Genomic DNA, 57,067 nt, shown 5'->3' with positions numbered 1-57,067 from the left:
GTTCTTCGGCGGTGCCCTGGTCGCCCTGGTGGCGCCTCCGCTGGCGGCGGGCGTGCTCACCGGGCAGGGGCCCGGGGTCCTGGTCGCGGTGGCCCTGGTCGAGCTGCTCCTGGTGGGGGCCGTCGTGGGGTGGTGGCTGCGCAGCCGCCGACTGGGGTGGTCCCACCTCGGGCTGAGCACGCAGCACTGGGTGCGCGACGCCGCGCTCGGCGCCGCGGTCGTCCTGCCGCGGCTGGCGCTGGAGTTCGGCCTTCTCGTCCCTATGGCGGGGGGAGCCGACAACACCGGGGTGCGCGAAGTCCTGGACAACGCCGCCGCCGGCGGGGCCGCTCTGGCCGCCACGCTCCTGCTCGGCGTGGTCGGAGGCGGCATCGCCGAGGAGGTCTACTTCCGCGGGTTCCTGATCGGGGCGCTCCCCGAGGCGTTCCGCCGGCGCCGCCGGGCGGTGGCCGTGGCCGCGGTCGTCTCGGTCCTGCTGTTCGGACTGCTGCACCTTCCCGCCAACGGGCCCGACGCCGTCTCCATCACCGTGGCCGGGCTCGTCTATGCCGGACTCTTCTTGGCCACGGGCCGCCTGACCGCCTCCATGGTCAGCCACGGTCTGTGGAACACCGCGGCCGTGGTGGCGGTGCTGGCGCTCTACGGCTGAAGCCGCCCGCGCCGGCATCCGCCGGCCCCCTCGGCCGGCACGGATTCGGCGTCGCCCGTGTAGAGCCGTGCCACCACCTCCTCGATGTCCGGCTCCTTCACGGTCAGGTCCGCCACGCGGTGCTCCCGGGTCACCTCCGCGATCACCTCCGCCGGGTTCCCGTCCAGCTCCAGCCACTGGCGGGGCCCCTGGCGGCGGACGAAGCGCGCCCCCGGCACCCGGATCGGCGGCCCCGGCTCGGCGAGGTCGACGACGAGGGCGCGCGGCCGCGGGGCGCGGTCCCGCAGGCCCGCCAGGTCCCCGTCGTAGGCGAGCCGGCCGTGGTCGATCACCATCACGCGGCGGCACAGCCGCTCGACGTCGCCCAGGTCGTGGGTGGTCAGCAGGATCGTGGTGCCGTGCTCGGCGTTCAGGCGGGACAGGAAGGAGCGGATCGCGGCCTTGCTCACCACGTCCAGCCCGATGGTGGGCTCGTCCAGCACCAGGAGTTCGGGGGCGTGCAGCAGTGCGGCGGTGAGGTCCCCGCGCATCCGCTGGCCCAGGCTCAGCTGGCGCACGGGGGTGTGCATGAAGGGGCCGAGTTCGAGCAGTTCGCTCAGCTCGTCCAGGCGCCGGGCGTGGTCGCGGGCCGGGACGCGGTAGAGGTGCCGCGTCAGTGCCAGGCTGTCCCGCAGGGGCAGGTCCCACCACAGGGTGGTGCGCTGCCCGAACACGATGCCGATGCGGGCCGCCAGGCGGGTCCGGAAGCGGGCCGGCTCCAGGCCCAGCACGCGCAGGCGGCCGCGGCCCGGGGCCAGCAGGCCGATGAGCATCTTCATCGTGGTGCTCTTCCCGGCGCCGTTGGGCCCCAGGTAGCCCACGACCTCGCCGGGGCGCACCTGGAAGGTCACCCCGTCGACGGCGTCGACCGTGCGGCGCCGCCGGCGCAGCAGCGGCCCCTCGGAGACGGTGAAGGAGCGGCCCAGGCCGTGCGCGTCGATCACGGGGGCGGGCGGTTCGGCGGGCATCGAGGACATGGTCAGCTCCCGGTGGATCGGTAGTGCCGCAGCCCCGTGCGCCAGACCAGGGCGGCCAGGGCGCACATCCCGGCGGCGACGGCCGGAGGGGTGAAGCGCAGCCAGTCCGGCAGGCCGGTGGGGTCGGGGCGGTCGAGGAGGAACAGCGCGGGCTGCCAGCTGACGAAGGCCAGCGGCACGGCGAAGGTGGCGGCGCGGACGACGCCGCGGCCGTAGACGGCCAGCGGGTACTCGGTGAGGGCCTGCCCGCCGTAGGTGATGGAGTTGGCGGCCTCCCGGGCATCGGTGGCGAAGAACTGCAGGCAGGCGCCGATGACCCAGACCGCGCAGCACACGGCCACCGCGCTGGCGAGCAGCACGGGCAGGAACAGGGCCCGGCCGGCGGTCCAGGGCGCGTCGAGCCCGGCGAGCGCGTGGACCAGGACGGCGGCGGCGGGCAGGATCCTGCCCAGCCGCTGGGGCGAGAAGCGGTCCGCGGCGATCTGGACGAGCGGCGGGACCGGGCGCACCAGCATCGTGTCGAGCGAACCGGTGCGGATGTGCTCGCCGAGGCGCTCCACCGACCCCATGAGCAGGTCGGCGGTGCTGAACGCGGCGGTGGCCAGGGCGTAGACGAGCAGCGCCTCGTGCACGGTGAAGCCGGCCAGGACTCCGGCGTGGCCGAACACGACCACGATCGCCGTCAGCTCGGCCAGGGCCGCGAAGGCCTGGGCCAGGGCGAGGAACGCGAGCGAGAGGGGGTACTGGGCGACGGCGCGGCACCAGGTCCACGCCAGGAGGGGGTAGACCGGAACGGGCGCGGGCGGTCTAGCCACCCTGGACCACCACCTTTCGGGAGGCGCGGACGGTGAGCAGCGAAGCGAGCCCGAGCAGGGCGGCGAGCCAGGCGGCCTGGAGGGCCAGGCCCCCGGCGGGCCCGCCTCCGGGAAGGGAGTCCTTGCCGAGGAACACCTCGACGGGGATCTGCACCAGGGCGGCCCACGGGAGCACGCGCAGCGTCTCGGCCACCGCGTCGGGGAAGAGCACCAGCGGGAGCAGCATGCCCGAGCACGCCGGGCCGATGAGGTTGCCGACCGCGGTCACGCCGCGGGTGTCCAGGAGCCAGAACCCGGTCAGGGCGTAGAGGTAGCGCAGGGCGAACCCGACCAGGGAGGCCAGCAGGAGGGCCGCGGCCGCCGACGCCCAGCGCACCGGGTCGTCCGGCAGGGCGAGGGGGAACACCAGCGCCCCGGCGGCGAAGGTGGGGGCGCTGCGGGCCGCGATGCTGAAGGCGACCCGGCCCAGGTCGTGCGAGAGCCACCAGGCGAGCGGCGGCGCGGGGCGCATCAGGTCCACCGCGATGTCGCCGGTGCGGATGCGCTCGGCCAGCTCCAGCGGGGGACCCATGATGGAGACCGGGCCGATCAGCGCCTGGGCGACGAAGACGTGGGTGACGGCGTCCCGGGCGTCGTAGCCGTTGATCTCGGGGCGCACCTCGAAGAGCGCCAGGAGCACGGCGGCATTGATGATGCCGAAGACGGTGTTGGTGAGGATTCCGGCGGCCGTCGCCGCGCGATAGGTCGAATAGCGGCGCAGCCCGAGGGCGAACACCGCACAGTAGACGCGCACCGCGTGCACTCCCTGGCAGTTCGAGACCGTGCGAATGATGAACGATCGAGCCGGGGACCGGAAGCGCTCCGAGCCGGGCCCGTTGTCCGGCACGGCCCTGCAGGGGCAGGTCCGGGGCGCCGCGAATGAGCGAGACTAGCACGGTTCCGCCGGGGCGCAGGAATGGCGGCCGGGTGTGGGGGAGTGCCGCCCGGTCCGTGCGGGTAGAACGGCCCGCCGTGCCCGGTCGGGGCGCCGGTTGTGCACCGCACAAAAATTGAAAAGATTCCTATCATTTTCGGGGGCGACTTCTTAGGTTCACCAGAGTCGGTCGGCGCCCGCCCCTCGGGGCGGTGCCCTCCGGCGGGGCCGCCCGCCGCCCCGATCCCCGCTACCGGCGATCCTCCCGGCAGGCCGGACCGCCCACACGGTCCGAGGGGGACGCGACCCGCACGAAAGGGCACGCGATGAAACCGCGAAGGAAGCTCGTCCAGGCGGCCACCGTCCTCGCCGCCGCCCCTCTCGCCCTCGCCCTCCTGCCCACCAGCAGCGCCTACGCACACGGATACGTCTCCTCGCCCGACAGCCGCCAGGCGCAGTGCGCCGACGGCAGCGTGGAATGCGGGCCGATCAAGTGGGAGCCGCAGAGCGTCGAGGGCCCCAAGGGGCTGTCCAGCTGCAGCGGGGGCAACGAGGCCTTCGCCGAACTCGACGACGACTCCAAGGGCTGGCGCGTCACGCCGGTCGGCACCAGCCTCGACTTCACCTGGACCTTCACCGCCCGGCACGCCACCGCCGACTGGGAGTACTTCATCGACGGGGAGCGGGTCGGGGTCTTCGACGGCGGGGGAGAGCAGCCCCCCTCGACCGTGAGCCACAACGTGGACCTGAGCGGCTACAGCGGCCAGCAGAAGGTTCTGGCGGTGTGGAACGTCGCCGACACCCCCAACGCCTTCTACGCCTGCGTCGACATCAACGTCGGCGCGGCCTGACCCCTCACCCCCTCCCCGTCCGAGGAAGGGACCCCCGGGGGCGCGCTCCGTCCGGCGCGCCCCCTTTCCCGTGTCCGGCCCCGTGCGGGGGCACGATGCCGCAGGCGCCTCCGGGGCCACTGCGGCCCGTCCTGGAGCACGCGTCTCGAACTCGTGATTTCCGTGAGAACGCGCGGGAGTGCGCGCCACAATGAAGTGTGCGGCAGTCCGCCCCTCCCGGCTGCCGCACGTCTCATGCGCCGCGGAAGCCTGTGCAGTCGAAGCGTGCGGCGCCCCCGCGTCCCCGTCGCCGCCGACAGGCCGACCTGATTTCGGATCCAGTACACAGTCGACGGACGGACCGGCCGCAAACGGGAGGGCATTCGGACCGGGACGCGTGAGGGCCCCGAATGGTTGACGTGTTTCCCCAGGTCGGCCGAAGGTGGCCTCGGGCGCCCGCAGCGGCCTGACGAGCAGGGGCGAGCCGATACGGTTACACCAGTTCCGGCCCTCGCGGTCGGGACCGCGGGCGGTCGTCGAGCGGGGACGGCCGCCCGCTTTTCTCATGCCGGGCCCCCGTCCGGCCCCGGGTCGCGTCCGCGGCGCTCACGGCGGCGGAAAACCTTTTGACCCCCCGACTCGGGCACCCGGTATCGTCGGTGCCATGTCTACACCCCGAATCTCTTAGCGAAGGCCCCGCTTCCCCGCCTGAAGTGTGTCCTTCTGTGAATTCGGAGCGTAGATCCCATGATCACCCTCAGCGGTGTCGAGCTGCGCGCGGGCGCCCGCGCGCTTCTGACCGACATCTCCCTCACCGTCTCGCCCGGCGACCGCGTCGGCCTGGTCGGCCGCAACGGTGCGGGCAAGACGACCCTGATGACCGCCATGGCCGGGGCGTCCGCCCCCGCAGCCGGCGAGATCGTCCGTCACGGCCCGGTCGGCTTCCTCCCGCAGGACCCCCGCGCCGCCGACCAGGCGGCCACCGTGACCGGGCGGATCCTGTCGGCCCGCGGCCTGGACACCGCCTCGGCGGCGCTGCGGGACGCCGAGGCGGCGATGGCCGCGGCCGCGGATCCGGCGGCCCTGGAGCGGGCGATGCGCGCCTACGCCCGCGCGGAGGCCGCGTTCCAGGCCGCCGGCGGCCATACGGCCGAGGCGGAGGCGGCGCGCGTCGCCGCTGGCCTGGGACTGGAGGACCGGCTCATGCACCGGCCGGTCGGCGAGCTCTCAGGCGGCCAGAGGCGGCGCGTCGAGCTGGCGCGCATCCTCTTCGGCGGAGCCGGCGGCACACTGCTGCTGGACGAGCCCACCAACCACCTGGACACCGGCGCGGTCTCCTGGCTGCGGGCCTTCCTGCGCGCGCACCAGGGCGGCCTCGTGCTCATCACCCACGACACCGGGCTGCTGGCCGACGTCGCCAACCGCGTCTTCCACCTGGACGCGCGACGCTCCGCGATCGACGTGTACAACGTGGGCTGGCAGGGATACCAGGACCAGCGCGCGGCCGAGGAGCGGCGCCGCGCCCGCGAGCGCGCGGGGGCCGAGCGCAAGGCCGCCTCCCTGCACGCCCAGGCCGACAGGATGAAGGCCCGCTCGGCGACGGCGGTCGCGGCCCGGAACATGGCGCGCCGGGCCGACCGGATGCTGGCCGAGACCGAGCCGGTGCGCAGCGCGGAGAAGACGGCCCGCATCCGCCTGCCCGAGCCCGAGCCGTGCGGCCGGGTGCCGCTGGGGGCGGTCGGTCTTGCCAAGGCCTACGACGGGCACCAGGTCCTCAAAGGGGTCGACCTCGCCGTCGACCGGGGAACGCGGATGGTCGTCCTCGGCTATAACGGCGCGGGAAAGACGACGCTGCTGCGCCTTATGGCCGGGCGCGACGCCCCGGACGAGGGACGCGTCGTGCACGGCCACGGACTGCGCATCGGGTACTTCGCCCAGGAGCACGACACCCTGGACCCTGAGCACACCGTGCTGGCCGCGCTGACGGCGGCCGCGCCCCACCTGGCGGAGGGGGAGGCACGGCGCGTCCTCGGCGGCTTCCTCTTCACCGGCGACGATGCGGACAAACCGGTGCCGGTGCTCTCGGGAGGGGAGAAGACCCGCCTGGCGCTGGCCGGGCTGGTGCATTCGGGTGCCAACGTGCTGCTGCTGGACGAGCCGACCAACAACCTGGACCCGGCATCGCGCGGCGAGGTGCTGTCCGCGGTCGGCCGGTATCCGGGGGCGATCGTGATGGTCACGCACGATGAGGGCGCGATCGACGCCCTCCGGCCCGAGCGCGTCCTGCTGCTTCCGGACGCCGACGAAGACCTGTGGAACGACGACCACCGGGAGCTCGTCTCCCTGGTCTGACCACCGCCCGGCCCGGGGTCGGCCGGGCGGTTTGCCGGACGGTGTGCGTTCTTTGCCGGGCGCTGGACGTCGCGGGACGCCCGCCGGGCATCACGCCCCCGTAGGAAGGTCAGAGATCCCCCAGACCGCCCCGCCGAGGCGGGCGGGGAGTCCCGTACCGAGGAGGCCGAGCATGGAAGCGTCGCGCACGAACGGATGGATGGTCTTCGGGGCCGTGCTGCTGCTGGTGATCGGAGCGGTCAACCTGGTCCAGGGCATCGTGGCCATGACCCGCCCCGCGTACTACGCGGTGGAGTCGGGCGAGATGCTCGTCCTCGACTTCTCCGGCTGGGGGCTGCTGTTGACCGTCTGGGGCGCCGTCCTGGTGGCCGCCGGGCTGGCACTGTTCTCCGGGCACATGTGGGCGCGGAGCCTGGCAGTGGTCCTGGCGGCGGTCAACGCGGTGGCGCAGCTGGGATTCCTGCTCGCCTTCCCGCTCTGGTCGCTGGTGGCGATCGCCGTCGACGTCCTGGTCATCTACGGACTGACGGCGGGCTGGCCCAGCAGGGCCGAAGGCCGGGGCGGCGGCGACGCACGGGTGGACCCCGGCTACCGCGCCGGGCAGTCCGACGCGCAGGCGGCCCCGGCCGCCGGGGCCATGGAGGGGCAGCAGAGCGCGCCCCGGCCGCCCCAGGGCAAGCACGCCCAGCCGACCGAGTGACCACGGCCCCGCCGGTTCGTCAGGCGCCCTCGGCGTCGGCCGCCATGCGCCTGCTGCGGGCGGCCGCCGCCGCGACGGCGTCGGCGACCGCCGCGGGCATCCCGGCCGTGTCGAGGCGGTCCAGGGCGTGCCGGGTCGTGCCGCCGGGCGTGGCCACCTCCGAGGCGAGCTCGGACGGGTCGCGGTCGGCCTCCCGCAGCATCGACGCCGCCCCGAACAGGGTCTGCACCACGGTCGCCCGGGCCTCACCGGGCGACAGGCCCTGCTCCACCGCCGCGTCCGCCATCGACGCCGCCAAGTGGTACAGGAACGCCGGCCCCGAGCCGGCCACGGCGGTGATCGCGTCCATCGCGTCCTCGCCCACCCAGGAGATCGAGCCGACGCGGGAGAACAGGGCGCCCACCCCCGCCCGGGCCTCCCCGTCCAGGTGGATGCCGCCGACCAGCGCGGTCGCGGCCTGCCCGACCGCGGCCGCCGTGTTGGTCATGGCGCGTGCGGCCGGGCGGCCCGGCCCCAGCGCCTCCTCGAACCGCGCCAGCGGCACCGCGGCGGCGAGCGAGACCGCGACCGCGCCTTCGGAGAGGGCGGGGGCGATCCCGGCCGCCACCGGCACCAGCGCGGAGGGGGGAACCGCGACCAGGGCCACGTCCGCGCCTTCGGCGGCGGCCGCGCCGTCCGTCCCCGAGGCGACCCCGTAACGCGCCGCGAGCGCGCGGGCGCGCTCGTCGGGAAGGGCGCTCACGGCGATCGCGTCCGCCGGAAGCCCTGACCTCAGGAGCCCGTTGAGCACCGCCTCGCCCAGGTGGCCCGCTCCGATGACCGCCACCCGGGGCCCCGGCCTCCGCTCTCCGCCGTTCGTCCGCCCGGTCTCCCACCCGGCACCGTCCTGCGCCGACCGGGGTTCGTGGTGAGGGTCTGTGCAGTTCACAGCCGGAACACTACTGAAGGCGCCGGTCGCGCTCCGGGACGTAGGGGGTGTGGCGCCCGATCGCCCCGCCCTCTGCGGCGGGGTCCGCGCGCCGGTGCGCGGGCTCAGGCGAGGGGCAGCTCGAAGTGGACCGTGTCGGCGCCGCCGTACCCGCCGTCCCGGCGGTCCGAACGCTGAGCCTCGGCCGATCGAACCGGTAGGCGCGGCGCCGGGGCCGCCCGGCCTCAGGGGGCCCCGGAGCGGCCGCTCCCGCCCTCGTCCTCCGCACCGGGGACGCGGATTCCGGCGGCCCGTTGTTCGGCCGCCGCGAGCATGCCCCGCTGGCGCTCGGCGGCGGCCGGGCGGTCGGGAAGGGGGACCCGCCGAAGCGCGTCCCTGCGGCCCCGGCGGCGCGACAGCGCCACCGCGTCCGCGCGCGGCAGGTCCACCAGCTCGCCCTCGACCGCCAGCGCGCCCCTGATCCTGCGCACATAGGAGCGGCGCGCCACCGCGTACACGGCGGCCGCGCAGGCGAACACCACGGCGGTCTTCACCGCCGGGCCCGCCAGGGTCCCCTGGAGGACGGGGGCGTCGAAGAACCCGTGCAGCGCCATCGCTGCGGCCACCGCGAGCCCCGCCGCCCACGAGCGCCGCGCGTTGGGGTGCCACCGGGCCGCGGCCAGGAGCCCCACGCCCGCACCGGCGATCGCGCTGAGCGCCCAGTGCGACCCGGGCCCGGTCACCCCCACCCGCAGCACCAGCGACTGGGCGACCGAGAGCGCGCCGGCCGTCGCCCCGTCCCGCACGACCGACTCGACCGCGTAGACCGCGTCCTCGACCACCTGGAACCCCAGGCCGGTCAGCGCGCCGAGCACCAGGCCGTCGACCGGTCCGCGCAGCGCCGAGGGGAGGGCCACCGCGATGAGCACCACCCCGGCGGCCTTGAGCACCTCCTCGTTGACCGGTGCGGTGAGCGCCGGCCCCCACCGCGAGCCGAACACGGTGCCGCCCGCCTTGGACCAGACGCCGGTCAGGGCGTCATTGGCGATCAGCGCGCAGCCGGAGGCCGCGACCGCACCCCAGGCGACGGCGGCGGCCGTGGCGGCCCCGCCGGGCGGCCGGACGGGCCGTGCCCACCGCAGCACCGCGATCCCCGCCGCGAGCACGACGGCCAGGGCCGCGAGCGCGAGCAGCGCCTCCCCAGGGAACGCGAGCACCGTCCGGCCCAGATGCGCGGCCAGGGACAGCGCCCCGAGCACGCCCACGGCCGCGAACAGCGCACCCGCCGCCGGCCGTGGACCCCGTGCCGCCCTGGTGGAGGCCGGGCTCATCGCTCCTCCTCTTCGGAGAAGGCGACCGAATCCACCACCCGGCCGGCGGCCTGGACATCGCGCACCGAGGCGAAGCGGTCGGCGGTGGTCGCGAACTCCACGGCGAACCCGCCGCCGGGGGAGGGGAACACGGCGGCCGTGCCCGAGGCCCCGTCGACCTCCAGGAGCCCCGTCAGACCCTCCGCGCCTGCGTCGCCGGTCGTCTCGGACGGCTCGCCGAACCGCGCCGACGGGTCCCAGGCCCGCGTGATGCGCTCGAACCCCCGCCACAGGTCGTGCGCCCCCTCGGGGGCGCCCTGCGGCGGCCGGACGACGCGCACCTGGAGCAGGACCCGGCCGCGCCGGTAGACCAGCAGTTCGCCTTCGGAGCTCTCCGCCGGAAGCTCGGTCCACCCCGGCTCGAACCGGGCGGTGGCCTCGTAACCCCCGCCTTCGCCGACGACCACCGGACGGCCGGAGGAGACCGACACCGCGTCGGGCAGCAGCTCCCCGGCCAGGGGCCAGGCGAGCAGGGGCAGGGCGACGGCCGCGGCGGCCGCTCCGAGCGGCGTCCAGCCGGGGTCGCGCACGTGTGCGGATGCAGCGTTCCCGTTCGCCATCAGGCCTCCCGACTTCCCCGGCTCAGGGCCGTCCCGCCGCTTCAGGCAACCGGCCCGCGACGGCGTGCGCAGGGCGCCGCGCGCGGCGTTGAGGGCTTCTTTGCGGGCATTTCACAGGGGGGAGACGGAGCCGGGGGGGGCGGCCGGGTCAGGCCGCCAGGTGGGCGGCCCCGAGCACGGGCGTCGCCAGCAGGCACGCCCAGCGGATCAGGTACTCCGGCCGGCTCCCCGTCGTGAAGCGCATCGGCCGGGGCGCGCCCACCATCGCCCAGCGCCGGCCGCGCACCCGCAGGGGCCAGGCCAGCGGGACGGCGCTGCGCGTCAGCGCGTCGCCCAGGTCGTGGACCAGCATCCCCAGTGCGAGCGCCGCCCCCGCGTGCGGGCCGGTGCTCACCCCGCCCCAGACCAGCAGCACGGTGGCGCCCCCGGCCAGCGCGAGCGCCCCGGCCCGGGAGGCGGGCCCCCGCCGACCCGGCCCGTCGGGCAGCGCCCGGCCCAGCCCTTGGACGGCCAGGGCGAGGGTGAACCAGACGACGGCGGCGAGGACGGGGAGCCAGGCGGTGGCCAGCAGACCGAGGACGGTGCCGGCGGCGACGGCGACCACCGGGGTGTGCAGCAGGTACCGGTGGCGTCCGTCGCCGGGCCCGTCGGCGGGCGTGCGGGTGGCCCGGTGCACGGCGGCCGAGGCAGCCCGCGCCGCCCGGGAGGCCAGCGCGGTGGCCGGGTCCAGCGAGCGCGAGGCCGTCGAACGCGGATGGTCCAGGTCGGGCAGGAGCGCGGCGCCGGCGCCGATGCCCGCGGAGGCCGCCAGGTCGGCGAACCCGGCGGGCCACCCGAACAGGGCGGAGGCCGCCGCCGTGGCGGCCACCCCGGCGAGCGCGCCGGTGGCCGCGTGCGAAGGCGCCATCACCGGGCGGCCCCCGGCGTCGCGCGGGAGAGGGAGGGGGAGGGCATCCGGTCCTTTCCGGAGAGGGAGGGGGCGGCCCCGCGCAGGGACCGCTACCGGTGGTCCTCCCCGGGCGTGCTCGGCTCCGACCCTCCATGGCCGCAGACGGCCGGGCGCGGCCGGGGACGCGGAGGGTGAACGCGCCGGTGACGGCGCCGGTCAGGGCGGTGCGTGTCGCATGTCACAGCGCGTCACCGCGCCCTTGGACGGCAGGGGGCGCGCGCCTCGGCGGGCCGCGCGCGGCGGCGTGTCGTCGGCCGCCTTTGGCGTCCGCCCCATATCATGGTGGTGAGCTGCAGAAACGAACGAGCTGTCGCGGGGTGCCGGAAGGTCGCCGAAAGGTTCCGCGACGCGCCGATGAGTGTCGTTGACGCTCTCTGGCGCACCGGCTTACCTTCAATGTCGAAACACCCGCGGCGTACCCTTCGCAACCCCCTGTCGACCCGCCGTGGGCTGAGGAGCCGGAGGTTTCGGCGTGGCGGTTACGAGCGGCAATCATCAGGCCTCCGTCTCCGGGCGATCGGCGATGGCGATACGGCGAGCGGGGGAGCAGGGCCTGCTGTGTGAAGAGGACGTGGTGGCGCTGCCTATGGACGTCGGGTACCGCGGTCCGACGGCGTGTGCTGCGGCGGGGGTGACCTACCGCCAGCTCGACTACTGGGCGCGCACCCGCCTGGTCGGGCCCACCGTCCGCCCCGACCCGGGGACGGGCGACATCCCTCTGTACAGCTTCCGGGACGTCCTGCTGCTGAAGGTGGTCAAACGGCTGCTGGACACCGGCATCTCCCTGCAGCAGATCCGCACCGCCGTCGACCACCTGCGCGGGCGCGACACCTCCGACCTGCCGCACATCACGCTGATGAGCGACGGGGTGAGCGTCTACGAGTGCACCTCGCCCGGTGAGGTCGTCGAACTGATGCAGGGCGGGCAGGGCATGTTCGGCATCGCCCTGGGACGTGTCTGGCGCGAGCTGGAGGGCGCCCTCGGGCAGCTGCCGGGCGAGCGGCTGGCCGAGCCGCTGCCGGACGAGCCCCACCCCGGCGACGAGCTCGCCCGCAGGCGCCGGGAGCGCAAGACGGGCTGAGGCCGTCCGCCCGGCGTGCGTGCAGGCCCACGACCTGATGTGCGGTCCGGGGCCGGGTGCGTGCGCGGCGGGGGCATCGAGTACGGTCGGGGTTCCACCGCCTGCCGGGGGCGGGCCCGATGCGGGCAGCCGCGGCACGGAATCGTGCGAATCCGGCGGATCAGTGGATAATCGAAGGACAACTTCATCACGGGCCGTCGATACCGTGCGGGAGAGACCCCGGCAGGGGCGCCGACGGGGCAATACTCCCCAGTAACCTCTCAGGCACCAGGGACCGCGCGGAGGAGGCCACTCTGGAGCGGCGGACGTGCGGACCGCGAGTGCCCGCACGGTCGCGAGCCCGCGGCCGCACGGCGGCGAGCGACAGAGGGGGAGACCGCACAGGACAGAGGCCGCGCACGCGGCCAATGCGACCAGGAGGTCTCCATGCCGGACCAGTCGACCCGTAACCGCGCGACCGATGGGGGGCCGGCGCGCGAGTTCGCCGACCGGCACATCGGCCCCGACCCGGCCGCGCTCGCGGAGATGCTCAAGACGGTCGGGTTCGACTCCCCCGCGGCGCTCATGTCGGCGGCCGTTCCCGACAGCATCCTCACCGCCCCGGGCTCCCCGGCCCCGCTCGACCTGCCCGCCGCGGCGAGCGAGACCGAGGCGCTGGCCGAGCTGCAGTCCCTGGCCGACCGCAACACCGTGCGCACCTCGATGATCGGCCGCGGCTACTACGACACCGTCACCCCGCCGGTCATCCTGCGCAACATCATGGAGAACCCGGCCTGGTACACCGCCTACACCCCCTACCAGCCCGAGATCTCCCAGGGCCGCCTGGAGGCCCTGCTCAACTTCCAGACCATGGTCGCCGACCTGACGGGGCTGGCGGTCGCCGGCGCCTCGCTGCTGGACGAGGCCACCGCCGCCGCCGAGGCCATGACCCTGGCCCGGCGCGCCACCAAGTCCAAGAGCTCCACCTTCGTCGTCGACGCCGACGTCTTCCCGCAGACCCTGTCGGTGCTGCGCACCCGCGCCGAGCCGCTGGGCATCGAGGTCGTGGTCGCCGACCTGACCGAGGGCCTGCCCGAGGGCGACGCCTTCGGCGTGCTCGTGCAGTACCCGGCCGCCGGCGGCGCGGTGCGCGACCCGCGCCCGGTCATCGAGGCCGCGCACGAGTCCGGGGCCATGGCCGTGGTCGCCGCCGACATCCTCGCCCTGACCGTGCTGCGCAGCCCCGGCGAGCTCGGCGCCGACATCGCCGTCGGCTCCACCCAGCGCTTCGGCGTGCCGATGGGCTTCGGCGGGCCGCACGCCGGCTACATGTCGGTGCGCGAGGGCCTGCAGCGCCAGCTGCCCGGCCGCCTGGTCGGGGTGTCGGTGGACGGCGCGGGCAAGACCGCCTACCGGCTGGCCCTGCAGACCCGCGAGCAGCACATCCGCCGGGAGAAGGCCACCAGCAACATCTGCACCGCCCAGGTGCTGCTGGCGGTCATGGCCGGGATGTACGCCGTCTACCACGGCCCGCACGGGCTGCGGGCGATCGCCGAGCGGGTGCACCGCCAGGCCGGGCGGCTCTCCGCCGGCCTGCGCGAGCGCGGCTTCGAGGTGCTGCACGACTCCTTCTTCGACACCCTGCGGGTGCGGGTGCCCAGCGGCGCGGCCGGCAAGGTGGAGGCCGCCGCCGAGCGCGGGGTCAACCTGCTGCGGGTGGACGACGACACCGTCGGCATCAGCTGCGACGAGACCACCACCGACGCCCACGTGGCCGCGGTGCTCGCCGCCTTCTCCGGCGGGGACAAGGCCGAGCGGCCCGCCCCCGAGCCGGGCGAGCACCTGCCCGCCGACCTGCGGCGCGGCGTGGACTACCTGGACCACGAGGTCTTCAACTCCCACCGCAGCGAGACCTCGCTGCTGCGGTACATGCGCCGCCTGGCCGACTACGACCTGGCGCTGGACCGCACCATGATCCCGCTGGGCTCGTGCACCATGAAGCTCAACGCCACCGCCGAGATGGAGTCGGTGACCTGGCCCGAGTTCGCGCGGCTGCACCCGCTGGCCCCGCTGGACCAGGCCGCCGGGACCGTGTCCCTGGTGCGCGACCTGGAGCGCTGGCTGGCCGAGGTGACCGGCTACGACGCGGTCTCCCTGCAGCCCAACGCCGGGTCGCAGGGCGAGCTGGCCGGGCTGATGGCGATCCGCGGCTACCACCGCGGGCGCGGCGAGAGCGACCGCGACGTGTGCCTGATCCCCAGCTCGGCGCACGGCACCAACGCCGCCAGCGCCGTCATGGCGGGCATGCGGGTCGCGGTGGTCGCCTGCGACGACAGCGGCAACGTGGACCTGGAGGACCTGCGCGCCAAGCTCGCCAAGCACGAGGGCCGGGTCGCGGCGATCATGGTCACCTACCCCTCCACCCACGGGGTGTTCGAGGAGACCATCACCCAGGTGTGCGACCTCGTGCACGAGGCCGGCGGCCAGGTCTACGTCGACGGCGCCAACTTCAACGCGCTGCTGGGCTGGGCCAAGCCCGGCAGGTTCGGGGCCGACGTCAGCCACCTCAACCTGCACAAGACCTTCTGCATCCCGCACGGCGGCGGCGGGCCGGGCGTGGGACCGGTGGCGGCCCGCTCCCACCTGGCCGGGTACCTGCCCAACCACCCCGGCCAGCCGGACGCGGGCCCGCACACGGGCGTGGGGCCGGTCTCGGCGGCGCCGTTCGGGTCGGCGGGCATCCTGCAGATCTCCTGGGCCTACATCCGGATGATGGGCGAGTCCGGCCTGCGCGCGGCCACCGAGGCGGCCGTGCTCAGCGCCAACTACCTGGCCAAGCGCCTGGAGCCGTACTACCCGGTGCTCTACACCGGCGAGGACGGCCTGGTCGCGCACGAGTGCATCATCGACATCCGGCAGATCGCCAAGAGGACGGGGATCACCAACGAGGACATCTCCAAGCGGCTGATCGACTACGGGATCCACGCGCCCACGATGTCGTTCCCGGTGGCGGGCACCCTGATGGTGGAGCCCACCGAGAGCGAGGACCTGGACGAGCTGGAGCGCTTCATCGAGGCGATGGTCGCGATCCGCCAGGAGATCGACCGTGTCGCCGAGGGCAAGTACGACCCGGAGGACAACCCGCTGAAGAACGCGCCCCACACGGCCGAGGCGCTGACCGCCGACGAGTGGCAGCACCCCTACAGCCGGTCCGAGGGCGGCTACCCGGTCCCGCGTCTGCGGCGCTACAAGTACTGGGCGCCGGTGGGCCGCATCGACCAGGCCTACGGCGACCGCAACCTGGTCTGCTCCTGCCCGCCGCCGGAGGCGTTCGAGGAGTGAGCCGTTGAGGGGGCGGACGCCCCTGCGAGTCGAACGGCGGCGCCGGTACCCGGGATGGGGACTGGCGCCGCTGTCGCATTGAGGGTGGAATGGGGGTGAGCCGAGGGTAGCGGAAAGCGCTGAAAGTGTCGTTGCTCAGTGACAGGATGTGAGGGTCAGATGTCCGACATTGAGGAGTCGAGAGTGACGGCACTCGTTGAGGGTCCGGTCCGGGACGTTGGCACCGAGACGGGATCCGTCGGAGGCGAGCTCTTCGCGATCCTCGACAGCCTGCCTGAGACCAGGCGGTGGCGGGCTGAAATCCTGGACGGGGAGACCATCACTTTGTCTCCGACCCCCATCGGTCTTCACCAAGAGAACGTTCACCTGCTCAACGAGCAATTGCGTCCATGCCTCCCGAAGGGGCATAGGGCGGAGGGGAACCTTGAGATCCGACTGCCGGCATTGCGAAGAAGCGTCGTTCCCGATCTCTTCGTCGCCCCTGTGTCGGTGCTGAGGACACCGGAGCATTCCATCCCCCCGGACGACGTCCTCCTTGTGGCCGAGGTCGTCTCGCCTGGGAGCACACAGGTCGACCGCACGCTGAAGCTGGGTATTTACGCGGAGGCGCTGATTCCGTGCTTCATCCTGGTGGACCCCTTGGAAGAGAAGACCACCGTGTTCACTCAGCCGGAGAAGGACGAGTACAAGACCGTGCAGAAGTACCGGTTCGGTGAGACGTTCAAAATCGCCGACCCCTTTGAAGCCGAGGTCGACAGCAGCGATTTCCTCCCCTACGACTGAGCCCGCGTCGCCCTGACCGCCCTGCTCGGGGGCGCCGCTCTCTTCGCGGACACCCGGGCAGGGCGGATCGGATCGCGCGTTCACACCCGCTACTCTCCGAGGGACAGCGCCTCCGCCGCGTTCGCGCGGCGGGTCCCGCCCCCTGTGGAGAGATGCCTGCATGACCGCGACGACCGGTTCCTCCTCGCCCGCCGACGCCGCCGGAGACGAATCCGCGTTCGCCGACCTCTGCGACCAGGCGCGCGACCTCGCGCACAACGGGCATTTCGCCCGGGCCGCACAGCTCTACGAGAAGGTCCTGCACGGCGGCTCCCGGGAGCACAGGGCCGCCGCCGCGCTCGGCCTGGCGGTCGCCCGGCACAGCGCGGGCCAGGTGCGCGAGGCCCGCGAGGCCGCCCGCGCCGCCATTGAGACCGGCCACCCCGAGTACGCGCCCCGCGCCGCCTACCACCTCGCCCTCTCCTGTGAAGAGGAAGGGCTGCTCGCCGACGCCGAACAGGCCTGGACCGCCGTCCTCGACTCGGGGCACGCCGGCTACGCGCCCGCCGCCCACCACGGGCTGGCCCGCGCCGCGGAGGCGCGCGGCGACACCGACGTGGCGCGCGGGCACTGGGAACGCGCGCTCGCCGGGACGTCCGACGCCTTCTCCGACGACACCGTCCCCGACGCCGCGCAGGACTACGCCGAGCGCCTCCTCGCGCGCGGCGAGACCGAGCGCGCCGAGGCGGTCGTGCAGCGCGGCCTCGAAGCGGGCGAGCACCCGGGGCTGCGCATGCTCCTGGGCGCCGTGCACGTGGAACGGGCCATCGAGCAGTTCGGCATCGTCGTCGACGCCGCCGCCCCCGGGCGGCCGGCGGACCAGGCCCCCTCCGGCGGTCTGCCCGCCCCAGCGGCCGCGACCGCCTACGAACTCCTGGCCCGCCTGCTGGCCGTGCGCGGCGACCAGGAGTCGGCGGCGCAGGTCTGGGACGAGGGCACGCGCCACACCGACCGCGACGTCGCCGACGGCGTCCGCTCCCGGCTGCGCCGGGGCTTCCTCGAACCCGACCCGGAGGCCGAAGGGGCCGACGAGGCGCAGTGGTGGGAGCCGTACCTGGAGGCGGCCGAGGCCGAGGGGAGCACCCCCATGCTGGCGGGCGAGCTGTTCGCCGCACTCGGTGCGGTGCACGCGCGCGCGGCGCTGCCCGTGGTCGAGGGGGAGACGCGCGTGGCCGAGCTCAGGGCCGCGCTCGAAGAGGCCGTGCGCACCCCGAGCGAGTTCATGTGGGGGCGGGCCCTGCACGACGACTTCCGCGAACGCCTGAGGAGGGCGGCGGGCTCGCCGGAGGACGTGCTCCCGGAAGGTTGGCCGGACCTGGGCTGAGGCCCGCTGGGCATGTCCGGACGGCACGGCCTGCGGACTCAGTAGGTTGGGGCCCATGGAGATGGAGATCGACACCCCCAAGGGGCCGGGGCGGGCCGACCTGGAATGGCCCGAAGGGTCCACGCGCTACCTGCTGGCGATCACCCACGGTGCGGGAGGGGGCGTCGACGCCCCCGACATCCTGGCCGTGCGCGACGCCGTGCTCGCCTCGGGAGGGGCGGTCGCGCGGGTCACCCAGCCCTACCGGGCGGCGGGTCGGCGCATGCCGGGGGCGAACACCGGGCCGCAGGACCTGGCCTGGTCGGCGATGATCGGAAGGCTGCGCGCCGAGCCGGGCGCCGCAGAGGTGCCGCTGGTCCTGGCCGGGCGGAGCAACGGGGCGCGGGTGGCCTGCCGCACCGCCGCGGAGCTGGGGGCGGAGGCGGTGGTCGCGCTGGCCTTCCCGCTGCACCCGCCGGGCAAGCCGGAGAAGTCGCGGGCGGGGGAGCTGCGCGGGGCCGGGGTCCCGGTGCTGGTCGTCAACGGCGACCGCGACCCGTTCGGGGTGCCCGACGCCGCCGACGCGGCCGCGCTGGAGGTGCGGCCCGGTGAGCGGCACGAGCTGTCCAAAGACCCCGAGACCGTGGGCCGCCTGGTCGCCGACTGGCTGGGGGAGCGCCTTCTGCGGGACTGATCCGCGGACGGGGGCGCCCACGGGGGCGGAGCGTCTGGGACGGGAAGGCGGTACGGCGAGAGACGAGGTTCGCGGGTCGCTCTCGCCGCTGTTCGCAGGCGCTCTCGTGTACCGGTGGTGCGGCCGGGGTCAGGCCGCGGTGTGCAGCACGCCGGGGCGGTGCGGGGCGATGGTCTTGCCGTCGGGCAGCAGCTCGCCGGTGTCCTCGAAGAGGACGACGCCGTTGCAGAGAAGGCTCCAGCCCTGCTCCGGGTGGACGGCCACCACCCGGGCCGCCTCGCGGTCGTTCGCGGTGAAGGACGGGCACAGGGGTTCGTGACGGCACATTGCGCGCCTCCGGATTCGGTCGTTTCCCTGGGGGCGGGTGACCGCCCCCAAAAAGCACCATAGTGGTGTGCGACACACTCTGCCGCGTCTTTATAGAGAATCCGACGCACCCGAGCAGGTCCTGGATCGACGCGGGCCGCACGGCGACCGCAATAGGCCAACAGGCGAACCCGCGCGGTCGGTTCCGCGTCCAATGCGCGGGGCGTGTCCGCGTGCGGGCCCGCGCGGTCCGGTGGGCCTGCGGCCGCACCGCCGGCGCTCAGGGGCCGGGGGCGCTCAGAAAGAACGGTTCCCGGCGTCCGAGGGGCGCGCGATCCTCTTCAGCCGGTCGCGGGAGAGGCGGTCGGCCCTGCGCACCGTCTCCGGCAGGCGGTACTCCGGAGTGAGCCGCAGGACCAGGTCCGCGGCCCCCTCCAGGTCGGCGCGGTGGCCCACCGACACGTAGACCGGGCGCACGCCCGTCCGGGTCCGCAGGGCGCACCCCACCTCCGCGCCGTCCTCGGCCACCAGCGGCGCGCGCCCGCCCCGCTCGCGCCCCGGATCGCCGGCGCTGCCCACGAACGGCGACTTGCCCACCCCGATCGCCGGCCGGTCCAGCAGCCACCCCAGGTGGCACGCGAGCCCGAAGCGGCGCGGGTGGGCCAGGCCGAAACCGTCGCACACGTACACGTCCGGCTCCACCGTCAGCCGCCCGACCGCCTCCAGCAGCGGCGGCAGCTCCCGGAACGCGAACAGGCCCGGAACGTAGGGGAAGGCGGGGGCCGCGTCCGCGGTGGCCGACTCCACCACCCGCAGGTCCGGCAGCGACAGCACCACCGCTGCGGCCACCAGCCGGTCCTCCCCGGGGGCGTAGGACACGTCAAGGCCGGCGGCGAGCCGCACCGCCCCGGCGTCCAACGGCTCCACGCGCACCTCGGGGGCCAGGCGCTCCTGCAGGGCGCGGGCGCGTTCGGGGTCGTCGGGCCATATCCCGGGCAGCCGGGCGCGTTCGGAGACGGCGGTCATGGGCCGACCCTAGCGCCGCCGGTCAGGTGTAGCCGCCGCGGGTCCGGCGGGCCGCCGGGCGGTGCCGCCGCCCGGCGCCGGCCAGACCGCCGCGCTGGAACGCCCGCACCAGCTCGCCGCCCAGGTTGACGCCGGCACCCAGGGCCAGCCCCACGGTCACCGCCTCGGAGAGGCTGAGCAGGCCGGACACCGGGTGGCCCAGGGTGATCTCCAGCAGCCCCCGGTACAGGATGCTCCCCGGCAGCAGCGGGGCGATCGCGGGGATGACGTAGGGCAGCACCGGGCGCCGGGTGCGCCGGGAGAGCCAGTGGCCCATCACGCCGATCGCCACCGCACCGGCCACGGTGCCCATGATCGGCGGCGCCCCGAACAGCGTGCGCACGCCGGCGTAGAGCAGCCAGATCACCACGCCCATCACGCCGATCGCCGGGAGCATGCGCGGCGGCACGGTCAGCGAGACCGCGAAGGCCATGGCGATCCCGGCCGCTCCGACCAGCACCATCGCGTCCACCGACTTGCCCGCCGTGGGCAGGTTGTTCAGGTCCATGCCCACGCCCAGTTCGACGGCGGTGTAGGCCACCGCGCCGACGCCGGAGATGATCGCGCCCAGGGTGAAGAAGACCTCCAGCAGGCGGGCCGAGGCGGAGACGTAACTGCCGCTGATGCCGTCCTGCAGGCTGGCCACCAGCGGCCGCCCGGGCAGCAGCGCCATGATGTTGCCGGTGATGATCGCCCCGGCGTTCAGCCCCAGGTCGAGCACGCTGCTCACCCACAGCAGCAGGACCCCGATGACCGACGCGGTGATCGAGGCCATCACCATCTGGTAGAACTCGGCGATCCCCCGCTTGGCGAAGAAGCCGGCCACCCGGTCGCCGAGCACGGTGGCGACGAAGGCCGCCGTGGCCACGATGAACCCGCCGCCGACCATGAGGCTGGCGCTGGAGGCGATGAGCCCGAACCCGCCGAGGATGACCCAGCCGGGGTAGGGCGGCCGGGCCCGCTTGATGGCCCGCAGGCGGGCGATCGCCCCCTCCAGCTCCAGCATCCCCAGCGCGGCGTCCTGCACCAGGGTGTGCAGCTCGTTCACCCGGAAGTAGTCCAGGGTGCGGCGGCGCACCACCCGCTCGCCGGTGATCGGCGGGCTGTCGCCGCCCGGGTGCGCCGACAGGGAGATGACGGTGAAGGTCACCGACACCTCGGTGCGGGGCAGTTCGAAGGCCACGGACAGGCTGAGCATGGCCTCGCTGACGGCCTCGGTGCCCTCGCCGCTGGCCAGCAGCAGCTCCCCCACGCGCAGGACGAGGTCGATCGCGCGCGGGTCGGGCATCTCGATCGCGTCGTCGTCCAACCCCTCGGCGTGCAGTTCGGCCTCTTTGGAGGCGCGCCAGTCGCGGAGCCTGCTGAGCAGGTTGTCCTCGCTCGTCGGGGTCGGCCGCTGTTGCGGGTCCTCGGCCATGGGCGGTTCTCGCTACTTCGGTTCTCGGCGGGGAGTGGGGCGTCCGGCGGGCGTGACCGGGGTCCTCCGGGGCCGCGCCACGGGGTGGGACGCCGCAGCGGTGCGGGGGGTTGGCGGCGGTGCGGGCGGTGCGCTGGTGAGGTCCGTCACGAGCCTCATGGTCCCAGTTCGCGGGGGGAACCGGTCGAACCGGGGCACCGTCCGGCGGGTCGTCCGTCGGCCCAGGTCGGCGCCGGGTGCGCGGGGGAGGGGGCGGTCCCGGGGCCGGGCGCAGGTGAGGCCGGTTCCGGCCCGGGGCGCCCGGGGCGTGCCCGGAGGGGCGGGGATCGGGAAGAATCCCGTACATGGCCATCCGCGTACTGCTCGTCGACGACCAACCGCTCCTCCGCACGGGGTTCCGGCTCATCCTGGAGGCCGAGGAGGACATCTCGGTCGCGGGCGAGGCCTCCGACGGCAACGGCGCGGTGTCCTCCACCAAGCGCCTTCTGCCCGACGTCGTGCTGATGGACATCCGGATGCCCGGCAAGGACGGCATCGACGCCACCCGGGAGATCCTCGACTGGGCCCGCGGCGCCGGGCAGACCGTCCGGGTCCTCGTGCTGACCACCTTCGACCTGGACGAGTACGTCGTGGAGGCGCTGCGCGCGGGCGCCAGCGGCTTCCTGCTCAAGGACGTGCCGCCGGAGGAGCTGGCAGGGGCGATCCGGGTCGTCGCCGAAGGGGCGGCGATCGTCGCGCCCACGGTGACCCGGCGCCTGCTCGACCGGTTCGCCGACAAGCTGCCCACCACCCGCGAGCGGCCCCCGGCCGAGTTGAACCGCCTGACCGAGCGCGAACGCGAGGTCCTGCGCATGCTGGCGCGCGGACGCTCCAACGCCGAGATCGCGGAGGCGCTCGTGGTGAGCGAGACGACGGTGAAGACGCACGTGGGAAACGTGCTGACCAAGCTGGGGCTGCGCGACCGGGTCCAGGCCGTCGTGCACGCCTATGAGACCGGAGTGGTCCGCCCGGGGGAGGAGGACGAGGCCGGTACCTCCCCGGACCGCCGCTGAGGGGCGGCCCCTGAGGGGGCGGCCGCGACCGCCCCGACGGAGACGGAGAACTGTGGCCGAGCGCCGCACGACCGGCGACGGGTGGAAAGGGGAGCGGGGTGCCCTGGCGTTGTCGGCCGGCCGCCAGGCCCCTTGCACTCCCGGACCAGCAGCGGCGACGGGACGGCTGGTGCCCCGCTCACGCATGTCGGCCGGGCGGAAGGTAGCTGGAGTGCCAGAACGAGAGCGGCGACGACGAAGCAGGGGTGGTTCCCCGGTCTTGGCTGTCGGCCGCGGGGCGTCTCGCGGTCCGGGAACAGCGGCAACGACGGCACGGCAGGTACCCCGCTCACTCCTGCTGGCCGGGCGGCGGGCCGTCGGGGTGCCAGGGGAAGGGCGGCGACGAGAAGGGGGCTCTTTCCCCGGCGCTGCCGGTCGGCCGCCTGGCCTCTGCGGTGTACCGGCGATGAGCAGCGACAACGGCACAGCCGGTGCCCCGCTCACGCCTGCCGGGCGGGCGCCGGGCCACCGGGGTGCAGGGGGAGGGGCGGCGACGAAGAGGAGGGGCGGTTCCCCGGGGCCTCCGGTCGGCCGTCGCGCCTTTTGCGGTCCGGGCCGGGCGCGTGGTGGGCCCGGTCGCCGCCCGGACGCGCCCGCGGCGCCCCACCCGGCCCGCGCCGGGACCAGCACCCCCTTCTGACCTGGGTGAATACGCGCCGTCACAGTTCAGGGAGGGTAGAAGCGCGCCGATCGACGCCCCACGGCGGCTCCCGGGCGCGATCCCGGCCAGACCAGAACGGGATTCGGTTCCACGGTGCCCGCAATGCCCCCGATTGTCCGCCTGCCGAGAGGGAGCGGGCCGAGGGGTAGGGGTGGGGCGCCCGCCCGCCCCGGGTCTCGGGCCGCCGCCGACCCGCCTCCGGCTACCCGGAGTGACCGGGGGCGCCGTAAACGGGGCCGGGGTGCCGGTAGAAGGGGTCTCGGGTACCGAATCCGGTTCTGGTCTGGCCGCCGCCGTACACCCGCCCGGTCCCGGGCGGGGCTCCGGGCGCGCGCGAGGCCCGCACCCCCGTGCGATCCGGACGAACGGGACGTCCGGCGGGCCGTGCCCGCTGGAGACCGCCCCGGGAGGGTTCGTTCTCCATCGAGAGCGGTGATGTCGCCACCCGATTGCACATTGCGTGGCGATATCACCACTCTCGATCCCCAAACGCCGCCTCGCGCGCCCGGTATGCCCGGAACGCGAGAATGGGAGGGGCTTCCAAGGCGGCGGGCCACCCGGCAGCCGACCGGCGCCCCCGGCGAACCGCCCCGCCTCTTCGTCGCCGCCCTTCCCCTGGCGCCCCGACGACCCGTCGCCCGGCCGGCAGGCGTGAGCGGGGCACCAGCTGTGCCGTCGCCGCTTTCCCTCTGCACCGATGGGCCCCGCCGCCCGGCCGGCGGCCCGGAGCGGGGTACCGGCCGTGCCGTCGTTGCCGCTGTTCCCGGACCGCGAGGGGCCCGGCGGCCGACAAGCAGGGCCGGGAGCCACCGCGCCTCTTCGTCGTCGCCCGTCCCCCTGGCGCCCCGACGACCCGCCGCCCGGCCGGCAGCCGTGAGCGGGGCACCAGCTGTGCCGTCGCCGCTGCTGTCCCCGGCACCGGGAGAGACCCGTCGGCCGAACCGCAGGGGCCCGCCGGCCGACATGCGTGAGCGGGGGACCAGCCGCGCCATCGTCGCTCCCCGGTGGGCAGCGGCAAGCCTGCCGTCCGACAGTGTCCGCGGTCCTGCCCCGATAGGGCGGCGACGCGGGAATCACCCCGTCCGGTGCGGCTCGCCGTGGGGGATCAGCGCGCCGACGCGGAAGCCCCCGGCGGCGGTGGGCCCCGACTCCAGGCGGCCCCCGAACAGGGCCACGCGTTCCCGCATGCCCAGGAGTCCGTGGCCCGGCTCCTCCGGTGGCCGGGACCCGGAGCCGACCCGTCCGCCCCGCCCCCCGTCGTCGGTGACCTCGACCGCTACGGCGTCCTTGCCGTGCTCCACGACCACCCGTGCCCGCGCGCCCTCGCCCGCGTGCTTGAGGACGTTGGTCAACGACTCCTGCACCACCCGGTACAGCGTCAGCCCCTGCGCCGGCGGCAGCCCCTCCGGCGGCCCGTCCCCGCCGCCCCGCACCCGGAGGTCGATGTGCAGGCCCGCCTCGCGCAGGTGGGCGGCCAGCGCCTCCAGGTCGGCCTCTCCGGGCTGCGGCTCCCGCTCCGCCTCCGTGCCCTCGGGCGCCTCCGACATCCGCAGCACTCCGACGATGCGGCGCATCTCCGCCAGCGCCTGCCGCCCCGTCCTCTCGATGTCCTGCAGCGCCTGCCCCGCCGTTTCGGGCGACCGGTCGATCACCCGCCGCCCCGCCGTGGCCTGCACGGTCATCACGCTCACGTGGTGGGCCACCACGTCGTGCAGCTCACGGGCGATCCGCGAGCGCTCCTCGGCCAGCACCGCGCGCACGTGCGCGTCCCGGGCCCGCTCCAGGCGGCGCGCCCGCTCGCGCAGCTCCGCGGTGTCGGAGGCGCGCATCCGCACCAGGCGCCCCAGCCACCAGGCCCCGCACATCCACACCAGCGTGAGCAGGTACAGCGTCATCGGGGGCGGCTGCACGGTGGCCTCCACCGGGGAGGCCATGGTGGAGGCGGAGTCCACGGCGACGCCCACGACCAGGGAGACCAGGCTGCGCGCGAGCGGCAGGTGGCGGCCGACCGCGTAGGTGGCCACCGCGATGCCGGGGCCCGCCGCGCCCCAGACGAAGACGCCGGCCGCCTCGGAGAGGGCGCCCCCCGCCGACATGCACACCAGCACGGTCAGGGGGAAGCGCCGGCGCGCCACCAGGGCCAGCGCCAGGGCGGCCCCGGCGAAGTAGCCGCCGAGCGGCCAGGTCCAGACGCCGGTGAACTCCGCGGACCGGCTCCAGGTCGGCACGAGGGCGGCGTTCAGCCCGGTCAGGAGGAGGACCAGCAGCGCATCGGTCACCCGGTCCCGGCGCCGGGCCGGGAGCCGCGCGGCCGCCCAGCGGGGCGCACCGGAGCCGCGGTCGGACGGCGGAGCGCTGTGCTCGGGCGGGGAGGGCGAAGAGGACAGGGACGACGACACAGCCCGACGCTAGATCGTCGGGCTCTCCACCAGTACCTCCCCTAGGCCGATCCGGACTCCTCCCCATGGACGATGCGGCACCGCGCCCGGCACGCTCCCTACCGAGCCGGCACGGACAGGTGGAGGGGCGCCCCTGGAGCGGCGGACCGGCCGAGGGGACGCCCGCCCGCGCGCCCACAGGCGCCCCGCCCTCCCCGATCGGGCGCCTGCGACTCTCCTGGCGCGTCATTGAGGGCGGATGGGGCCTGCTCCAGGTTGTCCGCCCTGCTCTCCCGGGCCGGTACGGCCGCCACCGGCCCCCGCCAAGGTCGGAGGGCGCGTCCCGGCCGAGAGTGTTCCCTGCCTCTCCGACCGACCTCTCTGCCCGACGTCGCTGAACACCGTGCCTATGAAGGCCTCCGCCGGTTCCGGGGGGCGGTGTCCTGCGCTCGGCCCGACAGGGATCGGGGCCGGTATCGAGAGTGGTGGATCCACCGCTCTCGATACCGGTCAGGGGAGTCGGCCGCCCTGCGGGGCGCTCCCGGGCCGGGTCAGGGCCTCGGCTTCGGGTCGGGCAGAGGCGGCGGGGTTCCGCCGAACTCGGGGCAGATCGCCTGGTGGTCGCACCAGTCGCACAGCTTGCTCCGGCGCGGGAGCCACCGGCCCGACCGGGCCGTGCGCTCGATCTCCTCCCAGATCCCGGCGATCTCCGCCTCCGCGGCCCGCAGCTCCTCCTCGGTCGGCTCGTACCAGCGCACCCCGCCGTCGCCCAGGTACATCAGCTGCAGCCGGGTGGGCACCTCGCCCAGCTCGCGCCAGAGCATGACGCCGTAGAAGAAGATCTGGAACTTGGCCTTGTCCTCGAACCGCGGGCGCGGCGACTTGCCCGTCTTGTAGTCCACCACCCGGATCTGCCCGGTCGGTGCCACGTCCAGGCGGTCGACGTAGCCCCGCAGCCGCAGGCCCGACTCCAGGGTGACGTCCATGCGCAGCTCGCGGTCGCGCGGCTCCAGGCGGTGCGGCTGCTCCATCTCGAAGTACCGCTCCACCAGCGGGTAGGCGCCCTCCAGCCACTCCCGCTCGGCCTCGCCGCCCGCCTCGCCGAACAGCTCCGCCGCCTCCGCGCGCGAGGAGCGCAGCCGCTCCCACTGCGGCTCCACCAGCGACCGGGCGGTGCGCGGGGTGCGCGTCTCGGCCGGCAGCTCGAACAGCCGCTCCAGCACCGCGTGCACCAGCGTCCCGCGCAGCGCCGCCGGGCTCGGCTTCTCCGGCAGCCGGTCGATCACCCGGAACCGGTACAGCAGCGGGCACTGCAGGAAGTCCGAGGCCCGTGACGGGGAGAGGGCGGGGAGCGGCGGCGCCGAGGCGGTGTCCATGCCCCCCAACCCTAGGGCGGCGCGCCCGCCGCGCGCACCGCGTAGCCTGGCGGTGTGACCGACAACGGCAGCAGCACCCGGCCCGCGGCGCGGGGCGGGACCAAGCGCGGTTCCGGCCTGCTCATGGGGCGCCCGTTCGGGATCCCGATCTACGTGGCCCCGTCCTGGCTCGTCATCGCCGCGATCATCACCATCGTCTACGAGCCCGTGGTGGAGCGGACTCTGGCCCTGGGCCCGGCCTCCTACCTGGTGGCGTTCGCCTTCGCGGTCCTGCTGTACGCCTCGGTGCTGGTGCACGAGCTGGCGCACGCCGTGGTCGCCCGCATGTTCGGCATCCCGGTGCACCGCATCACCCTGTTCATGCTCGGCGGCGTCACCGAGATGCGCCGCGAGGCGGCCACCCCCGGCCGGGAGTTCTGGATCTCCATCGCCGGGCCGCTGCTGTCCCTGGTGCTGGCGGTCCTGGGGTTCGCCGCCCTGCCCTTCGTCGCCCCCGACACCGTCGCCGGGGTCCTCACCTGGCAGCTGTTCGTGGCCAACCTCCTGGTGGGCGTCTTCAACCTGCTGCCCGGCCTGCCGCTGGACGGCGGCAAGGTGGTGCGCGCCATCGTCTGGAAGCTGACCCGGCGCCCGACCGCGGGGACGGTCGTGGCGGCCTGGGGCGGCCGCGTCCTGGCCGCCCTGGTGATGCTGGCGCCGCTGCTGATCGCGCTGCGCACGGGCGAGGCCCCGAGCGTGTTCATGGTCCTGCTCGGCGTGCTGCTGGGCGCCTTCATGTGGATGGGCGCCGGGAGCGCGCTGCGCAACGCCCGCATCCGCGAGCGCATTCCCAAGCTGCGCGCCCGGACCCTGGCCCGCCGCGCCGTGCCCGTCTCCGCCGACACCCCGCTGTCGGAGGCCCACCGCCGGATGGCCGAGGCCGACGCCGGGGCCGTCCTGGTGACCGACTCCTCCGGGGCGCCGGTGTCGCTCGTCGACCCCGCCGCCGAGGAGCGGGTGCCCGAGGACCGCCGCCCCTGGACCCCGGTCTCCCAGGTGTCGGTGGCCATCACCGCGGGGGCGGTGCTCGACGCCGACCTGAACGGCGAGCGGCTGCTTGAGGCCATGCGGCGCACGCCCGCCCCGGCCTACCTGCTGGTGCACGAGGACGGCGGCGTGCACGGGGTGCTGCGCTCGCGCGACGTGGGCGACGCCTTCGCCGGCACCTGACGCCTCAGCGCACCGCCCCGTCCGGCCAGATGACCGTGACGGCGCGGTCCCGCTCCCGGGCATAGGCGACGATGTCGGCCGTACCGCCGGGCCCCCGCGCCGCGCGGCCGTCCCAGACCGCCAGCAGCTCGTCGCTGTGGTCCACCATGTACCGCCCGGCCTCCAGGTGCGCCCGCGGGGTGGACTCGGCGAACGGCAGGTGGTGCACCAGCGCCGCACGCGCCACCAGGGCGTCGTAGACGGGTCGGTGGGCGGGCGGGAGTCCGTCCCGGTAGCGCTCGGCCGGCACGATCGCCTCCAGGTCGGCGCCGGCCTCGATGACGGCCCGGGCGAACAGGGTGTCCGCCCCGTCGGCCAGGCAGCTCAGCCCGATCACCCCCGGGCCGAGCGCGGCCAGGCGGGCGCGCAGCGCCTCCTCCACCGCCCGTTCGACGTCGGGCGGCAGCCCGCGGTGGCCGGTGACGGCGATGCGTCGCACGCTGCCTCCCCTCTTCTCGCAGGTCTGGCTCCTCGCAGGTCTGGTCGGGGGATACCCCCGGGCGCCGCCGGTCAGACCGCGGCGGGCCCACCGGTGAGCACCTCGGTCAGCCGGGCGTCGAGCCGCTCGGCGGCGCGGGCCCGCGGCCCCCGGTACTCCTTGCGGAAGCGGCGCACCCGGTCCACCACGCGCTCCGAGCGCAGCCGGGTCCCGGTGGACAGCGCCTCCCCGGCCAGCCGGAAGGCCTCGTCGGCGTCGCCGGCGTGCGCGTGCGCCCGGGCCATCTCCACCTTCAGCACCGCGCCCTGCTTGGCTCCGGGCCGCGTGCCGGCGAACGCCTCGGCGAACGCGGCCCGCGCCTGCCCGGGGCGCTTGAGCCGCACGTTCACCAGGGCCCGGTACCCGGCGACCTTGGGGGTGTCGAAGGCGAACACCCACGGCCAGGGCGGGTGGGCGTTGTCGGAGCGCTCCACGCACCGCTCGGCCAGGGCGATCTCCCGGTCGGCCTCGGCGCCGCGGCCCAGCGCCGCGTGCCCCTGCGCGCGCACGCAGGCTAGCCACGCGGTGGCGGTGGGGTGCGCGCCGGGCCCGAGGCGGCGCCCGGCCTCGTGGGCCAGGGCCAGGCCCAGCGCCGGGTCGTCGGCGTCGATCTCGAACGCCGCCAGGCTGCCGAGCATGTACACGTCGAGCAGGCGGCTGCGGGCCCGCCGGGCGCGCTCGACGGCGGCGCGGTAGTAGGAGCGCGCCGAGCCGGCGTCGCCCATGTCGGCGTGCAGCCAGGCGGCGAACCCGGCGGCCTCGCTGGCGGCCGCGGCCACGTCGGCGGCGAACGGCGTGTTCTGGGCGCGGTCCAGGGTGAGCCCGGCCAGCTCGACGTGGGCGATCGCGCCCCGGGCCAGGTCGCGGGCGGGCGCGGCGGCGTCCAGCCGCCGCTGGCCGCCGGTGATGGCGCGCAGCGTGGGCGCGGTCTCCTCGTGGATCTCGGCCTGGGCCGCCGGGGCGGCCGCCGCCGACAGCGGCAGCGCCAGCGCGGTCACCGCCGCGGCCTTGCCGAACTCTCTGCGTCGCGTGGGATCCCCCTCGTCCGGATCGCCGGCGCCGCCGAACCGGAGCAGGTGGAGCGGGATGCCCAGGCGTCCGGCCAGTTCACGCACCTGGTCGACGGTGAGCGACTGCTGGCCGTTCACCACGCGGGACACCCAGCTCTGGGAGTACCCGACCGCCCGGGCCAGCTCGCCCTGCGACCAGCCGCGGTGGCGGCGGACCTCCTCCACGATCGCGGCGATGTCGCACGTGGACAGGGCGGCGGCCATCGGCGGCCGGGTCCAGAATTCCGGTGGCAGAGCGCCGTCTCGGTGGGGCATGAGCCTAGGCTAGGGTCGCCATCAGGTGATGGTGGCTATGTGTGAAAGAAATACTGCTATGCGTAGTCCGCATACAGCTGTTCCCGAAGCGTCCGATGGTGCACAGTCAAGGGACTGAAGTCCCTGTACGACTGGGGATTTCGTCGTCGAACGGGAGGGCGGGCCGGCATGGAGACGCGTGGTTCCGGTGGGTTCAGTGTGACCGGAAGCGGTCATCGGCTTGACAGGGGTCCCGATGCATCCTGGGCGCGTGCGGTGAGCGGGCTGACCGCCGAACTGCGCTCCTGGGGCCTGGAGGCCCGCGTCGACCGGGCCACCGGAACGGTCGAGGCCGCCGGCGCGGAGGGCCGCCGCGTGCAGCGCGCGGTGCTGCGCCCGCACCGGGGCAGCCTGTGGTGGTGGCTGCGGTGGGAGGCCGAGGGCCTGCCGCGCGGCGCCGCGCTTCCCCAGTCGCCGCTCACCCCGGCCGCCGACCCCCGGGGCGCCGCCCGGCGCATCGTCCGCGTGCTGTCCCCCGCCCGCCCCGAGTCCTGACCCCCGGGACCGGGCCGGGCCCGGGCGGCGCCCCGGGCCCACGGGGCCGGCCGGGTCAGCCGAAGCGCTCCGCCGCCAGCACGGCCGCCCCGGCGATGCCCGCCGCGTTGCGCAGCCCGGCCGGGACCACCTCGGCCCGCAGGTCCAGGTACTTCAGGAACTTGTCCGCCTTCCGGCTGACGCCGCCGCCGACCACGATCAGGTCCGGGGAGAGCAGCTTCTCCATCTCCTCGTAGTACCGCTGCAGCCGCTCGGTGGCCCACTCCTCGTACGACAGGCCCTCGCGCTCCTTGGCCGCCGAGGCCGCCCTCGTCTCGGCGTCGACGCCGTCCAGCACCACGTGGCCGAACTCGGTGTTGGGCACCAGGTGCCCGTCGACCAGCAGCGCCGTGCCGATCCCGGTGCCCAGCGTCGTCAGCAGCACCACCCCGCGCACCCCGCGCGCCGCACCCCAGCGGTGCTCGGCGACCGCCGCCGCGTCGGCGTCGTTGACCGCGGCCACCGCCCGCCCCGTCGCCCCGGACAGCAGCGCCTCCACGTCGGTGCCGATCCACCCGTCGTCCACGTTGGCCGCCGTCTCGACGGTCCCGCGCCGCACCACCCCGGGGAAGGTGACGCCCAGCGCGGCCCCTGAGGGAGCCTTCTCGCCGACGGCCGCCGCGATCTGCGCGACCACCTCCGCGACCGCCCGGGGCCTGGAGGGGTGCGGGGTGTGGATCTTCACCCGGTCGGCGGTGAAGGCCCCGGTGTCCAGGTCCACCGGCGCCCCCTTGATGCCGCTGCCCCCGATGTCCACGCCCATCCCGACGTGCGCGTCCGCTGCCTGGTCCGCCATGTCCGCCTCCTGACTCCGCGGCCCGGGCGGCGCCCGCCGCCCGCTCCGGCCTCCGAGGTATTCGATGCCCGGGCCCACGACCGATTACGCCGCGTCGGCGCACGGGGGATACCCTGGGCCGTCGCGCGCCCGGGCGGCGTCGGCCGGGGGCCGGGGCCGCACCGCGCCGTGCGCGAAGCGACCTGCCCCACGACACCGGAGAGACGAGCACCAGTGACCGGCATCCACGGCCGCCGCGGACCCTTCGAGGACGGCGACATCGTGCAGCTGACCGACCCCAAGGGCCGGATGCACACCATCACCCTCAAGGCCGGTTCGGCGTTCCACACCCACAAGGGGCGGCTCGACCACGACGACCTCATCGGCCGCCCCGAGGGGAGCGTGGTCCGCTCCAGCTCCGCTGTCCGCTATGTCGCGCTGCGGCCGCTGCTGCTCGACTTCACCCTGTCCATGAAGCGCGGGGCGACCATCGTCTACCCCAAGGACGCCGCGCAGATCCTGGCCCAGGCCGACATCTTCGCCGGCGCCCGGGTGATCGAGGCCGGCGCCGGCTCGGGCTCGCTGTCCTGCTGGATGCTGCGCGCGGTCGGGGAGCACGGCCGGGTCCACTCCTTCGAGCGCCGCGAGGACTTCGCCGAGATCGCCCGCACCAACGTGCGCCGCTTCTTCGGCGGCGACCACCCCGCATGGGACCTGACCGTCGGCGATCTGAACGAGCGGCTCGCCGAGCCGGACGCCCCGCGCGAGGTCGACCGCGTGGTGCTGGACATGCTCGCCCCCTGGGAGTGCGTGGACGCCGTCGCCGACGTCCTGATCCCCGGCGGTCTGGTGTGCGCCTACGTCGCCACCGCCACCCAGGTCTCGCGGGTCGTGGAGGCGCTGCGCGACCACGGCCGCTTCTACGAGCCGCACGCCTGGGAGACCATGGTGCGCGACTGGCACGTGGAGGGCCTGGCCGTGCGCCCGGACCACAAGATGATCGGGCACACCGGCTTCCTGGTGACCGCCCGCCGCCTCGCCGACGACGCCGAGGCCCCCGAGCGGCGCCGCCGCCCCGCCAAGGGCGCCTACGGCGAGGACTGGCAGAAGGCGCAGAAGGGGCGGGAGGCGGGCGGAGGGGCCGCCCCGGAGGCGGCCGGCTCCTAGGGCCCCGGCCTGGTGGGAACGTTACTTTCTCATTACGGCGCGTGCCCTCGTACCAGGGTGACCTAGGCTTCTACAAGATCGAAAAGTGAGGCCTTCGACACTCGCAGCGCCCGGGAGGTTAGGAATAGTCCATGGGTAGGTAGGGTTCCGAGTAGTCGTCCTCTTATAAGGAGGTGGCGGACGTGGCCGATCGCGACGACGAGCGTCAGGCAGAGCGCGACCGTGAAGTCGAAGAGCTCACGGCCCAGGTCTCCTATCTGGAAAAGGAACTCAGCGTCCTCCGGCGCAAGCTCGCCGACTCTCCGCGCCATGTACGGCTGCTGGAGGACCGGCTCCGCGAGGCGCAAGCCAACCTCGCCGCCGCGAACGGGCAGAACGAGCGCCTGGTCTCCACGCTGAAGGAGGCCCGCGACCAGATCGTGGCCCTCAAGGAGGAGGTCGACCGGCTCGCCCAGCCGCCCTCCGGCTTCGGCGTGTTCCTGGGATCGCGTGAGGACGACACGGTCGAGATCTTCACCAACGGCCGCAAGATGCGGGTCAACGTCAGCCCGTCGGTCGACGTGGAGCAGCTGCGCCCCGGCCAGGAGGTCATGCTCAACGAGGCCTTCAACATCGTCGAGGCGCAGTCCTTCGAGACGGTGGGCGAGGTCGTCATGCTCAAGGAGGCCCTTGAGGACGGCGAGCGCGCCCTGGTGATCTCCAACCACGACGAGGAGCGCATCGTCCGGCTGGCCGAGCCCCTGCGCGACGAGCCGATCCGCCCGGGGGACTCGCTGCTGCTGGAGTCGCGCTCGGGGTACGTGTACGAGCGCATCCCCAAGTCGGAGGTCGAGGAGCTGATCCTCGAGGAGGTGCCCGACATCTCCTACACCGACATCGGCGGCCTCGGCGGGCAGATCGAGATGATCCGCGACGCGGTCGAACTGCCCTACCTGCACAAGGACCTCTTCTACGAGCACCAGCTGCGCCCGCCGAAGGGCGTCCTGCTCTACGGCCCGCCCGGATGCGGCAAGACCCTCATCGCCAAGGCGGTGGCCAATTCGCTGGCCAAGCAGGTGGCCCAGCGCACCGGCCAGAACGTCGGCAAGAGCTTCTTCCTCAACATCAAGGGCCCGGAGCTGCTGAACAAGTACGTGGGCGAGACCGAGCGGCACATCCGCCTGGTCTTCCAGCGGGCCCGGGAGAAGGCCGGCGAGGGCACGCCGGTGATCGTGTTCTTCGACGAGATGGACTCGATCTTCCGCACCCGCGGGTCGGGCGTGTCCAGCGACGTGGAGAACACCATCGTCCCCCAGCTGCTCAGCGAGATCGACGGCGTGGAGGGGCTGGAGAACGTCATCGTCATCGGCGCCTCCAACCGCGAGGACATGATCGACCCGGCGATCCTGCGGCCCGGCCGCCTGGACGTCAAGATCAAGATCGAGCGGCCGGACGCCGAGGCGGCGCAGGACATCTTCTCGAAGTACATCACCGACGAGCTGCCCCTGCACGACGAGGACCTCGCCGAGCACGAGGGGTCCCGCTCGGCCACGGTGGACGCGATGATCCAGCGGGTCGTGGAGCGGATGTACTCCGAGACCGAGGAGAACCGCTTCCTGGAGGTCACCTACGCCAACGGTGACAAGGAGGTCCTGTACTTCAAGGACTTCAACTCCGGCGCGATGATCCAGAACATCGTCGACCGGGCCAAGAAGATGGCCATCAAGGACTTCATCGACAACCGGTCCAAGGGCATCCGGGTCTCCCACCTGATGCAGGCCTGCGTCGACGAGTTCAGCGAGAACGAGGACCTGCCCAACACCACCAACCCCGACGACTGGGCCCGGATCTCCGGCAAGAAGGGCGAGCGCATCGTCTACATCAGGACGCTCGTCTCCGGCAAGAAGGGCGCCGACTCCGGCCGGAGTATCGACACGGTGGCCAACACCGGCCAGTACCTGTAAGGACACGGCCGCACGCGGCCCGACGGGGTCCACCGGCGCTGCCGGTGGACCCCTGCTCGTTCCGGTTGTTTCCGGGGCCGGTGCCGTCGAGGCGTAGACGAATCCGGCGATCCATGGCCCCAGGGCGAAGGCGTTCGGGCCGAAGCCATGGCCGCTGCGGTGAGTGATGCCGGGGTGCGGCAGACGCCTGCGTCGGCTTTGGTCACGCCGCGGTCGCTGACGGCGGTGCAGTTCCATGGCCCGTCCTCGCCCACCAGGATGCGGGTGGTGGTCAGGTCGTGAACCCCTGACGTTCGTGCGGCCACGGGCACGGGACCCGGAGAGCGAGCGGCCGCGGTGCCTCGCGTCGTCGGCGCCCTGTGCCAGGATCCGCCGTTGGAACCGACGGCACGGAGGACGGGCGTGCCCGCCACCGCCCTGCTGGACGACACCGCCCTGGGCCGGTACACCCGCCGGTCGGCCGGACGTTCGTGGTGGAGGGGTGGGAGCCGTGCGGCCGCGTCGGATCTCCGGGTGCGAAATGCGGGGAACGGCCCTTCCGGCCTTGGCACCCAGGCACTTGGGCCACAATTCGCGGCGGGGAGTTCAAGACGCCGTATCGGTGGATAACCTTCCACCATGACTGTGCGGCGGATTATGGGCATCGAGACCGAGTACGGGATCTCCGTGCCCGGCAACCCCGGTGCCAACGCGATGGTGACCTCGACCCAGGTGGTCAACGCCTACCTCGCGGCCTCGGCCGCGAGGGCGCGCAAGGCCCGCTGGGACTTCGAGGAGGAGAACCCGCTGCGCGACGCGCGGGGCTTCGACCTCGCACGCGAGGTCGCCGACCCCACCCAGCTCACCGACGAGGACCTGGGCCTGGCCAACGTCATCCTGACCAACGGAGCCCGACTGTACGTCGACCACGCCCACCCCGAGTACTCGGCGCCCGAGGTGACCAACCCCCGCGACGCCGTGCTGTGGGACAAGGCCGGCGAGCGGGTGATGGCCGACGCGGCCCGCAGGGCCGCGGCCGTGCCGGGGGTCGAGCCCATCCAGCTGTACAAGAACAACACCGACAACAAGGGCGCCTCCTACGGGTGCCACGAGAACTACCTGATGCGCCGGTCGACCGCCTTCGGCGACATCGTGCGCCACCTGATCCCGTTCTTCGTCTCGCGCCAGGTGGTCTGCGGCGCCGGGCGGGTCGGCATCGGCGCCGACGGGCGCGACTCCGGTTTCCAGATCAGCCAGCGCGCCGACTTCTTCGAGGTCGAGGTGGGCCTGGAGACCACCCTCAAGCGCCCGATCATCAACACCCGCGACGAGCCGCACGCCGACCCCGACAAGTACCGGCGGCTGCACGTCATCATCGGCGACGCCAACATGAGCGAGGTCTCCACCTTCCTGAAGCTCGGAACCACCTCGCTGGTGCTGTCGATGATCGAGGACGGCTTCATCGGCATCGACCTGTCGCTGGAGACGCCCGTGGCCGACCTGCGGGCCATCTCGCACGACCCCGCCCTGACCCACCAGGTGCGGCTCCGGGACGGGCGGCGGATGACCGCCCTGCAGATCCAGCGCGAGTACCTGGAGCTGGCCGAGAAGTACGTGCAGGACCGCTACGGCAGCGAGCCCGACGCCGACACCGCCGAGGTCCTGCGGATGTGGGGGAGGACCCTGGACCGGCTCTCCGAGGACCCCGTGCTCTGCGCCGAGGAGCTGGACTGGGTCGCCAAGCTCAAGCTGCTGGAGGGCTACCGCAGCCGCGACCGGCTGGACTGGGGGCACCACCGGCTCCAGATGGTCGACCTGCAGTACTCGGACGTGCGCCCGGACAAGGGCCTGTACAACCGGCTGGCCCAGCGGGGGCGGATCGAGCGCATGGTCGGCGAGTCGGAGGTCGAGCGCGCCATAACCGAGCCGCCGGAGGACACCCGCGCCTACTTCCGCGGCCGCTGCCTGGCCAAGTACGCCGACTCGGTGGCCGCGGCCTCCTGGGACTCGGTCATCTTCGACCTGCCCGGCTACGACTCCCTGCAGCGCGTGCCCACCCTGGAGCCGAGCCGCGGCACGCGCGAGCACGTGGGCGCGCTCCTGGACGGCGCCGCGACGGCGGCCGACCTCGTCGCCATCCTCACGGGCGGCAAGCGCTGATCCGGCCGGTGCGGGCGGCCCCCGGGGCGCCCGCACCGCTCCCGTGCCCGGGCGTGCGCGGGGGTGTGGCGGGGAACACCTCGCGGCGCGCCGACGTTCGGACGGGTGTACGGACAAAACGGCGCGAACTCGGTAACGTGCGGACAACGGGACCGGCGATCAAGGTTGAGCCGGGCTCCGGTGGGCCAAGATAAGGGCAACGGGCCCCGATCGAGGAGGTTGTGGGATGGCGACCAAGGACACCGGCGGGCAGAAGCACACGACGCGGCGCGACGAGGACGTCGAGGAGGTCGAGGCCGGCGCCGAGGCACAGGAGCGCGACGAGAAGCTGGACGAGGACGTCGACGACATCCTGGACGAGATCGACGACGTCCTGGAGTCCAACGCCGAGGACTTCGTCCGCCAGTTCGTCCAGAAGGGCGGCCAGTAGCCCCGCCTCGACGGGCCGGCCGCGCCAGGTGGGCCCCCGGCGCGCCCGGACCCGGGCCGGTTCGCCCACAGCAGACTCCGGCCGGTAGCCCCACCCCGGTACCCCGGCTGTCAGTAGGGTCGGCGGTACCAGGAAACATCGACAGTCGCCCGCGCCCCGCACGCCCCGCATCCCACCGCGGGGCGCGCGGGGCGCCACCCGAAGGGAGTCGCGTGTCTCAAGCGTTCGAGGGCGGACGGCTGCCCGCCATGTACATGAACCCGGGGCCGGCATCGTTCACCGAGTTCCTCAGCGCCGTCCACCCCGACCTGCTCCCCCGGTGGCAGGACCTGCCGCACGGTACGGACGGCCGGTCCCTCACCCCCGAGGCCACCACCATCGTGGCGCTGACCTTCCCCGGCGGCGTGGTGCTGGCCGGTGACCGCCGGGCCACCTCCGGCACCACCATCGCCAACCGGGACATGGAGAAGCTCTTCCGCGCCGACGAGTTCTCCGCGGTGGCGATCGCGGGCGCCGCCGGGATCGGCATCGAGCTGGCACGGCTGTACCAGGTCGAGCTGGAGCACTACGAGAAGCGCGAGGGGCGGCCGCTGTCCCTGGAGGGCAAGGCCAACCGGCTGGCCAACATGCTGCGCGGCAACCTGGGCCTGGCCATGCAGGGCTTCGTCGTGGTCCCGCTGCTGGTGGGCTACGACGAGGGCCGGGAGGTCGGGCGCATCTTCAGCTACGACCCGGTCGGCGGCCGCTACGAGGAGCACCGCTACCACTCGATCGGCTCGGGCTCGGTCTACGCCCGGGGGTCGCTGAAGAAGCTGTTCACCGAGGACCTGGACGAGCGGCAGGCGGTCACCGTGGCCGTGCAGGCGCTCTACGACGCCGCCGACGACGACTCGGCCACCGGCGGCCCCGACGTCCACCGCAAGATCTACCCGCTGGTCGACGTGGTCACCGACGACGGCTACCGCCGGCTCGCCGCCGACGAGGTGGCCGCGGTCGCCGAGGCCGTGGTGACCGAGCGGTCCGAGCGGCCCGACGGGCCCACGGCGCCGATCGGCTGACCCCCGCCGGGCGCACCGCCCGGCCGCCGACCACCGGAGCACCAGAGCACCGAACAGCAAAGGAACGATCAGCGGTGACGATGCCGTTCTACGTCTCGCCCGAACAGAGCATGAAGGACAAGGCGGACTACGCGCGCAAGGGCATCGCGCGCGGCCGCAGCGCCGTCGTCCTGCAGTACGACGGCGGCATCCTGTTCGTCGCGGACAACATGTCCCGCACGCTGCACAAGATCAGCGAGCTGTACGACCGGGTGGCCTTCGCCGCCGTGGGCCGCTACAACGAGTTCGAGAACCTGCGGCTGGGCGGCGTGCGCTACGCCGACTCCCACGGCTACGCCTACGACCGGCGCGACGTCACCGGGCGCATGCTGGCCAACGCCTACGCCCAGACCCTGGGGACCGTCTTCAGCGAGTCCAACAAGCCCTGGGAGGTGGAGATCGTCGTGGCCGAGGTCGGCGAGGACGCCGACTCCGACCAGATCTACCGGATCACCTTCGACGGCTCGGTCGTCGACGAGAAGGGGCTGCTGGCCATGGGCGGCTCCGCCGACGCGGTCACCACCGCGCTGAAGGAGCGCTTCGACCGGGACGCGCCGCTGAGCGAGGCGCTGTCGGCGGCCATGCACGCCCTGGCCCACGAGAACGGCGAGCGCCGTGAGCTGGACGCGGCCAATCTGGAGGTGGCGGTGCTGGAGCGGGCGCGCGAGCACCGCAAGTTCCGCCGCATCCAGGGGGCCCGGCTGACCCGGCTGATCGAGCAGGGCCGCGGCGCCTCGGGACCGTCCTCCTCCGCCGCGAGCGGCGCCGCGGAGGGCTCGGGGGATTCCGGGGCGGAGGACGCGGACTCCTGACCGGGGCCGCGCCGCCGACCGGTCCGGCCGCGCCCCGCGGAGCATCCGTCGGGCGCGGCCGGTTTCCCCGGGCCGGTCGGAGCCGATAACAACAGTGGAGTCGTCGGCAGCGCGGCGGGGCTCCGGCCGGTGCGGACCGGCCGCCAGGGGCGACCGCGGCTGCCACGGGACGGGAAACGGGTGAGGCCGCGTGGAACGCCGCATTTTCGGACTTGAGAACGAGTACGGCGTCACCTGCACGTTCCGGGGACAGCGCAGGCTGTCGCCGGACGAGGTGGCGCGCTACCTGTTCCGCCGCGTCGTGTCGTGGGGGCGCAGCAGCAACGTCTTTCTGCGCAACGGTGCCCGCCTCTACCTGGACGTGGGCAGCCACCCCGAGTACGCCACCCCCGAGTGCGACGACCTGGCCGACCTGGTCGCCCACGACAAGGCCGGCGAGCGGATCCTGGAGGGGCTGCAGGTCGACGCCGAGCAGCGCCTGCACGAGGAGGGCATCGCCGGCGAGATCTACCTGTTCAAGAACAACACCGACTCGGCCGGCAACTCCTACGGCTGCCACGAGAACTACCTGGTGGGGCGGCACGGCGAGTTCGGCCGGCTGGCCGACGTGCTCATCCCGTTCCTGGTGACCCGGCAGATCATCTGCGGGGCGGGCAAGGTGCTGCAGACCCCGCGCGGCGCGCTGTACTGCGTCAGCCAGCGGGCCGAGCACATATGGGAGGGCGTCTCCTCGGCCACCACCCGGTCGCGGCCCATCATCAACACCCGGGACGAGCCGCACGCCGACGCCGAGCGCTTCCGCCGCCTGCACGTGATCGTCGGCGACTCCAACATGAGCGAGGTGACCACCCTGCTCAAGCTGGCCTCGACCGACCTGGTGCTGCGGATGATCGAGACCGGGGTGGTGATGCGCGACTACACCCTGGAGAACCCCATCCGCGCCATCCGCGAGGTCAGCCACGACATGACCGGGCGGCGCAAGGTGCGCCTGGCCAACGGCAGGGAGGCCAGCGCGCTGGAGATCCAGCGCGAGTACCTGGACAAGGTGCAGGCCTACGTCGACCGCAACGGCACCGACGCCACCGGCAAGCGCGTGCTGGAGCTGTGGGCGCGCACCCTGGAGGCGGTCGAGACGCAGAACCTGTCGCTGGTCGAGCGGGAGATCGACTGGGTCGCCAAGTACAAGCTGCTGGAGCGCTACCGCTCCAAGCACGGGCTGTCGCTGTCCTCGCCGCGCATCGCCCAGCTCGACCTGACCTACCACGACATCCACCGCGACCGCGGCCTGTTCTACATGCTCCAGCGCAAGGGCCAGATGGACCGGGTCATCACCGACCTGAGCTCCTTCGAGGCCAAGTCGGTGCCGCCGCAGACCACGCGCGCGCGGCTGCGCGGGGAGTTCATCCGCAAGGCGCAGGAGAAGCGGCGCGACTTCACCGTCGACTGGGTGCACCTGAAGCTGAACGACCAGGCGCAGCGCACCGTGCTGTGCAAGGACCCCTTCAAGGCGGTCGACGAGCGCGTGGAGAAGCTCATCGCCGGGATGTGACCGGCGGCGCCCCGCCGCCGGCCGCGGCCTGCGCGACCTGCTGCGGGACCGCCCGGCGGGGCGCCGATGGATCGGTCGGGAACAGGGCCGAAAACCCCGTCACCGCGGGGCCCTTAACGCGTTCTTACCCGGATACGGAAGGATCGCCTTTCCGATAGTGTGTCGGGGACCCGAGCCGATTTTGAGGTTGTGCCCTATGCGACGACGTGCCGCCGCCCTCGCGGTACCGTTCTCTGCCGTGCTGCTGGCGGTGTCCGCCTGCGGCACGATTCCCGAGGACTGGAAGACTCCGGCCTTCCTTCGCACCGGTGACGATGTGGACAGCCGGCTGCCGACGGTCAGCGGCGACCGCGGGGAGGAGCCGAAGGTCGACTTCCCCGACATCGCGCCCCCCGGTGAGCAGATCTCCGGCGTGGTCCGGCCCGGGGAGGAGCAGGGCGAGATCGTCCGCGCCGACGACCTGCTGCTCGTCGACATCGTCGACTACCAGTGGACGGACAAGGGCAAGACGGAGAAGACCAACTCCACCTACGAGACCGAGACCCCCTTCCTGCTGTCCATGGAGCAGTTGGGGGAGGAGTTCAACCAGGACCTGGTCAACCAGAACGTCGGCGCGCAGGTGGTGTTCGTCTTCCCCGCGCCCGACCCCGAGCAGGCCCAGGCCCAGGGGGCGGACCCCGACGACATCCCCGAGGGCGACTCGGTCTCGGTGCTGGAGGTGCGCGACCGCTTCGGCAAGGGCGACACCGTCCCGGGCGAGCAGACCACCGACGGCGGCGAGGGGCTGCCCACCGCCACCGACAACGGGGCCGCCGAGCCGGACATCTCCATCCCCGACGGCGACCCGCCGAAGGACCTGGAGACGACCGTGCTGGTCGAGGGCGACGGCCCCGAGGTCGAGGACGAGCAGGAGATCGTCGCCCAGTACACCGGCGTGCGCTGGGAGGACGGGGAGGTCTTCGACTCCACCTGGAGCAAGGGCGGCGCGCCCTTCACCTTCCCGCTGGGCCAGGGCCAGGTCATCGAGGGCTGGGACGAGGGCCTCAAGGGGCAGAAGGTCGGCAGCCGGGTCATGCTCGTCGTCCCGGAGGACCAGGCCTACGGCAAGGAGGCCGAGGACAACGGCCAGCCGGCCGGGACCCTGGTGTTCGTCATCGACATCCTGGGCGCCGTCGACCCGCCGCCCCCGGCGGAGGAGGAGTCCGGCTCCGAGGAGGGGGACGGCGGCGACACGTCCTCCGACGAGGGCTCCGATGACTCCGGGGGCTCCGAGGACGAGGAGAAGTAGGGCCCGGTCCGCCGGCGACGGACGGGGTCCTGCGCCGCGGGGCGGCCGTACGGCCGCCCCGCGGCGCAGGACCCCGGTCAGCGGGGGGCGGCGGACGGCCCGGAGGCCAGCCGGGCCGCGTGGCGCCCGGCGGCGGCCGAGGCCAGGAAGCAGGCCGTGTCCTCGTCGAGCGACCGCCCCATCGTGGACAGGCGCAGCGGCAGCTCCCGCAGCGCCTCCTCCAAGCCGTCCAGGTCCACCTCGACCAGGCGGTGGCGCTCGCCCAGCGGGGCGGCCTCGGCGGCCACCCGCGCGCCGAACGCGCCCTCCAGCGCCGGGACCGGCACGTCCGCCCGCCCCGCGGCGACCCTGCCGTAGGCCGTCAGGCTGTGGTGCGACACCCCCCGGTGGCGCTCGCGGGGGTCGGCCTCGCTCACCCGCAGCGCCGCGACGGGCCGCCCCTCCAGCACCGAGGCCGCGTTGACCGCCTCGCCCGCGGCCACCCCCGAGAAGCCCCACGGCGTGCCCGTGCCCAGGTTCCCGGGCCCCTGCGCCACCACCGCCAGATCGGCCCCGAGCACGTGCCGGGCGGCCAGCAGCCCGCTGTGCACCGTCACCGCCTCCAGATCGCCCCCGAAGGCCTGCCCGGTGGTCACCGAGGCGGCGAGCAGCCCCGCCTCCCTCAGGCCCGCCACGGTGCGGGAGAAGGCCGCGGGCAGGGCTCCGCCGTCGAGCATCACGTACACCGCGCGCAGCCCCGGCCGCTCACGGTGCGCACCGGCCAGCACCGCGGGCAGGGCCGAGTGCAGGTCGGCGGTCACCACCGGCATGCCCTCCACGCTCCGGGCGTCCCGCAGCAGCTCGTGGCTGGGGGAGTCCTGGCCGTCGACGCCCAGCACCGCCGTCTGCACCGGGGTGTAACGGGCCTTGACCAGGTGCCCCGGCAGGGGGGAGTCCGGCGGCGCCCGGTCCGGCAGGGCCACCACCATGGCGTAGCCGCCGGTGCCCAGGCCCAGGTCCAGCGCGGTGGTGTTGAGCAGGACCCGGTCGCCCTCCTCAGGGCGGCCCACCAGGTCGGTATAGGCGAGCGCGCGGCAGACCGGCGCCGCCCCGGCCCCGGTGGCCAGGCGGACCTCCAGCTCGACCGCACCCGGCCACGAACGGCCGGTCCCCAGCACCCGTCCTTCACGCCATCGGATCACGGAAAGCACGGTACCTTCGGGGCTGAAGGCCGCCTCGGCGGCGCGCGGCGAAGCGGGGAGGAACGGATCCGCCGATGTCCAGGAAGAAGACGGAACGCCAGCTCAACCTGGTGATCTGCCTGCTGTCGACCCGGCGGTACCTCACGGCCCGGGAGATCCGCGCGACCGTGGCGGGCTATGAGGAGGCCGAGAGCGACGGCGCGTTCAAGCGCATGTTCGAGCGCGACAAGAAGGAGCTGCGCCAGAGCGGCATCCCCGTCGAGACCGGCGGCGGGGACATGTGGAGCGACGAGGAGGGCTACCGCATCTCGCGGGCGGCCTACACCCTGCCCGAGATCGCGCTCCTGCCCGACGAGGCCGCCGTGCTCGGCCTGGCCGCCCGGGCCTGGCGGCACGCCGCGCTGGGCGACGCCGCGGCCGGGGCGATGATGAAGCTGCGCGCCGCCGGGGTGCCCACCGACTCCGACGCCGCCCCCGACCTGACCCCCGTGCTGGCCACCGACGAGCCCTCCTTCCTGCCCATGTGGCAGGCGGTGCGGGACCGGCGGCCGGTGGAGTTCGACTACCGCAAGCCCGGCGCGCACGCCCCCGAGCGGCGGGTGCTGGAGCCGTGGGGCGTGGTGAACGTGCGCGGGCGCTGGTACGTGGCCGGGCACGACCGCGACCGCGGCGAGCGCCGGGTGTTCCGCCTGGGGCGCGTGGCGGGCGAGGTGCGGGTGCTCGGATCGGGCCCGCCGGTGCGGGTCCCCGAGGGGGTGGACGTGCGCTCGGTGGTGCGGGCCCACCGCCCCGAGCCCGAGTACACCGCCCGCCTGCTGGTCGCCGAGGGGGCCGGGCACGAGCTGCGCCGCGCCGCCCGGCGCATCGTCGCCGGCGCGCACACCGGCGCCGGGCAGCGCGGGCGCCCCGGCCGGCGCTGGGACCGGCTGGAGCTGCCCTACGCCGACCTGCCCGCCCTGGTGGGGGCGGTGGCCCGGTTCGGCGAGCGGGTCGTGGTCGAGGAGCCCGCCGAGGCGCGCGCCGCCGTCGCGGACCACCTGCGGGCCGTGGCCGACCGGGCCCCCGACGGCGGGGACGGCGGCGCCGTCCCGGAGCCGGACGGCGCGGGGGAGCGGCGGGTGAGCGCCTCGGCGGAGCAGCTGCGCCGGCTGCTGATGCTGGTGCCCTACGCGCTCAGCCACGACGTGCGGGTGCCGGAGGTGGCCGCGCACTTCGGCCTCTCCGAGCGCCAGGTGGTCAAGGACCTGGCGCTGCTGTGGATGTGCGGCCTGCCCGGCTACACCCCCGGCGACCTGATCGAGGTGGACCTGGACGCCGCCGAGGAGACCGGCGAGATCATCATCGGCAACGCCGACGCGCTGGCCGCCCCGCTGCGCCTGACCGCCGACGAGGCGGCCAGCCTCATCGTCGGGCTGGAGCTGCTGGCCGAACTGCCGGGGGCGGCCGGCGGGGACGCCCTGAAGCGGGTGGGCGAGAAGCTGCGCGCGGCGGCGGGCGCGGCGGCCGAGGAGTTCGCCGACTCGGTGGCGGTCCGGGTGGACCTGGACGAGGACGAGCGGGAGAAGCAGCGCCGCTGCGGGGAGGCGCTGCGCGCCGGCCAGCGGCTGCACCTGCGCTACCTGTCCGGCTACGAGGACGAGGTCACCGAGCGGGACGTGGACCCGATGGGCCTGGTCGTGCAGGACGGGCACGCCTTCCTGGAGGGCTGGTGCCGGCTGCGCGGGGGCGTGCGGCTGTTCCGGATGGACCGGGTGCTGGACCTGACGGTGCTGCCCGAGGCGGCCCAGGTGCCGGACTCGGCCCGCAGGCGCGACCTGAGCGCCGGGGTGCTGCAGCTGTCCGAGGACGACGCGCGGGTGACGCTGGAGCTGGAGCCCGAGGCCCGCTGGGTCGCCGAGGAGTACGTGTGCAGCCGCGTGGAGGAGCTGGGCGGCGGCCGCCTGCGGGCGACGCTGCGCACGCCGGCGCCGCGCTGGGTGCGCCGCCTGGCGCTGCGGCTGGGGCCGCAGGCCCGTGTGGTGGCCCCCGCCGACCTGGCGGAGAAGGTCCGCGAGGACGCGGGCCGGGCGCTGGAGGGCTACCGCGGGGGCTGAGCGCGTCCGCCGGCGCGGACGGCACGGCCCACGGGGCCCCCGGTGTGGGTGTCCCGAGGGCCCCGCGCTCCCACGGGCGCCCGCCGCAGGGGCGGGCGCCGCACGGGGGCGGCCCGCTGCCGCCCCCGTGGTCCTAGACGAAGTTCACGTCACTGCACAGGTAGTACGACTGGTCCATGTGCGAGGCCTGCCAGATGGTGAAGACGACGTGGTGCCCGCTGCGCCCGGGCGCGCTGACGTCGATCAGGGTGTCCTCGGCGGGCGGCCGGGCGCCGGTCTGGCGCACCAGCTCCAGGTCGTCCCACGTCAGGGGCTGGGCGGTGGGGTCGAAGCCCGCCCGGGTGACGTAGACGAGGAAGTGGTCGGCGCCGTGCTGGGCCTGGTCGTACAGGTGCAGCGTGAAGTCGGAGCCGACGTCGGTGGTCTTCCACGGGCCGACGGCGTCCATCGAGCTGTAGCGGCCGTTCTGGGTCTCGCCGCCGCTGCACAGGTGCCCGTCGGGGACGGCCTCCTGGTAGTCGCCGCCCACGCCGTCGCGGTACAGGCCCTTCCAGTTCCACATGGCGTTGGGGTCGTCCTGCCATGCCTGCCAGCACATGGGGTCTTCCTGCTCCATGTCCGGGTTGATGTGGTCGTCCCCCCAGCGCTCCCAGCATCCGTAGTTGCGGGAGGCCGGGTCGACGATCGAGCCGTGGGCGTTGGCCGGGGCGGTCCACGGGATCAGGGCCAGGGGTGCGGCCGCGAGCAGGGTGAGGGTGCGCAGGAGGGGTCGGGAGGTGGTCGGGGGATGTCCAGGGTTCATTGCGCCATCTCCGTGATCCGGCTGTGGGGTCCGGGTTGGGAGCGCTCCCACATTCTTCGTTACCCAGCGCGACCGCAGTGAAACGTACGGTCGGCCATCGGATCGGGGAGGGCGGGCCGCCTGCGGCGCGGAGGCGTCCGCCCGGGATATCAGAAGGCTTGCGCGATGCCCTCTTAAGGGGAAGAGCGTGGGGGAATCTACGCCATCAAGGACGGGGGCGATCACCCGCTCTTGAGAGAGGCGCCCTCGGCTCCCTGGGCGCCGCCTCACGGGACGGCCCGGATCGTGATCCATTCGTCCGGTCCGTGACACTTCTGGGCCGGGCGGGTTTCATGTTCGACCGAGTATGGTGGTGGGCGTGCTCGCGATCGTCGGCCTCGCCGCTGTGACCCTCGTCGGCCTGCTGCTCGTGGCGGTGCTGACCGCCCGCATGCTGGCCGCGCTCCACCGCCTGCGCGCGCAGGCGGCCCGGACCCGGGGCGAGCTGGAGCCGCACTACCGCGCCTACCGTGCGCGGACCCGCGGCGCCCGCCAGGTGGTCGAAAGCGACCCCGGGTGAGGCGCCGGCGGGGTGCGCGTACGATCAAAGGTGCAGGTAGCGCCTGGGAAAGAGGTTGAAGTCATGGGTATGGACTTTCGGACAGTACTGATCCTGCTGCTGATCGCACTCCTGCTGTTCGGCGCCACCAAGCTGCCCACGCTCGCGCGTTCGCTCGGCCGCAGCGCCCGCATCCTCAAGAGCGAGGCCAAGGGCCTGGTCGACGAGGAGAACGGCGAGCGCAAGGACGGCCAGGACGGGCAGGAGGCCCCCGCCTCCGACCAGCAGGCCCGCCCCGGGCAGGGCGCCTCCGCCCAGCAGGACCGGCAGGCCTACCCGGAGCTGCCCGCCGGCCAGCAGATCGTGAACGAGAAGGGCGAGCCGGTCCGCCGCTACGAGGACTGACCGGAGCACGGGGCGGGCGGACCGCCCGGCGACAGGGACGGACAGGAGCGCGGGCCGCGGGCGGCCCGCTTCGAGGAGCGTTTGCGGGCGATGCAGTACCGGCGACAGCGGCGTAGACCCCCGAGGGACCCCGAAGGGCGCATGCCGCTGATGGACCACCTGCGCGAACTGCGCAGCAGAGTCGTGAAGGCGGCGCTGTTCATCGCCGTGGGCGTGGTCGTCGGCTTCGTCGTCTTCGACCCCGTGTGGGAGGCCCTCCAGGCGCCCTACTGCCGGCTGCCGGCCGAGGTCCGGGACGGCGGCGACGGCTGCGAACTCATCTTCACGGGCATCTTCGACCCCTTCTTCCTCAAGTTCAAGGTCGCAGTCGTCGTCGGCCTGCTCATCACCACCCCCTTCTGGCTGTACCAGCTGTGGGCCTTCATCGCGCCCGCGCTGCGGGGCAGGGAGAAGCGCTACACCTACTTCTTCGTGGCCGCCGCCGTGCCGCTGTTCCTGGCCGGGTCCGGGCTGGCCTACTACATCACCGGCCTGGCGCTGGAGGTGCTGTTCGGCTTCGCCACCGAGGACATGGTGGCGATGATCACGATCACCAACTACCTGAACTACATGATCCTGATGATCCTGGTGTTCGGGTTCGCGTTCGTGGCGCCGCTGATCGTGATCCTGCTGAACCTGCTCGGGGTGGTCTCCCACGCCGGGCTCGCCCGGTGGCGCCGCCTGATCATCTTCGCGATCTTCGTCGTCTCGGCCATGGTCACCCCGGCCGAGCCGATCTCCATGCTGGCGCTGGCGGTCCCGCTGATCGTGCTCTTCGAGGTCGCCGAACTGTTCTGCCTGGTCCACGACCGCCGCAGGGGCGGCGGGGAGCTCGGCGAACTCGACGACGACGAGATCTCGCCGCTGGATGACGACGAGCCCGCCGCCGACGCGGACCGGAAGCGCTAGGGTCGCCCCGAAGACCGTCCCCGGCACCGCCCCGGACCGGGCCCGGGGCCGTGCACACCCCTGAGAGGACCCGCCCCATGAGTGAAGAGAGCAAGCGCGAGCTGCCGCCCGAGGCCATGGGCAATGAGAAGTGGCACGACACCACCGACGCGGTCTGGTACCGCTCGTCGCTGTCGCGCGAGGACTCCGAGGCGATCGTGGAGGTCGCCAAGTTCGACGACGGCTTCCGGGCCGTGCGCGACGGCAAGAACCCCGAGAAGGGCATCCTGTTCTTCACCCCGCAGGAGTGGGAGGCGTTCGTGCTCGGCGCCAAGGACGGCGAGTTCGACATCCCGGAGGAGTACCTGACCGAGGAGGAGCGGCGCATCCAGCGCGGCGAGGTCGAGGTGCACGCGGTGCCGTCGCCGCTGAACAGGAAGCGCCCCGAGGAGAGCGCCGGCTCCTGAGGCCGGGCCGGAGCCGGGGCGCCCCCACGGGCTACCGGTCGGTATCCTCACTGCACCCGGGAATCCCCCTCGGGCGCCCCCTGGATCCGGCCTGACAGGAAGCCCCCCATGTCGCCCAGCATCGCCGTCCTGGTCAACCCCTCCTCCCGCCGCGGCCGGGCCGCCGTCGCCGCCCGCCGCCTGCTGGCCGAACTGCGCTCCGCCGGCGCGCACACCACCGTGCTCGTCGGCCGCTCGGCCGCCGACAGCGCGCGCCTGGCCCGCGAGGCGGCCGAGAAGCGCCCCGACGCGCTGGTCGCGGTCGGCGGCGACGGGCTGGTCAACACCGCCGTGCAGGGGGTCGCGGGCACGGACGTGCCGCTGGGCGTGCTGCCCGCGGGCACCGGGAACGACATCGCCCGCGAGTTCGGCTTCGGCCCCTCGCCGGCCGATGCGGCGCGCCGGGCGCTGCACGGCCGTGCGGTGCGGGTGGACGCGGTGTCCTGCGCCGGGGGCGAGCGCGGCCCCGGCTTCCACTACCTGAGCGTGCTGGCGTGCGGCTTCGACGCCCGGGTCAACGAGCGGGTGAACGGCTTCGCCGTCTCCCTGGGGCCGGCCAGCTACCTGGCGGGGATCGCCGCCGAGCTGCGCTCGTTCCGCCCGGTGCCCTTCCGGCTGGAGGTCGACGGCCGCGTGGTGGAGGCCGAGGGGATGCTGGCGGCGGTGGGCAACACCCGCAGCTACGGGGGCGGGGTCCGGGTGTGCCCGGGCGCCCGCCCCGACGACGGGCTCCTGGAGGCGGTGTTCGTGCACGCGGTCGCCGTCGGCGACTTCCTGCGGTTCTTCCCCCGGGCGCTCGGCGGGACCCACGTGGACCTGGACGAGGTCGAGGTGCTCACCGGGCGCCGCGTGGCGGTGGAGGCCGAGCCGGGCCCCGACGGCCGCCCGGTCGCCGGGTACGCCGACGGCGAGCGGGTGGGCACCGTGCCGCTGGTGTGCGAGGCGGTGCCGGGGGCCGTGCACCTGCTGCGGTGAGCGCCGGAGGGGGCGGCGCGCCGCTGCGCCCCCGCCGGACGTGCCCTTCGTCGCCGGTCGTGTCGGGAACGCCATAGGCTGGGGACGATGAGTACGCACGCCGAGCGGTACGCCGCGTTCCGCCGCCGACAGGCCCAGACCAGTCCCGCGGTCGAGGAATTCCAAGGGCTCTACGGATTCGAGTTCGATCCCTTCCAGGTGCGGGCGTGCCGGGCGCTCGAACAGGGCCACGGCGTGCTGGTCGCCGCCCCCACCGGCTCGGGCAAGACCATCGTCGGCGAGTTCGCCGTGCACACGGCGCTGCGCGACGGGGGCAAGTGCTTCTACACCACGCCCATCAAGGCGCTGTCCAACCAGAAGTACAACGACCTGGTGGCCCGCTACGGGGCCGACCGGGTCGGGCTGCTCACCGGGGACAACAGCGTCAACGGCGAGGCGCCGATCGTGGTCATGACCACCGAGGTGCTGCGCAACATGCTCTACGCGGGCTCGCACACCCTGTCCGGGCTGGCGTTCGTGGTCATGGACGAGGTGCACTACCTCGCCGACCGCTTCCGGGGCGCGGTGTGGGAGGAGGTGATCATCCACCTCCCCGAGTCGGTGCGGATCGTGGCGCTGTCGGCCACGGTGAGCAACGCCGAGGAGTTCGGCGAGTGGCTGCAGCAGGTGCGCGGCGACACCACGGTCATCGTGGACGAGAAGCGCCCGGTGCCGCTGTGGCAGCACGTGATGGTGGGCCGCAGGCTGCACGACCTGTTCGTGCCGCTGGAGGAGGCCGGAGCCGAGGAGGGCGACGGCGAGGACGGCTCGTCGGGCCGCCGGCGCTCCCGCAAGCGGGAGCGGGGCCGGCGCGGCGGCGACGAGGACGCGCCGGTGCACGTGGAGGTCAACGGCGAGAAGATGCGGATCAACCCGCGGCTGATCCGCTTCGCGCTGGAGGACGAGCGCGTCACCCAGCTCGCGCACCGGCGGCGGCACCCGCAGACGCGGTCCCGCAGCGCACCGCGTCCGCGCGCCAAGCACGCCCCGCCGAGCCGGGTGCAGATCATCGACGAGCTGGACCGCGACGGCCTGCTCCCGGCGATCACCTTCATCTTCAGCCGGGCCGGGTGCGACGCGGCGGTGCGCGAGTGCGCGGCGTCGGGGCTGGTGCTGACCACCGAGGAGGAGGCGGCCCGGATCCGCGAGTACGCGGAGCGGCAGTGCGCCGACATCCCCGCGGCCGACCTGGCGGTGCTGGGCTACCACGACTGGCTGCGGGCCCTGGAGTGCGGGCTGGCCGCGCACCACGCCGGGATGCTGCCCACCTTCAAGGAGGTGGTCGAGGCCCTGTTCTCCCAGGGCCTGATCCGGGCGGTGTTCGCCACCGAGACGCTGGCGCTGGGCATCAACATGCCCGCCCGCACGGTGGTCATGGAGAAGCTGGACAAGTGGAACGGCGAGACGCACGCCCCGCTGACGCCGGGGCAGTACACCCAGCTGACCGGGCGCGCGGGCCGGCGCGGCATCGACGTCGAGGGCCACGCGGTGGTGGTCTGGCAGGCCGGCACCGACCCCGAGGCGGTGGCGGGACTGGCCAGCACCCGCACCTACCCGCTGGACTCCAGCTTCCAGCCCTCCTACAACATGGCGGTCAACCTGGTGGGCCAGGTGGGCCGGGACCGCAGCCGCAACATGCTGGAGGCCTCCTTCGCCCAGTTCCAGGCCGACCGGGCGGTGGTGGGCCTGGTCAAGCGGCTGCGCAAGCAGGAGGAGGCGCTGGCCGGGTACGCCGAGGCGGCCACCTGCCACCTGGGCGACTTCATGGAGTACGCGCGGCTGCGGCGCCGGTTGAGCGACATCGAGGCCGAGGGGTCGCGCAAGCGCACCGCGCGCCGGCGCGACGAGGCGATGGAGGCGCTGGAGCGGCTGCGCCCGGGCGACGTGATCCGCGTTCCGGCGGGCCGCAGCCGCGGCTTCGCGGTGGTGCTCGACCCGGGGCTGCGCGGGGACGTTCCGGCGCCGCTGGTGCTGACCGCTGACAAGCAGGTGCGGCGGGTCAACGCGGCCGACTTCCCGGTGCCGGTGGAGGCGGCGGGGCGGGTGCGGATCCCCAAGTCGTTCTCCACGCGCTCGCCCAAGTCCCGGGCCGACCTGGCGTCGACGCTGCGCAACAAGCTCGACGACGGGTCCATCGACACCCGGGCGGCGCAGCCGCTGCGCGGCTCCAAGGAGGAGGACCCGGAGATCGCGGAGGTGCGCGCCGAGATGCGGCGGCACCCCTGCCACGGCTGTGCCGACCGGGAGGACCACGCGCGCTGGGCCGAGCGGTACTTCCGCCTGCAGAAGGAGACCGACGGGCTGCGGCGCCGGGTGGAGGGGCGCTCGCACGTCATCGCGCGCACCTTCGACCGGGTGTGCGGGGTGCTGCAGACCCTGGGCTACCTCGACCCCGGGGCCGGGGACGAGGTCACCCCCGACGGCCGGGTGCTGGCCCGGCTGTACTCGGAGCTGGACCTGCTGGTGGCCGAGTGCCTGCGCCGGGGGGTGTGGGACGGAATGGACCCGCAGGAGCTGGCGACGTGCGTGGCGTCGCTGGTGTACGAGTCGCGGCGCAACGACGACCCGTTCCCGCGCGTGCCGGAGGGCCCGGTGGGCGAGGCCCTGGAGGAGATGGAGCGCCTCTGGGCCGACCTGCACGAGGTCGAGCGGGAGCACCGGGTGTCGTTCCTGCGCCGCCCGGACATGGGCTTCGTGTGGGTGGCGCACCGCTGGGCGCGCGGCGACCGGCTCGACCGCATCCTGGGCGAGGCGGACATGCCGGCGGGCGACTTCGTGCGCACGGCGAAGCAGCTCATCGACCTGCTCGGCCAGATCGCGGGGGCGGCCCCGGAGGAGAGCGGCGTGCGCCGCACCGCCCGCAGGGCGGTCGACCTGGTCAAGCGCGGCGTGGTCGCCTACTCCTCGGTGGGCTGAGGCCCGCCCGGACCAGGGGAGCCGCTTCGGGACGGAAGGCCCGCGTGGCGCCCGGGACGGTGTGGCACCGGGAAGCGGCGGGGATGGTCCTCGAACATGCGGACAGGGGCGCGACGGGCGCCCGACCGTGAGAGGAACGGACGTCGTCGATGCCTGAGCGCACACTGATGGTCACCAACGACTTCCCGCCCCGCGAGGGCGGGATCGAGGTGTTCGCCTACGAGATCGCGCGGCGCCTGGCCGGGCCGGACGGCACCGGGGTGACCGTGCTGGCCTCGGGGCGGCGCGGCGGCACGGCGGGGGAGGGCCCCGAGGGGTTCGACCGCCGTCAGCCGTTCGAGGTGGTGCGGGTCGACACCGCGATGCTGCTGCCCACGCCCCGGGTGGCCCGCCGGGCGGCGGAGCTGGCGGCCGAGCGCGGCTGCACCCGGGTGGTGTTCGGCGCGGCGGCGCCGCTGGGGCTCATGGCCGGGCGGCTGCGCCGCGACGGCGGGGTGCGCAGGATCGTGGGGCTCACCCACGGGCACGAGGCGTGGTGGGCGCGGCTGCCGGCGACGCGGCGGCTGCTGCGGCGCATCGGCGAGGGCGTGGACCACCTGACCTACATCGGGGGGTACACCCGGGACGCGATCGCGCCCGCCCTGTCGCCGGCGGCGCGGGAGCGGATGGTGCGGCTGGCGCCGGGCGTGGACACGGGGCTGTTCCGGCCGGGCGGCGACGGCGCAGAGGTCCGGGAGCGGCACGGCCTGGGGGAGGGGCCGGTGGTGCTGAGCGCGTCCCGGCTGGTGCCCCGCAAGGGCGTGGACGCGCTGATCCAGGCGATGCCGTGGGTGCGGGCGCGCATTCCGGACGCGCGGCTGCTGGTGGTCGGCGACGGCCCGGACCGGGAGCGGCTGCGGAGGCTGGCGGCGTGGACGGGCGTGGAGGGCGAGGTGGTCTTCGCCGGCCCGGTGGCGCACGCGTCGATGCCGCCCTACTACGCGGCCGCGGACCTGTTCGCGATGCCGTGCCGGACGCGGAGGCTGGGCCTGGAGGCCGAGGGGCTGGGGATCGTGTTCCTGGAGGCGGCGTCGTGCGGTCTGCCGGTGCTGGCGGGCTCGTCCGGGGGTGCGCCGGAGACCGTGGCCCACGGGACGACCGGGTACGTGGTGGACGGCGGCGACGCCAGGGAGATCGCCGACCGCATCACCCGGGTCCTGACGAGCGGATCGAGGGCGAAGGCGATGGGCGAGGCGGGCAGGAGGCGCGTCGAGCGCGCCTGGACCTGGGACGGCGCAGCCGAACGCTTGGAGAAACTCCTCGAGGAATGAGGGGCGTGGCTCTGGCCGGAGTTGGCCACTTCCCTGTACTTCCCCTCACCACTGCTCACTGTCCGAGAGAGTCGGAAACCTCTTAGGAAGAGCGGGGGCCTGCTCCTTCCTGGGGAACGAATCTCAGGGAACAGTATTGGGTGGGAGGGCGTGGAGGGGAAGCTATGGGTTGCACGACTCTTCATCAGCGACCGGACGGCTCACAAGATCCGGTCACGCCACGGTCTGGACCCGCTTGAGGTTGAAGATGCCGTCGTCTGTCGGCGGGGGCTCGAGTACGTCTGGGACAGTCATCCGACCCGGGGGGTCAGGGCGCTGGTGAAGAGCCGGGTCCGCGAGAAGCGTGTCCTCGTGGTGTTGTACCCCGCGGACACGGGGTGGGCCGATACTTATCATCTCGGAAGCGCCTACCCGATCTGACCTTTGGCAGGTAGGAGGTCTGGGGCATGATGAAGGGCATGGACGGCAACGACTTCTATGAAGAGGACGAACCCCTGGAGGAGGTACTCGACGCCTTCGAACGAGGTGAGAAACATGTGACCGAACCCCCTGCTCTGGGGTTCAACGCCCACCTGTCATTGTGCAACCGGCCGACAGTCGGCGAGACGGGGACCGTGCAGGGCAGCAACGTCGTCGAAGTCTGCTGATGGCGTCACCGATCGAAGTTCAGCTCATCCTGTGTGACGCAGCGGTCTCGGATCCCAACGGCAAGGTTCACATGCTGGGGGCAGGCTGGTCCTTCACCGGAACACCGACCGCCCCGCATGCCGTTGCGGTCCTCCTGGGGATCCCGTGGGATCGGACCAACCAGAAGATCCCGTTCGAGCTGGAGCTGTGCGACGAGGACGGGCAGCCGGTCGTCCTGGCCACAGGTGATGGCACGCAGAACCTTCGGCATGCGGGGAATATGGAGATCGGCCGCCCTCCCGGCGTCGATCCCGGGACGACGCTCGACGCCTCGTTCACGCTGAGCATCCCGCCCCTCCCGCTCACTGCGGGGCGCTACCAGTGGAGACTGAGCATCGGTGGGCAGGTCGAGGTGAAGTCGTTCGCTGCACGGTCCCAAGGGCCGCCCGGCTAGGGAACGCGCGAAAGGGCCGCTCCGTGCATTGGGCGGTCCGTGATGTGTCGACAGGCCTTCCCCCGCTTCCCCTCCCTCGGTGGGGTATGGGCTACAGTGCCGCATGTCACCATGTAGTAGGACGACCAAATATCTCGGCGTCCCCGCGCGACCTGGTTAGGGAACGACATGGCCGTTGAGCGCACGCTGCCCACCCCTGAGGGGGAGGACCTCCTCGGACTCGTCCGCGATCTCGCGGGCAAGGAGATCGCCCCGCGGGCGGCGGAAGGGGAGGAGCGCGCCGAGTTCCCCCGCGACCTGTTCCGGCTGCTCGGGAGCTCCGGGCTGCTCGGGCTGCCCTACCCCTCCGAGTACGGCGGCGGCGACCAGCCCTACGAGGTCTACCTCCAGGTCGTCGAGGAGCTGGCCTCCGCCTGGCTCGCCGTCGGCCTGGGCCTGAGCGTGCACACCCTCTCCTGCTACCCGGTGGCCTCCTCCGGGTCCCCGGAGCTGAAGGACCGCCTTCTGTCCGACATGCTCGGCGGCGGCCTCCTCGGCGCCTACTGCCTCTCCGAGGCGCACTCCGGCTCCGACGCCTCCGCCCTCTCCACCCGCGCCGTGGCCGACCCCTCCGCCCCCGCCGACGGCTACACCGTCGAAGGCGCCAAGTCCTGGATCACCCACGGCGGAGCCGCCGACTTCTACACCCTCTTCGCGCGCACCGGCGGTCCCGGCGCCTCGGGCATCAGCTGCCTGCACGTGCCCGCCGACACCCCCGGCGTGGCCGCCGACGCCCCCGAGCGCAAGATGGGCATGTCCGCCTCGCCCACCGCCGTCGTGCGCTTCGACGGCGTCCGGGTGCCGGCCGACGCCCTGGTGGGGGAGGAGGGCTCCGGCTTCTCCATCGCCCTGTCCGCCCTGGACTCGGGGCGGCTCGGCATCGCCGCCTGCGCGGTGGGCGTGGCCCAGGCCGCGCTGGACGCCGCCGTGGAGTACGCCAAGGAGCGGCGGCAGTTCGGCCGCGCCATCGCCGAGCACCAGGGGATGTCCTTCATGCTCGCCGACATGGCCACCAAGGTGGAGGCCTCCCGCGAGCTGTACCTGGCGGCCGCCCGGCGCCGCGACGCCGGGCGCCCCTTCGGGAACCAGGCCGCCATGGCCAAGCTCTTCGCCACCGATACGGCGATGCAGGTCTCCACCGACGCCGTGCAGGTCTTCGGCGGCTACGGCTACACCCGCGACTTCCCCGTCGAGCGCTACATGCGCGAGGCGAAGGTCCTGCAGATCGTCGAGGGCACCAACCAGATCCAGCGCATGGTGATCGGCCGCTCGCTCACCGGCGACCGCTGAGGTCCGGCGGGGCCTCCGGCCCCCCGGCAGGCGCCCTGCGCCCCCCGTTCCGCGCCCGTGCGTCCGCAACCGGCCACGGGCGCGGAATCCGGTTTGCGCCGAGGGAAACAGATTCGTAACAGGCGTCCCCCGATCACTGTTAAGGCGGGACTTCGCCTGATACCACAATGGCGTGGAGCCGATGTGGTCCACGGCACAGCGTGTCCCGCCCCGAGGAGAACCGGTGAGGAGACCGGCCGTTTCCGAGGAGGAGGCGGTGCGCGCCGTACGACTCGGGTCGGGTGGAGGCGCAACGTGGCCAATGTCCGCTTGGACGGCGTTTACAAGATCTACCCCGACGGCACGCGCGCGGTCGACGACCTGAGCCTGGACATCGCCGAGGGCGAGCTCCTGGTGCTGGTAGGGCCCTCCGGGTGCGGCAAGACCACCGCCCTGCGGATGGTGGCCGGCCTCGAGGAGATCAGCCGCGGCACCGTGGCCATCGGCGAGCGCACCGTCAACCGGGTCCCCGCCCGTGACCGGGACGTGGCCATGGTCTTCCAGAGCTACGCCCTGTACCCGCACCTGAGCGTCCGGGACAACATCGCCTTCGGCCTGCAACTGCGGCGCATGCCCAAGGCCGAGATCGCCGAGCGGGTGGCCAAGGCCGCCGCGACCCTCGGCCTGACCGACCACCTGGACCGCAAGCCCCGCAACCTCTCGGGCGGCCAGCGCCAGCGCGTGGCCATGGGGCGGGCCATCGTGCGCAACCCGCAGGCCTTCCTGATGGACGAACCGCTGTCCAACCTGGACGCCAAGCTGCGGGTGCAGATGCGCGCCGAGATCTCCCGCATCCAGCGCGACCTGGGCGTGACCACCGTCTACGTCACCCACGACCAGGTGGAGGCGATGACCCTGGGCGACCGGGTGGCGGTGATGAAGAAGGGCGTCCTCCAGCAGGTCGCCCCGCCCCAGGAGCTCTACGAGCGGCCGGTGAACCTCTTCGTGGCCGGGTTCATCGGGTCGCCGGCGATGAACCTGCTCCAGGGGCGCCTGGAGGGCGACGGGGACGGTGCCGTCCTGCACCTGGGCGACCAGGCCCTGGGCGTGCCGCACGCGCTGCTGGACGAGCGCCCGGCCCTGCGCGGCTACCTGGGGCGCGACATCGCCGTGGGCATCCGCCCCGAGGACATGGAGGACGCCGACCTGGAGGGCGCGGGCGGCGCGCCCGGCGGCGCGGCGGTGCTGGCCTCCACGGCCGACCTGGTCGAGGCGCTCGGCGCCGAGCTGCTGGTGCACTTCGTGCTCTCGGCGCCGCCGGTGGTCACCGACGACACCCGCGAGCTGGCCCGCGACGCCGGGGCCGACGAGGGGGAGGTGCCCGGCGAGGGCACCCTGATCGCCAAGTTCAGCCCCCGTTCGCGGGTGGCCGAGGGCGCGCCGGTGCGGATCCGGGTGGACACCGGCCGACTGTACTTCTTCGACCCCGAGAGCGGCGCCGGGATCTGGGGGGAGCCCGGGGACGCGGACCCCAGAGAGGTGGGCGATGACTGAGCACAGGTGGAGTGCGCGCTGCGGCGTGGCGC

Annotated in this window: 51 protein-coding genes and 1 riboswitch (2 of these 52 running past the window's edge); of the genes, 34 read left to right on the top strand and 17 right to left on the bottom strand. The window is 74.0% G+C overall.

Annotated features, from left to right (window positions below; genetic code table 11):
- A protein-coding gene (locus tag C892_RS0125215; RefSeq protein WP_239647527.1) for a CPBP family intramembrane glutamic endopeptidase crosses the window boundary here: on the top strand, positions 1-649 show its 3' portion. Its footprint begins 101 nt before the window's first position; only the last 649 of its 750 coding nucleotides appear in the window; the start codon falls outside the window, past its left edge; its stop codon occupies positions 647-649.
- On the opposite strand, the gene C892_RS0125210 is transcribed toward C892_RS0125215, so the two are convergent.
- From C892_RS0125210 to C892_RS0125200, 3 genes are read right to left on the bottom strand one after another with little or no spacing between them, the layout of a single operon-like run.
- On the bottom strand, positions 640-1,665 hold the full coding sequence (locus C892_RS0125210; RefSeq protein WP_017559479.1) for an ABC transporter ATP-binding protein: 1,026 nt from the start codon (positions 1,663-1,665) through the stop codon (positions 640-642). The two genes, C892_RS0125215 and C892_RS0125210, sit on opposite strands and share 10 nt — an antisense overlap.
- A gap of 2 nt (positions 1,666-1,667) precedes the next feature.
- Positions 1,668-2,480 carry an ABC transporter permease gene (locus tag C892_RS0125205; RefSeq protein ID WP_017559478.1) on the bottom strand — a complete coding sequence of 271 codons (813 nt, stop codon included), beginning with the start codon at positions 2,478-2,480 and terminating at the stop codon, positions 1,668-1,670.
- A complete protein-coding gene (locus C892_RS0125200; protein WP_026124630.1) occupies positions 2,473-3,273 on the bottom strand; it encodes an ABC transporter permease in 801 nt (266 codons plus the stop codon). Before C892_RS0125200 ends, C892_RS0125205 begins: the two co-directional genes overlap by 8 nt.
- A 446-nt stretch (positions 3,274-3,719) precedes the next feature.
- On the opposite strand from C892_RS0125200, the gene C892_RS0125195 reads away from it, so the two are divergent.
- The 3 genes from C892_RS0125195 to C892_RS0125185 all read left to right on the top strand — a co-directional run bounded on the left by C892_RS0125195 (position 3,720) and on the right by C892_RS0125185 (position 7,275).
- Positions 3,720-4,244, top strand: coding sequence for a lytic polysaccharide monooxygenase auxiliary activity family 9 protein (locus C892_RS0125195; protein ID WP_017559476.1), 525 nt, complete (start codon positions 3,720-3,722; stop codon positions 4,242-4,244).
- Between the two features lie 726 nt (positions 4,245-4,970).
- A complete protein-coding gene (locus tag C892_RS0125190) occupies positions 4,971-6,575 on the top strand; it encodes an ABC-F family ATP-binding cassette domain-containing protein (protein ID WP_017559475.1) in 1,605 nt (534 codons plus the stop codon).
- A gap of 172 nt (positions 6,576-6,747) precedes the next feature.
- The gene (locus tag C892_RS0125185) at positions 6,748-7,275 is read left to right on the top strand and encodes a DUF7144 family membrane protein (RefSeq protein ID WP_017559474.1); all 528 of its coding nucleotides are present in this window, start codon (positions 6,748-6,750) and stop codon (positions 7,273-7,275) included.
- 19 nt (positions 7,276-7,294) lie between these two features.
- Here the strand turns inward: C892_RS0125185 and proC are convergent, their stop codons facing one another.
- The 4 genes from proC to C892_RS0125165 all read right to left on the bottom strand — a co-directional run bounded on the left by proC (position 7,295) and on the right by C892_RS0125165 (position 11,019).
- Positions 7,295-8,101: a pyrroline-5-carboxylate reductase gene (gene proC, locus C892_RS0125180; RefSeq protein WP_017559473.1), complete on the bottom strand. Its 807-nt coding sequence runs from the start codon at positions 8,099-8,101 to the stop codon at positions 7,295-7,297.
- Positions 8,102-8,427: 326 nt separating this feature from the next.
- Complete coding sequence (locus C892_RS0125175) at positions 8,428-9,513, bottom strand: PrsW family intramembrane metalloprotease (protein WP_017559472.1); 1,086 nt, start codon at positions 9,511-9,513, stop codon at positions 8,428-8,430.
- A complete protein-coding gene (locus C892_RS0125170) occupies positions 9,510-10,112 on the bottom strand; it encodes a hypothetical protein (RefSeq protein ID WP_026124629.1) in 603 nt (200 codons plus the stop codon). Before C892_RS0125170 ends, C892_RS0125175 begins: the two co-directional genes overlap by 4 nt.
- A 148-nt stretch (positions 10,113-10,260) precedes the next feature.
- The gene (locus C892_RS0125165) at positions 10,261-11,019 is read right to left on the bottom strand and encodes a metal-dependent hydrolase (protein WP_017559470.1); all 759 of its coding nucleotides are present in this window, start codon (positions 11,017-11,019) and stop codon (positions 10,261-10,263) included.
- A 514-nt stretch (positions 11,020-11,533) separates the two neighbouring features.
- On the opposite strand from C892_RS0125165, the gene C892_RS0125160 reads away from it, so the two are divergent.
- The 5 genes from C892_RS0125160 (at position 11,534) to C892_RS0125140 (ending at position 18,282) form a co-directional block, all read left to right on the top strand.
- Complete coding sequence (locus C892_RS0125160; RefSeq protein WP_026124628.1) at positions 11,534-12,142, top strand: MerR family transcriptional regulator; 609 nt, start codon at positions 11,534-11,536, stop codon at positions 12,140-12,142.
- A gap of 198 nt (positions 12,143-12,340) precedes the next feature.
- Positions 12,341-12,429, top strand: a riboswitch (glycine riboswitch).
- 139 nt (positions 12,430-12,568) lie between these two features.
- Complete coding sequence (gene gcvP, locus C892_RS0125155; RefSeq protein ID WP_017559468.1) at positions 12,569-15,463, top strand: aminomethyl-transferring glycine dehydrogenase; 2,895 nt, start codon at positions 12,569-12,571, stop codon at positions 15,461-15,463.
- Between the two features lie 159 nt (positions 15,464-15,622).
- On the top strand, positions 15,623-16,246 hold the full coding sequence (locus C892_RS0125150; RefSeq protein WP_017559467.1) for a Uma2 family endonuclease: 624 nt from the start codon (positions 15,623-15,625) through the stop codon (positions 16,244-16,246).
- A gap of 160 nt (positions 16,247-16,406) precedes the next feature.
- A complete protein-coding gene (locus tag C892_RS0125145) occupies positions 16,407-17,609 on the top strand; it encodes a tetratricopeptide repeat protein (RefSeq protein WP_017559466.1) in 1,203 nt (400 codons plus the stop codon).
- A 55-nt stretch (positions 17,610-17,664) separates the two neighbouring features.
- On the top strand, positions 17,665-18,282 hold the full coding sequence (locus C892_RS0125140; protein WP_017559465.1) for an alpha/beta hydrolase family protein: 618 nt from the start codon (positions 17,665-17,667) through the stop codon (positions 18,280-18,282).
- Between the two features lie 129 nt (positions 18,283-18,411).
- On the opposite strand, the gene C892_RS0125135 is transcribed toward C892_RS0125140, so the two are convergent.
- The 3 genes from C892_RS0125135 to C892_RS0125125 form a co-directional block, all read right to left on the bottom strand.
- On the bottom strand, positions 18,412-18,609 hold the full coding sequence (locus C892_RS0125135) for a DUF5999 family protein (RefSeq protein WP_017539148.1): 198 nt from the start codon (positions 18,607-18,609) through the stop codon (positions 18,412-18,414).
- 276 nt (positions 18,610-18,885) lie between these two features.
- Positions 18,886-19,614: an endonuclease V gene (locus tag C892_RS0125130; protein ID WP_017559464.1), complete on the bottom strand. Its 729-nt coding sequence runs from the start codon at positions 19,612-19,614 to the stop codon at positions 18,886-18,888.
- 22 nt (positions 19,615-19,636) lie between these two features.
- Positions 19,637-21,070: a threonine/serine exporter family protein gene (locus C892_RS0125125; RefSeq protein WP_017559463.1), complete on the bottom strand. Its 1,434-nt coding sequence runs from the start codon at positions 21,068-21,070 to the stop codon at positions 19,637-19,639.
- A gap of 344 nt (positions 21,071-21,414) precedes the next feature.
- Here C892_RS0125125 and C892_RS0125120 point away from each other — a divergent pair, with 344 nt between their 5' ends.
- Positions 21,415-22,122, top strand: a complete 708-nt coding sequence (locus C892_RS0125120; RefSeq protein ID WP_017559462.1) for a response regulator — start codon at positions 21,415-21,417, stop codon at positions 22,120-22,122.
- 1,773 nt (positions 22,123-23,895) lie between these two features.
- On the opposite strand, the gene C892_RS0125115 is transcribed toward C892_RS0125120, so the two are convergent.
- Together C892_RS0125115 and C892_RS0125110 are read right to left on the bottom strand one after the other, a co-directional pair.
- Positions 23,896-25,221, bottom strand: a complete 1,326-nt coding sequence (locus C892_RS0125115; RefSeq protein ID WP_017559461.1) for a sensor histidine kinase — start codon at positions 25,219-25,221, stop codon at positions 23,896-23,898.
- Between the two features lie 530 nt (positions 25,222-25,751).
- On the bottom strand, positions 25,752-26,576 hold the full coding sequence (locus C892_RS0125110; RefSeq protein WP_017559460.1) for a RecB family exonuclease: 825 nt from the start codon (positions 26,574-26,576) through the stop codon (positions 25,752-25,754).
- Positions 26,577-26,630: 54 nt separating this feature from the next.
- On the opposite strand from C892_RS0125110, the gene C892_RS0125105 reads away from it, so the two are divergent.
- Complete coding sequence (locus tag C892_RS0125105) at positions 26,631-27,785, top strand: site-2 protease family protein (RefSeq protein ID WP_017559459.1); 1,155 nt, start codon at positions 26,631-26,633, stop codon at positions 27,783-27,785.
- Positions 27,786-27,789: 4 nt separating this feature from the next.
- Here the strand turns inward: C892_RS0125105 and C892_RS0125100 are convergent, their stop codons facing one another.
- The gene (locus tag C892_RS0125100) at positions 27,790-28,263 is read right to left on the bottom strand and encodes an LOG family protein (protein WP_017559458.1); all 474 of its coding nucleotides are present in this window, start codon (positions 28,261-28,263) and stop codon (positions 27,790-27,792) included.
- Positions 28,264-28,334: 71 nt separating this feature from the next.
- Positions 28,335-29,576 carry a helix-turn-helix domain-containing protein gene (locus C892_RS0125095; protein WP_017559457.1) on the bottom strand — a complete coding sequence of 414 codons (1,242 nt, stop codon included), beginning with the start codon at positions 29,574-29,576 and terminating at the stop codon, positions 28,335-28,337.
- Between the two features lie 306 nt (positions 29,577-29,882).
- Here C892_RS0125095 and C892_RS0125090 point away from each other — a divergent pair, with 306 nt between their 5' ends.
- Positions 29,883-30,161: a hypothetical protein gene (locus C892_RS0125090; RefSeq protein ID WP_017539139.1), complete on the top strand. Its 279-nt coding sequence runs from the start codon at positions 29,883-29,885 to the stop codon at positions 30,159-30,161.
- Between the two features lie 55 nt (positions 30,162-30,216).
- Here the strand turns inward: C892_RS0125090 and ppgK are convergent, their stop codons facing one another.
- Positions 30,217-30,996 (bottom strand): polyphosphate--glucose phosphotransferase, encoded by a 780-nt coding sequence (gene ppgK / locus C892_RS0125085; protein WP_017559456.1) that lies wholly within the window; start codon positions 30,994-30,996, stop codon positions 30,217-30,219.
- A gap of 213 nt (positions 30,997-31,209) precedes the next feature.
- On the opposite strand from ppgK, the gene C892_RS0125080 reads away from it, so the two are divergent.
- The 8 genes from C892_RS0125080 (at position 31,210) to C892_RS0125045 (ending at position 41,400) form a co-directional block, all read left to right on the top strand.
- Positions 31,210-32,142 (top strand): tRNA (adenine-N1)-methyltransferase, encoded by a 933-nt coding sequence (locus C892_RS0125080; protein WP_017559455.1) that lies wholly within the window; start codon positions 31,210-31,212, stop codon positions 32,140-32,142.
- Between the two features lie 173 nt (positions 32,143-32,315).
- Positions 32,316-34,085 carry a proteasome ATPase gene (arc, locus tag C892_RS0125075; protein WP_017539136.1) on the top strand — a complete coding sequence of 590 codons (1,770 nt, stop codon included), beginning with the start codon at positions 32,316-32,318 and terminating at the stop codon, positions 34,083-34,085.
- A 618-nt stretch (positions 34,086-34,703) separates the two neighbouring features.
- Positions 34,704-36,224, top strand: coding sequence for a depupylase/deamidase Dop (dop, locus tag C892_RS0125070; RefSeq protein WP_338040885.1), 1,521 nt, complete (start codon positions 34,704-34,706; stop codon positions 36,222-36,224).
- 226 nt (positions 36,225-36,450) lie between these two features.
- On the top strand, positions 36,451-36,654 hold the full coding sequence (locus C892_RS0125065) for a ubiquitin-like protein Pup (protein ID WP_017539133.1): 204 nt from the start codon (positions 36,451-36,453) through the stop codon (positions 36,652-36,654).
- 212 nt (positions 36,655-36,866) lie between these two features.
- Complete coding sequence (gene prcB / locus C892_RS0125060) at positions 36,867-37,712, top strand: proteasome subunit beta (protein WP_026124626.1); 846 nt, start codon at positions 36,867-36,869, stop codon at positions 37,710-37,712.
- 80 nt (positions 37,713-37,792) lie between these two features.
- Complete coding sequence (gene prcA / locus C892_RS0125055) at positions 37,793-38,563, top strand: proteasome subunit alpha (protein ID WP_017539131.1); 771 nt, start codon at positions 37,793-37,795, stop codon at positions 38,561-38,563.
- Positions 38,564-38,753: 190 nt separating this feature from the next.
- Positions 38,754-40,112, top strand: coding sequence for a Pup--protein ligase (pafA, locus tag C892_RS0125050; protein WP_017539130.1), 1,359 nt, complete (start codon positions 38,754-38,756; stop codon positions 40,110-40,112).
- Between the two features lie 196 nt (positions 40,113-40,308).
- Entirely contained in the window at positions 40,309-41,400 is a 1,092-nt protein-coding gene (locus C892_RS0125045) for an FKBP-type peptidyl-prolyl cis-trans isomerase (protein ID WP_026124624.1), read from the top strand.
- A 77-nt stretch (positions 41,401-41,477) separates the two neighbouring features.
- Here C892_RS0125045 and C892_RS0125040 read toward each other — a convergent pair whose 3' ends face one another.
- Positions 41,478-42,581, bottom strand: a complete 1,104-nt coding sequence (locus C892_RS0125040; RefSeq protein ID WP_026124623.1) for a DUF3866 family protein — start codon at positions 42,579-42,581, stop codon at positions 41,478-41,480.
- 74 nt (positions 42,582-42,655) lie between these two features.
- On the opposite strand from C892_RS0125040, the gene C892_RS0125035 reads away from it, so the two are divergent.
- Positions 42,656-44,674 carry a helix-turn-helix transcriptional regulator gene (locus C892_RS0125035; RefSeq protein WP_017559451.1) on the top strand — a complete coding sequence of 673 codons (2,019 nt, stop codon included), beginning with the start codon at positions 42,656-42,658 and terminating at the stop codon, positions 44,672-44,674.
- Positions 44,675-44,807: 133 nt separating this feature from the next.
- Here C892_RS0125035 and C892_RS0125030 read toward each other — a convergent pair whose 3' ends face one another.
- Positions 44,808-45,476 carry a lytic polysaccharide monooxygenase auxiliary activity family 9 protein gene (locus C892_RS0125030; RefSeq protein WP_017559450.1) on the bottom strand — a complete coding sequence of 223 codons (669 nt, stop codon included), beginning with the start codon at positions 45,474-45,476 and terminating at the stop codon, positions 44,808-44,810.
- Positions 45,477-45,834: 358 nt separating this feature from the next.
- On the opposite strand from C892_RS0125030, the gene C892_RS0125025 reads away from it, so the two are divergent.
- The 13 genes from C892_RS0125025 to C892_RS0124965 form a co-directional block, all read left to right on the top strand.
- Entirely contained in the window at positions 45,835-46,035 is a 201-nt protein-coding gene (locus C892_RS0125025) for a hypothetical protein (RefSeq protein ID WP_239647525.1), read from the top strand.
- Positions 46,036-46,104: 69 nt separating this feature from the next.
- Positions 46,105-46,419 carry a twin-arginine translocase TatA/TatE family subunit gene (locus tag C892_RS0125020; protein ID WP_017539124.1) on the top strand — a complete coding sequence of 105 codons (315 nt, stop codon included), beginning with the start codon at positions 46,105-46,107 and terminating at the stop codon, positions 46,417-46,419.
- Between the two features lie 141 nt (positions 46,420-46,560).
- A complete protein-coding gene (tatC, locus tag C892_RS0125015; protein ID WP_017559448.1) occupies positions 46,561-47,367 on the top strand; it encodes a twin-arginine translocase subunit TatC in 807 nt (268 codons plus the stop codon).
- Positions 47,368-47,444: 77 nt separating this feature from the next.
- Positions 47,445-47,813: a DUF397 domain-containing protein gene (locus C892_RS0125010; protein ID WP_017539122.1), complete on the top strand. Its 369-nt coding sequence runs from the start codon at positions 47,445-47,447 to the stop codon at positions 47,811-47,813.
- Between the two features lie 108 nt (positions 47,814-47,921).
- Positions 47,922-48,827: a diacylglycerol/lipid kinase family protein gene (locus tag C892_RS0125005; RefSeq protein ID WP_017559447.1), complete on the top strand. Its 906-nt coding sequence runs from the start codon at positions 47,922-47,924 to the stop codon at positions 48,825-48,827.
- 87 nt (positions 48,828-48,914) lie between these two features.
- Positions 48,915-51,782 carry a DEAD/DEAH box helicase gene (locus C892_RS0125000; RefSeq protein ID WP_017559446.1) on the top strand — a complete coding sequence of 956 codons (2,868 nt, stop codon included), beginning with the start codon at positions 48,915-48,917 and terminating at the stop codon, positions 51,780-51,782.
- 149 nt (positions 51,783-51,931) lie between these two features.
- Positions 51,932-53,092, top strand: coding sequence for a glycosyltransferase family 4 protein (locus C892_RS0124995; protein WP_017559445.1), 1,161 nt, complete (start codon positions 51,932-51,934; stop codon positions 53,090-53,092).
- 150 nt (positions 53,093-53,242) lie between these two features.
- Positions 53,243-53,512, top strand: a complete 270-nt coding sequence (locus C892_RS0124990) for a hypothetical protein (protein ID WP_017559444.1) — start codon at positions 53,243-53,245, stop codon at positions 53,510-53,512.
- Positions 53,513-53,550: 38 nt separating this feature from the next.
- Positions 53,551-53,739 carry a hypothetical protein gene (locus tag C892_RS0124985; RefSeq protein WP_239647524.1) on the top strand — a complete coding sequence of 63 codons (189 nt, stop codon included), beginning with the start codon at positions 53,551-53,553 and terminating at the stop codon, positions 53,737-53,739.
- Positions 53,739-54,173, top strand: a complete 435-nt coding sequence (locus C892_RS29570; RefSeq protein ID WP_017559442.1) for a DUF6941 family protein — start codon at positions 53,739-53,741, stop codon at positions 54,171-54,173. The genes C892_RS0124985 and C892_RS29570 overlap by 1 nt, the downstream gene beginning before the upstream one ends.
- A gap of 168 nt (positions 54,174-54,341) precedes the next feature.
- Positions 54,342-55,502 carry an acyl-CoA dehydrogenase family protein gene (locus C892_RS0124975; protein ID WP_017559441.1) on the top strand — a complete coding sequence of 387 codons (1,161 nt, stop codon included), beginning with the start codon at positions 54,342-54,344 and terminating at the stop codon, positions 55,500-55,502.
- Positions 55,503-55,796: 294 nt separating this feature from the next.
- Positions 55,797-57,035, top strand: a complete 1,239-nt coding sequence (locus C892_RS0124970) for an ABC transporter ATP-binding protein (RefSeq protein WP_017559440.1) — start codon at positions 55,797-55,799, stop codon at positions 57,033-57,035.
- On the top strand, positions 57,028-57,067 hold the 5' end (the start) of the coding sequence (locus C892_RS0124965; protein WP_193374807.1) for an ABC transporter substrate-binding protein. 1,268 nt of this gene lie beyond the right edge of the window; 40 of the gene's 1,308 nt are visible here — the first part of the coding sequence; its start codon is at positions 57,028-57,030; its stop codon lies off the right edge, out of view. The genes C892_RS0124970 and C892_RS0124965 overlap by 8 nt, the downstream gene beginning before the upstream one ends.

The organism is Nocardiopsis baichengensis YIM 90130 (genome assembly GCF_000341205.1).
GTDB classification, from domain to species: Bacteria; Actinomycetota; Actinomycetes; order Streptosporangiales; family Streptosporangiaceae; genus Nocardiopsis_A; species Nocardiopsis_A halophila.
This window is presented reverse-complemented; position numbering and strand designations above follow the sequence as displayed.

Excerpts from the sequence above, each read along its gene's own strand:
- C892_RS0125010 (WP_017539122.1), top strand. The coding sequence starts at position 47,445 with ATGAGTGAAGAGAGCAAGCGCGAGCTGCCGCCCGAGGCCATGGGCAAT.
- prcA (WP_017539131.1), top strand. The coding sequence starts at position 37,793 with ATGCCGTTCTACGTCTCGCCCGAACAGAGCATGAAGGACAAGGCGGAC.
- C892_RS0125210 (WP_017559479.1), bottom strand. The coding sequence starts at position 1,665 with ATGTCCTCGATGCCCGCCGAACCGCCCGCCCCCGTGATCGACGCGCAC.
- C892_RS0125120 (WP_017559462.1), top strand. The coding sequence starts at position 21,415 with ATGGCCATCCGCGTACTGCTCGTCGACGACCAACCGCTCCTCCGCACG.
- ppgK (WP_017559456.1), bottom strand. The coding sequence starts at position 30,996 with ATGGCGGACCAGGCAGCGGACGCGCACGTCGGGATGGGCGTGGACATC.
- C892_RS0125125 (WP_017559463.1), bottom strand. The coding sequence starts at position 21,070 with ATGGCCGAGGACCCGCAACAGCGGCCGACCCCGACGAGCGAGGACAAC.
- gcvP (WP_017559468.1), top strand. The coding sequence starts at position 12,569 with ATGCCGGACCAGTCGACCCGTAACCGCGCGACCGATGGGGGGCCGGCG.
- C892_RS29570 (WP_017559442.1), top strand. The coding sequence starts at position 53,739 with ATGGCGTCACCGATCGAAGTTCAGCTCATCCTGTGTGACGCAGCGGTC.
- C892_RS0125095 (WP_017559457.1), bottom strand. The coding sequence starts at position 29,576 with ATGGCCGCCGCCCTGTCCACGTGCGACATCGCCGCGATCGTGGAGGAG.
- C892_RS0125130 (WP_017559464.1), bottom strand. The coding sequence starts at position 19,614 with ATGACCGCCGTCTCCGAACGCGCCCGGCTGCCCGGGATATGGCCCGAC.
- C892_RS0125135 (WP_017539148.1), bottom strand. The coding sequence starts at position 18,609 with ATGTGCCGTCACGAACCCCTGTGCCCGTCCTTCACCGCGAACGACCGC.
- C892_RS0125020 (WP_017539124.1), top strand. The coding sequence starts at position 46,105 with ATGGACTTTCGGACAGTACTGATCCTGCTGCTGATCGCACTCCTGCTG.
- C892_RS0125150 (WP_017559467.1), top strand. The coding sequence starts at position 15,623 with ATGTCCGACATTGAGGAGTCGAGAGTGACGGCACTCGTTGAGGGTCCG.
- C892_RS0125065 (WP_017539133.1), top strand. The coding sequence starts at position 36,451 with ATGGCGACCAAGGACACCGGCGGGCAGAAGCACACGACGCGGCGCGAC.
- C892_RS0125185 (WP_017559474.1), top strand. The coding sequence starts at position 6,748 with ATGGAAGCGTCGCGCACGAACGGATGGATGGTCTTCGGGGCCGTGCTG.
- dop (WP_338040885.1), top strand. The coding sequence starts at position 34,704 with ATGACTGTGCGGCGGATTATGGGCATCGAGACCGAGTACGGGATCTCC.
- C892_RS0125045 (WP_026124624.1), top strand. The coding sequence starts at position 40,309 with ATGCGACGACGTGCCGCCGCCCTCGCGGTACCGTTCTCTGCCGTGCTG.
- C892_RS0125030 (WP_017559450.1), bottom strand. The coding sequence starts at position 45,476 with ATGAACCCTGGACATCCCCCGACCACCTCCCGACCCCTCCTGCGCACC.
- C892_RS0125170 (WP_026124629.1), bottom strand. The coding sequence starts at position 10,112 with ATGGCGAACGGGAACGCTGCATCCGCACACGTGCGCGACCCCGGCTGG.
- C892_RS0125140 (WP_017559465.1), top strand. The coding sequence starts at position 17,665 with ATGGAGATGGAGATCGACACCCCCAAGGGGCCGGGGCGGGCCGACCTG.
- C892_RS0125195 (WP_017559476.1), top strand. The coding sequence starts at position 3,720 with ATGAAACCGCGAAGGAAGCTCGTCCAGGCGGCCACCGTCCTCGCCGCC.
- C892_RS0125165 (WP_017559470.1), bottom strand. The coding sequence starts at position 11,019 with ATGGCGCCTTCGCACGCGGCCACCGGCGCGCTCGCCGGGGTGGCCGCC.
- C892_RS0124985 (WP_239647524.1), top strand. The coding sequence starts at position 53,551 with ATGGACGGCAACGACTTCTATGAAGAGGACGAACCCCTGGAGGAGGTA.
- C892_RS0125000 (WP_017559446.1), top strand. The coding sequence starts at position 48,915 with ATGAGTACGCACGCCGAGCGGTACGCCGCGTTCCGCCGCCGACAGGCC.
- C892_RS0125005 (WP_017559447.1), top strand. The coding sequence starts at position 47,922 with ATGTCGCCCAGCATCGCCGTCCTGGTCAACCCCTCCTCCCGCCGCGGC.
- C892_RS0125110 (WP_017559460.1), bottom strand. The coding sequence starts at position 26,576 with ATGGACACCGCCTCGGCGCCGCCGCTCCCCGCCCTCTCCCCGTCACGG.
- C892_RS0125175 (WP_017559472.1), bottom strand. The coding sequence starts at position 9,513 with ATGAGCCCGGCCTCCACCAGGGCGGCACGGGGTCCACGGCCGGCGGCG.
- C892_RS0124995 (WP_017559445.1), top strand. The coding sequence starts at position 51,932 with ATGCCTGAGCGCACACTGATGGTCACCAACGACTTCCCGCCCCGCGAG.
- tatC (WP_017559448.1), top strand. The coding sequence starts at position 46,561 with ATGCCGCTGATGGACCACCTGCGCGAACTGCGCAGCAGAGTCGTGAAG.
- C892_RS0125145 (WP_017559466.1), top strand. The coding sequence starts at position 16,407 with ATGACCGCGACGACCGGTTCCTCCTCGCCCGCCGACGCCGCCGGAGAC.
- C892_RS0125035 (WP_017559451.1), top strand. The coding sequence starts at position 42,656 with ATGTCCAGGAAGAAGACGGAACGCCAGCTCAACCTGGTGATCTGCCTG.
- C892_RS0125190 (WP_017559475.1), top strand. The coding sequence starts at position 4,971 with ATGATCACCCTCAGCGGTGTCGAGCTGCGCGCGGGCGCCCGCGCGCTT.
- C892_RS0124975 (WP_017559441.1), top strand. The coding sequence starts at position 54,342 with ATGGCCGTTGAGCGCACGCTGCCCACCCCTGAGGGGGAGGACCTCCTC.